This window comes from Clostridium tetanomorphum (genome assembly GCF_017873215.1).
GTDB classification, from domain to species: domain Bacteria; phylum Bacillota; class Clostridia; order Clostridiales; family Clostridiaceae; genus Clostridium_AO; species Clostridium_AO tetanomorphum.
Window position 1 is genome coordinate 1 of record NZ_JAGGKA010000009.1, and the last position, 57,671, is coordinate 57,671.

The window sequence follows — 57,671 nt, forward strand, 5'->3', positions numbered from 1 at the left end:
AAAGCCTTAATGTTAAAGGCTTATTAAAATGCGTCATTTTTTAAGTGCTGAACTCATTTGGATTTAAAGCATCTTTAAAGTTGCTATGAAATACCTAAAAAACGCTGTCGCGTTAGCAAATTTTTTATGCTAATGCGACAGCTCCATTATAATATTTACTTTAATGGAATTAGTAAATCTGATGATAAATCCCATTCATATACTTTACCTGTGTTCTTATCTACATAATACCATCCACTAGTGGCCACATGATCTGAAAGATCCTCAAAAGCTTGTATCACATAATATTGAACACCATTTTTAACATCATCATGATCATAATTAAACTTCATCTTGTCATTATTTCCTTTTAGCTGCTTTTTGACTAGTTCACAAGCATAATCTGGTGTTATCTTTGCATTTACACCATTGCCACTATTTTCATTACCTTGTTTATTACTTTCTGTATTCTTCTTATTATTTGTATTTAAAGCTTCATATTGTTTTTTACATTCTTTAATTTTACTTATTGCTTCACTATAAATTTTACCATCTTCTTTAGTTATCTTCTCAAATTCTTTTATAGCCTCTAAGTATTTCTTTTCACTTACAAACTTAATACCTCTGTCGTATATGGCCTTTGCTTCTTTATATTGTTTTGCTAATTCAATCTTATCTTTTACACTTTCATCCATTTTATATGAAAGACTTTCTTGCAACACTTCTATTGCCTCATCATACTTTCCATCTTTCATATGGTTATTAGCACTATTTATAAGATTCTCATAATTTTTCCCACTCTTATACCTATATATACCAACTATACTAGCTATACCTAATATAACTACACTAACTACTATTAATATTTTTTTATTAACATTATTCATAAATCTTTATAAGTATAGAATCTAAAAATTACTATACTTACCTTCCTCCTCTCGTTTTAAATTATCTCAATTCTAACTATCTCCTTTTTCTTACTTAGATCATTTATAACCTGTTCTTTATTAACACACCTTGGAATTAAAACAGTGTATAAGCTACTCATATTCTCTTTTTTTTCTTCTTCTTCAATAAAAAATTCTATATTTTTTATTTTTATATTATTTTCTTTAAAATAACAAGATACATCTTGTGATACCTTTTCTTTGTCATTATAATCTATTTGCAACTGTACTGATGTACATCTTTCTCTAAACTTATCTTCAAATTTCTTTAATGATACTAAAATAATTACTACACTTATAGCAGAAAGAATACTTAAATAATAATATCCTCTTCCAACAGCTAGTCCAATACATCCTACTGCCCAAAGGCTAGCAGCTGTAGTAAGTCCTTTTACTGAACCTTTATCATGAATAATAGTTCCTGCTCCTAAAAAGCCTATACCACTTATAACCTGAGCTCCAAGTCGACCTATATCTACTTTTAATGCTGTTGATAATTCACTGTTATTCTTTATCATTGTTGCTACATATTCAATATCATATACCTGTATCATTGATATTACAGCTGCTCCAAGACAAACAAGAATATGAGTTCTAAACCCTGCTGGTCTATTCTTATTTTCTCTTTCATAACCTATCATTCCACCTATTAATATAGAAATTACTATTCTAATTAGTATTTCACTTATTTTCACATTGTAACACCTCCTACTATATATTATGTTGGCATTTCAATAAGTGGAATTTTTTTGTAATACTTCTATATTCAATTTTAATCTGTATATAACTAATAATCACTTGCTTTACATTATACCTATTTTTATTCCTTATGTACAGTTTGTTCATACATATACACTTAAATAATGAAAAAAGCATGTCTTTATAGACACGCTTTTCTCATTATTTAACTTTATTTTTATCTAACAAATCTCCTATGGCTGCTATACTACCTAGTGAAGACAAAGTTTCATTTGGAAGTATAAGTTTATTAGCAGGGTTTTTAGCCATTTCTTGTAAAGCTTCTACTTGCTTTAATGCTATAATTGTTTCATTAGTACCTGAATCTAGTATAGCCTTATTAACCATTTCAATAGCTTTTGCTTCCGCTTTTGCTACAGCTTCTATAGCTTCTGCCTTACCATCAGCTTCAAGTACTTGTGACTGCCTTAATCCTTCTGCACGTCTTATATTAGCTTCTTTTTCTGCTTCTGCTTGAAGTATCTTAGCTTGCTTCTCACCTTCTGCTCTTGCAATTTCAGACTGCTTTTGTCCTTCTGCTTGAAGTATTGCTGCTCTCTTATCTCTTTCTGCTCTCATCTGTTTTTCCATTGCTTGCTGTATTTCAGCTGGTGGAATAATATTTTTTATTTCAACAGAAAGTATCTTTATTCCATAAGCATCAGTTATTTGGTCTACTACCTGTAAAAGTCCATTATTTATCTTATCTCTTCCTGATAACACTTCATCTAACGTCATATTACCAACTATATTTCTCATATTTGTTATAGTTGAATAAACAATACCAGATTTATAGTTTTCAATATTATAAACTGCATCTTTAGCATTCATAACCTTATAGAATATAACATTATCTATGGATATTTTAACATTATCTTGAGTTATAACACTTTGAGGTTCTATATCTAGTATTTGTTGTTTAGTTGAAACCTTTTTTCTTACATAATCTGCAAAAGGAATAGTAAAGTGCCATCCTGGCTCTAGTATTCTATAAAATTGCCCAAATCTTTCAAGAATATAAATATATCCAGTATTAACAACTTTTATAGATGATAAAATTGCTATTAATACTATTAATAATACTACTAATAGTACTATTTTTCCTATCATAATTAATCCCTCCTATATTTTCTTTATTATTAATTTATTTCCTTCTATACCTATAATTTTAACTTTATCGCCTTTAACTATTGGTTCTCCTTGATTCTTTACAGTCCAGTATATTCCATCAAGCTTTATCATTGATTTTTCTTCTATATCTTCTTCCATTAGAAGTTCTCTTCCAATATATCCTTCTTCCATAGTTGGCGTTTTTATAACAGTTTTATTTAAAGCCTCTTTTGCTAATGGATAACCTATAGCTATAAACACTGCACTTACACCAATAAAAGTAATCAATTGTATTGTAAAAGAGTAGTTAAGAATTAACGCTATTAGTGAGGCTAAACATCCAACAGTAAACCACACAAAAAGTAAATTACTAGTTATTAAATCAATAGCTATAGATGCTATTCCTATTACAACCCATAATATTATTGAAGCTGTAGTCTCTATGATAACTCCCTCCTTCCAAAAACAAACTATCGTTTACTATTATTATACACTATTCTTTATTTATTTTACACTTATTTATTAATATATAAGATAGATTTAAGCTACACTATAGTTAATTGACAATCAACTTCTGTTAATTCATAATAAGTTTGTAAAAGTATCTATAAAAAATATTGGAGGTATATAGTATGAGTACTTCAAAAAAACATTTAGAATATAAACCTAGTAATGATTTTATAAATGTGGCAGCTGCGTGTCCTATTACTAATGTATGTGATATAGATTTTAATCTAAAAAATATAGAAGAATGTATTCAAACCGCTTTAAATAAAAATGTGAAAATGATTGTTTTTCCTGAACTTTGTATAACTTCTTATACTTGTGCAGATCTATTTTTAAATACTCATTTATTAACTTCTTCTTTAAAGGCAATAGAGAATCTATGTGACTATTTAAAAAATAAAGATATTCTAGTTGCAATTGGTTCTCCTATAATATATGAAGATTCACTATACAACTGTGCTTTTATAATATATAAAGGTAAAATATTAGGAGTCATTCCTAAAAGTTATATACCCAATTATACTGAATTCTATGAAAAAAGATGGTTTACATCAGGTATAGACATAAAAGATAAGATTATCAATTTACCTTTTCAAGATAACATTCCTTTTGGAGTGGATTTAATATTTACAAGTGGAATTTTTAAATTTGGATTTGAAATTTGTGAGGATATGTGGGTAACAATTCCTCCTAGTAGCTATTTAAGTCTAAGTGGAGCCAATATAATAGGAAACCTTTCCGCTTCTAATGAAATTGTAAGTAAAGCTATTTACAGAAAAGATTTAGTAAAATCACAAAGTGCTAGATGTATGGCTGCTTATGTTTATTCTTCTGCTGGAGTTTTTGAGTCCTCCACAGATTTATTATTTAGTGGACATTTACTTATTGGAGAAAATGGTACTATATTAGAAGAAAATAATAGATTTCAAAGACATAATGAGATAATAACTCATTCTATAGATGTAGAAAAATTAATTAAAAATAGACTAAAAAATGTAAGCTATAAAGATAATACTAAAGCTCATCCATTTAAAATAAGAGAAATAAATTTTAAATTTGATGACTCAGATAATTTTATTTTTTATAGATTTATAGATAAGCATCCATTTGTTCCTAGTAAGATAAATGAAAGAGAAATCCGCTGTAAAGAAATTTTTAATATTCAAAGTGCTGCCTTAGCCAAAAGATTTACTCATACAGGATTAAAAAAAGCAGTTATTGGTATATCCGGAGGGCTTGACTCTACTTTAGCTCTTCTTGTTGTAGTAAAAACTTTTGATATGTTAAATATTCCCAGAAAAAATATAGTAACTATAACTATGCCCGGTTTTGGAACCACAGATAGAACTTACAATAATGCAGTGCATCTGTGTAAAAATTTAAATACAGATTTAGGAGAAATAAATATAGTTAATTCCTGCCTTCAACATTTTAAAGATATAGGCCATGATGCAAATATCCATGATGTAACTTATGAAAATGTTCAGGCAAGAGAAAGAACTCAAATCCTTATGGATATATCCAATAAGGAAAACGGTCTTGTTATAGGTACTGGTGATTTGTCTGAATTTGCTTTAGGATGGTGTACTTATAATGGTGATCATATGTCCATGTATGCTGTAAATTGCTCTATCCCAAAAACTTTGGTTAGATATTTAGTTACATATGTAGCAGAGAATGAAGTAGATGAAACTATCTCCAATATCTTGTTAGACATTTTAGATACTCCAGTAAGTCCTGAACTACTTCCTAAAGATAAAAATGGAGAGATAGTTCAAAAAACTGAAGATATAGTTGGACCTTATGAGCTTCATGATTTTTTCTTATACTACTTTATGAAAGGGGTTTCTCCCGAAAAAATACTATTTTTAGCATGTGAAGCCTTTAATAAAACATATAATCAGATAACTATAAAAAAATGGTTGAATATCTTTATAAAAAGATTTTTTTCACAGCAATTTAAACGTTCTGCTATGCCTGATGGTCCAAAAGTAGGTACTATAAGTCTCTCCCCTAGAGGAGATTTACGAATGCCTTCTGATGGAAGCAGTAACATATTTATTTAACTAAATATTAAATAAAAAACTGCTGGAAACCTAACAAAATTTTCAGCAGTCTTCTAAAAATATTGATTTTCTATATTAGCAAATTTCTTTTTAACTACTAACTATTCAATTATAATTCAAAATAAAATTAAATAGTTTCTGGTTCTGGATATTCTACTCCAAAAGTTTCTACTGTCATTTCCTTTATTCTTTGTGGTTCTAATGGTTTATCTGAAAAATCTGTTGAAGCAGATACTATCTTCATAGCTGCATCTAATCCTTCAGTTATCTTTCCAAAAGCTGCATACTGCTCATTTAAATGTGGCGCATCTCCTACCATAATAAAAAATTGACTTCCTGCTGAATTAGGGTCCATAGCTCTTGCCATAGATAAGACTCCCTCTGTATGTTTTAACTCATTTTTAAATCCATTAGCAGTAAATTCTCCTTTAATAGAATAACCAGGTCCACCTACTCCTGTACCTTGTGGACATCCTCCTTGGATAACAAAACCTGGAATTACTCTATGAAAAGTAAGCCCATTATAAAATTCCTTTTTTATAAGGCTTATAAAATTATTTACTGTATTTGGAGCTACATTAGGATAAAGTTCACCCTTCATTATATCTCCATTTTCCATAAGTATAGTAACTACTGGATTCTGCATAATTATCTCTCCTTTTCCTTTAATATTAAGCAAAACTTATAGCACATAGCCATAAGATAAAATTAATTATATTATTTGTAACTATAATTTACAAGAAAAAACCTTATTATATATTCTACTATAAAAAAGTAATTCTATTCTGTAAATACATAAAATTGCCACAAATACTGTTCGTTAAACAGTATTTGTGGCAATTTATATATGATAAATCCGTATTGAATAGTTTGTCTAATGTACAATCAGATCATCTAACTTACAGCAAAGTATGTTTGCTAATACAACAACCTTTTGTAAACTGGGGTTATTCTTATCTCCTCTCTCAAGTTCTTCCAAATAAGATTTTGAAATTGAAGTTAAGTATTTAGAATTTTTCGTTAGGTTCTCAATATCAGAAGCAGTATATCCTAATTTTAATCTATACTCTCTTATTTTTTTCCCATCTAACATTTAAAAACCCCCTTATTTAATTATACTATAGGTTTATCAACTTCATTATATCATGTTTATCAGAAAATTTATATATATTTTTCGAAAAATACGTATAATTAACTCATTATTAACAATATTCAATTATATATAGCGAATATTTATTATATTTGTATGTATATTGTTCTTATTTAATTAAAATAAATTACTTTTGTAGTATTATTTTCCTGATAAAACTTTTTGCATAGCTTATTAGTCTAATTATTAGAAAGGAAGTGAAGGCATGGAAGTTAAAAATATATTAAGTTTTACTAAAAGAAAGGAAACTATAATAACAAAAATTAAAGGATAATCTAAAAAATATAGAAGGTTTAAATTTACCAATAAAAATAACTATACAAAGTTACACAAAAAGTAACTTCGTAAATAAAAAAATAAATGTAAAATTGAAGCAAATGAAAATAAAGGGCTATCTCAAGAGGGTGTAAAACAGATTACACTATATTCATTAATCTATTTTGAGATAGCCCTTTATTTTATACAGTTAACATATCTTCAGCTTTTTCTTTAGCTCTTTTTAAAAATTTCTCTATACTTTCTTTTTCTTCTTTTGCTTTTTCTTCTGTCATTTTTCCTCTACCTAATCTGTCACAAACTGAGAGTAACGCTATTTCATCAGGTGAAACCTGTTCTAACATTTTATCTAATTCTCCAAAGGGCATATTTTTGGCTATAAATAATGGTTGCATATGCCATCTTACTAGAAGTGAAACCTTTTTTATAAAATCTTTATCATCAGTAAATTGTTCTAAAAATTTTATAACCATACCCGCTCCTACTTTATCGTGGTCATAGGCAGTTAATCTTCCCTTTCTAAGTTTAGTAGTAGGAGCTTTTCCAATATCATGAAGTAAAGCAGCCCACATAAAAATTCGTGGATTTTCACTTAAATGTCTATTTTCTGCTGCTTTATCTAATACCATCATGGTATGCTTCCAAACATTTCCCTCTGGATGGTGCTTAGGACTTTGCTCTATCTTTATTAAATCCCATAAAAAGTTAAAAGGATATTCATCTTTTAATATTCCCTCCTTAAATACCTTATCAAAATATAAGGAAGGTTTATAATCCTTAAGCAAATGCTGAGTAAATTCTTCAAATATTTCTTCTTTTTGTATCATAACAATCTTCCTTTACTTTTTGGTTTCGGGAACAGGCTGTTGATTTTTATTTCTTTTTTTAGTTTCATAAGTTGGATTTTCATCTGGAGCAGGTCTTTTCATACCTTTTTTAGCCACCTTATATCCCTCCTTTTATTATATCATGGACTACAAATTAGCTACATATTAGCTTATAATTCACTAATATTTTTTGCTTTAAATTATGTTTAATACGTGGATAAAAAAGGTCATTTTTTATTTCTTTAATTTTTCATTGTAAAATTTGATAGCTTCATTTACTCCATTAGTTACAGCATTGCTGCTTATAGTAGCTCCTGTTACTGCTTCTATTTCATTTTCTAGTTTTGGTTTTTCTTTTACAGATTCAAGAGTTTTATCTACAGATTTGTCTTTATACTTATTAGTAAATTCATCCTTCAATATTATATCTCCTAAACCCTCTGTTTCTTTCTGTTCCAAAACTTTTATATTAGTGATTTTACCTTTAGTAGATATTCCAACCATAGTTTTAATTTCATCTACCATTCCTTTAACTGAAGTGGTTATTGCATATCCTATTAATGTTTTATCCTTATATATACCTTTAACTTCCTTAATCTTTTCATTTCCTTTTATATCTAATGGTTCCATACTATTTCCTTGTGAAATAATATCCTTTGCTTCTATTTCTTTATTTTCAGCTTTAACTTCTTCTCCTAAAATCTTTTCTCTATAAAATTCTATAGCTTTGTTGACTCCTGAAGATACTGCTGCTGAAGTTATTGTAGCTCCTGTAACCACCTCCACTTGGTTATCCTTTGTTGGAGATGATTTTACTGATTCTATATTTTCTTTTATAGACTTATTTTTAAATCTTCCCATAAAACTTTCTTTTTCCACAATATCTCCTATACCTGGAGTTTCTGAATGTGATACTACTTTAAGCCCTCCAATGGTACCATCTTTACATATTCCAACAGTCATCTTTATAAGTCCTCCCATACCTTTGGGAGTAACCATTATAGCATGGCCACAAACATCTCCATCTTCATAAGCTTCATATGCCCCAGTAATAATATCCTCCTCATTAAATACAATATCCATTTCTTTCACATCTGTAGCTTTGTATTTTGGCAATATAACACTTAATTGCAAACTCTCCATTTTTTCTCTAGCAACTATAACATCTTTTGTATTATTGTTTGTAATAGCTAAAATCAATGCACAAATTGCAGTTATTGAAAACAATACAATAGTCCCTTTTAATGTTTTATTCACTTAGCTGTCCTCCTTTCTATTTTCCAAAATTTTCTGTATTTTAAGAATATAAAGGGACTTTATTTTGTTAAAGTCCCTCATATTATTACATAATTCTTTATTCTTTTAATTCAACTACAGCTTCCTTTGTATCTCCTTTTTTAGCCTTTTCTAATGCAGCTTTGGCCAAATTTTTAAAGTTTTTTGTTGAAGTTGTAGCTCCTGATATAGCATCAACTTTGTCAACTTCTTGTTTATCAACAAGATCTTTTTCTAACTTAGGACAAAATTCATTTGGTGCTGTCTTAGAAATAGGTTTCATTTTTTCATTATATTCTTTGTCTTCTGATTTTCTCTTATTATCTTTATTTAAATAATCAAAATCTACACTGGCAATTTTGCCATCTTTTATTTCAACTTCTACAAAAGCTTTCCATCCATGATTATCAAGTTTATTATAAGTAGCTTTATACTTTCCATCTTTATACTCTGCAGCTGTTTTTGTATCTTTTGTTTTATCTGCTGATGTATTTGTATCTTTATTTGAACTTCCACATCCAGCTAATAAGGATAGAGATAGAATAGATGTTAGCACAACACTTAATACTTTCTTCATTAGAACTCCCCCTTAAAATTTTATATTAATTTCTATTACAATTTTATGTTAATATATTATCAGAATAGTGTCAATATAAAATCATTTTATTTAATACAATATTCTAAAAAAAGAACAATATCATTCAATAGTTATAAAAAAATAAAGGGACTATATCAAAATAAAAACATAATAAAACCATTTTCATACAGTTCCTTTACAATTAGAATTTAAAAAATTCCAAAATTATAATTCTTTTATTAAATTTGCCATTTCAATAGCAGTTACTGCTGCTTCATATCCTTTATTACCTGATTTTGTTCCTGCTCTCTCAATAGCCTGCTCAATATTTTCCGTAGTAAGTACTCCAAATATTATTGGTACTTCTTCATCTAAAGTTACCTTTGCTATCCCTTTAGTTACTTCTGCTGCAACAAGTTCATAATGTGATGTAGCACCTCTTATAACTGCTCCTAAACATATAACTCCATCATATTTTTTAGACTTTGCCATTTTCTTAGCTATAAGAGGTATTTCAAAAGCACCTGGTACCCAAGCAACTTCTATATCTTCTTCTTTTACACCATGTCTTTTAAATCCATCTAAAGCTCCGCTTAAAAGTTTACTTCCAATAAATTCATTAAATCTTCCTATTACTACACCAAACTTTAAACCTTCTGCTATTAAATTTCCTTCATACATTTTCATTTTAAATTCCTCCTAAAATTTCTATTTCATTAATTATTCATTATCTAGATTTAATAAATGTCCCATTTTTTCTTTTTTAGTTTTCAAATAGAATTCACTTTCTTCATGAGCATATATTTCTATTGGAACTCTATCTACTATTTCTATGCCATAACCTGAAAGTCCAGATACTTTTTTAGGATTGTTAGTCATAAGTTTAACTTGTTTAATTCCTAAGTCTGCAAGTATTTGAGCACCTATTCCATAATCTCTTAAGTCTGGTGGAAAACCTAAAGCTATATTAGCTTCAACTGTATCCATTCCCTTATCTTGAAGGGCATAAGCCTTTAGCTTATTTATCAGTCCTATACCTCTTCCCTCTTGTCTCATATATACTAAAACTCCTCTTCCTTCATCACTTATGGCTTTCATAGCTGCTGCATATTGATCACCACAATCGCACCTTATGGAACCTAGCGCGTCTCCTGTGAGACATTCTGAATGCATTCTAACAAGTACTGGTTCTTTAGTATTTATATCTCCTTTTACTAAAGCAACATGGTGTTCTTCATTTAGTTTATTTACATAGCCATATACCATAAAGTCACCATATTTTGTAGGCATCTTTGCCTCTACTACTCTTTCTATTAAAGATTCATTCTTTCTTCTATAAGAAATAAGATCTGCTATAGTTATTATTTTTAAATTATGTTCTTTTACATATTCCATAAGCTGTGGAATCCTTGCCATAGTTCCATCTTCATTCATAATTTCACAAATTACTCCTGCTGGGTAAAATCCAGCTAATCTTGCTAAATCTACTGAAGCCTCTGTATGACCAGCTCTTTTTAATACTCCACCTTCCTTTGCTTCCAATGGAAATATATGTCCTGGTCTTTTAAAATCACTTTCTGTTGCTTCTGAATCTAAGACCTTGTTTATAGTTGCAGCTCTTTCAAAGGCTGAGATACCTGTTGTTGTTTCCTTTGCATCTATAGATACTGTAAAAGCTGTACAATTAGAATCTGTATTTACATCTACCATCTGATATATATTTAACTGTTTTAATCTTTCTTTTATTACAGGCATACATATAAGTCCTCTTCCATACTTAGCCATAAAATTTATAGCCTCTGGTGTTACCTTCTCTGCTGCAATTATTAAGTCTCCTTCATTTTCTCTATCTTCATCATCTACTACAACTACCATTTTTCCTTCTTTTATATCTATAATAGCTTCTTCAATAGTATTAAACTTAAACATACTAATTACCACCCTTTGTTATTTTTTTAATCATTCCATAAATTAATTAAATATATTACATAAATCCATGCTCAGCTAAAAAATTAAAATCTATATTACTTTTACCTTCTTCTTTTTTATTAAAAGCTAATAATTTTTCTACATACTTTCCAATAATATCGCATTCCAAATTGACTTTATCTCCTACTTTCTTATGTAAGAGAGTTGTTCCTTCCCCAGTATGAGGTATTATAGATACTTTAAATATATGTTCATCTACATAAGCTACGGTCAAACTTACTCCATCTATAGTAATGGAACCTTTAGGAATAATATATTTTAAAATATTACTTTCTCCTTCTATTGAAATCCAAACTGCATTATCGTCTTTTTTAAACTCTTTTATATTTCCTGTTCCATCTATATGACCACTTACTATATGTCCTCCTAGTCTATCAGAAAGTCTTAATGCTCTTTCTAAATTAACTCTGCTTCCTATAGATAGGTTATTTAAACCGCTTTTTCTCATAGTTTCTGGCATAACATCTACAGTAAAACTATCCTTAGTAAACTTAGTAACTGTAAGACAAACTCCATTGGTAGCTATACTGTCTCCTAATTTTACATCTTCTAATATTTTTTTAGCCTCTATAGTAATACTAGCTGATTCTGCTCCTTTACTTATGTTCTTAATTATTCCTATTTCTTCTACAATACCAGTAAACAAAACGTCACCACCTTTTTTATTCAGAGTACAAATTACAGAGTATAGAGTACAGATGTTTTATGCTATTTCTTACTTTTTGCTCTTTTCATACTCTATTGTCTTCTCTCTACTATCTTAGCTACTTACTTTTCACTCTTCTGTCTCTTCTCTATACTCTGTTATCTGTCATCTGTGATCTGGCTAAATTTCCTTCAATTAAAATATCATTATCAAATCTAGTTATATTTATATCTTTTAAATTTATACAATCCTTTATATATTCTATTCCTTCTCCTCCTACTGGAGTTTTAGCTTTTATTCCACCTATTATTTTAGGTGCTATGAAGCTCATGACTTTATCTACTATGCCTTCCTTTAATGCAGAATAATTTAAAGTGCTTCCTCCTTCTAAAAGAACACTATCTATTTTCATTTCTCCTAATTTCAACATAAGATAGTTTAAATCTACTTTATTCTCTTTTATAGGTGATACTATTATCTCTCCACCTATGTGTTGTATTTCTTTAATTTTATCCTTATTTGCCTTTTCTGTAGTAACAATTATTATTCTACCTTCTTCTTTGAAGATTTTAGAATCAAGTGGTATTCTAGCACTACTATCTACTATAACTCTTACCGGATTCTTCCCTTGTAAATCCTTAATCCTAGTAGTTAAACTTGGATTATCTTTTATCACTGTATCTACTCCAACCATAATTGCCGAGACTCTATGTCTAATATGATGTACATATTCTCTTGATTTTTCATTAGTTATCCATTTAGAATCACCATTTACTGTGGCAATCTTACCATCTAAAGTGGATGCAGTTTTCATTATGCAAAATGGCCTTTTAGTAGTTATATATTTTATAAATATTTCATTCAGCTTTTTAGCCTCTTCTTCTAACAATCCTACTTCTACTTCTATGCCATTATTTCTTAATATTTCCATTCCCTTTCCTGAAACTAATGGATTAGGATCTAACATAGCTACTATAACCTTTTTTATGCCTTTTTCTACAATAGCTTTTGCACAAGGAGGAGTTTTTCCATAATGAGAACAAGGTTCCAAAGTAACATACATTGAAGCTCCCTTTACATCCTCTTGAGCACTATTAAATGCATTTATTTCAGCATGAGCTCCTCCATATATTTTGTGATATCCTTCTCCTAATATTTTTCCATCCTTTAATATCACTGCTCCTACTAAAGGATTAGGATTTACATATCCTATTCCTCCTTTAGCTAACTCCAAAGCTCTTTTCATATACCTTTCTTCCACTTTAATTCATCTCCCATATTATAATTTGCCCTTCAGAAAAAATTTAAATGTGGAATTATATACTAAAAAGCATATAAAAAAACCCTGAAACTTATTTCAGGGTTTAAATTACAAACTTGAAAAATTACAACGTAATTCTTAGTGAGCAGTTCAAAGTAAAAATTCAAAAAAGTTTTTTCCTACACTAGAAAAACTTTAATTAAAAATTTTTCAAATACTGTATACTTTTTTATCTGCACTCTAAAAATTGTCAAGTAATTTTTTCACGCTTTCCTTCTTTCATCCAGACTTTAACTGTCGGCCCTGGAATTTCACCAGATCTGCCTTTCGGCTGGCGGGCTTTACCGCCGGCATGGAATTTCACCAAACCCTGAAGGACGAATAATATTTATTTTTTACAGCTTAAGAATATCACTTTTTATTTTTTATGTCAATTATGTTTTTTGAAAATTTATATTTATACAAAATTTAGCATAACATTGACATATAAAGTCTAAATATATAGAATATATTTAGTGAATTTTATAAAAACACTTGTTTTTAAATGAAAGACACTGATTTTTAAGATATTACTATCATTTATATAATATTAAATACATTATTTATTTAAATATAAAAAGGTTGGTGGAAAAAATGACTATAGACGAGTTAAAAAACTTAGTTTGTAAAACTATTGATGACAATTCAGACAAACTTATTTCTTTAGCTAAAAATTTAGAAAGTACCCCTGAATTAGGTTTTAAAGAAGAAAAAACTGCTGAAAAAGTTTGTAACTTCTTTAAGGAATTAAATTTAACCTATAAAGATAAACTTGCTTTAACTGGAGTAAAGGCAAAGCTCAAAGAACATTCATCTGGACCTAATGTAGCTATACTAGGAGAGTTAGATGGAGTTATATGTTTTGATAGTGAAATTGCTAATAAGGAAACTGGTGCATCCCATACCTGTGGCCATAATCTTCAAATAACTACTATGCTGGGAGCTGCTCTTGGGCTAAAATTATCAGGTATTGAAAATGAACTAAAAGGTAATGTTACCTTTATGGGTGTACCTGCAGAGGAATACATAGAAATTGAATATAGACAAAAATTAAGAGAAGAAGGTAAGCTTCATTTCTTAGCAGGAAAACAAGAACTTATATACAGAGGTGAATTAGATGATGTAGATATCGCTATGATGATGCATTCTCTAAAAGATTGTCCAGAACCTACTGTGGCAATAGGTGAAACTAGTAATGGTTTCTTAGGTAAAACTATACAATATATAGGACAAGCTGCTCACGCCGCAGAAGCTCCACATAGTGGAATAAATGCCTTAAATGCTGCTATGCTTGGTATTATGGGCATAAATGCTTTAAGAGAAACTTTTAGAGATGAAGATTCTATAAGAGTTCATCCTATCATTACAAAAGGTGGCGATACTGTAAACAGTGTTCCTTCAGATGTAAGAATGGAGAGTTACGTTAGAGCTAATAATGTGAAGGCTATGAAATTAACAAATGAAAAAGTAGATAGAGCTTTAATTGCTGGAGGATACGCTATAGGAGCTAAAACAATAATAAATACTATTCCTGGTCATCTTCCTTTAAAATGCTCAAAAAATCTTAATAATATTTTTAAAAAAAATAGTAAAAGCTTATTACCTGAAAACAAAGTATTAGATGCAGGACATTTTGCCGCTTCTACTGATATGGGCGATATCTCAAATCTTATTCCTTCAATCCATCCTTTTATAGGTGGTGTTTCAGGAGCTTTACATACAAAATATTTTAAAGTAGAAGATTATTATGGAGCTTGTATACTTCCTGCAAAACTAATGGCTATGACTGTAATAGATCTATTATTTAATAATGCAGAAAATGCCAAAGAAGTTATAGATTCATATACTCCTACTTTTGAAAATAAAGAAGAATATATTAAGTTCTTAGAAGATTGTTTTGAAAGGAAGGTTCACTAATGAAAAACTGGAAAAATCATATAATAGTCTTAATCTTGGTTAGTATTGCAGAATTGATCGGCATATTGAAATTTAAATTTGGACCTGGCACTATTGTTTTATTACCAATGCTTTATGCACTTATAATGGGAGTACTTTTAAGCCCTAAATTTTTAAAAGTTGTAAATGATAAAGATATGAAAGATGCTGGAACTCTTATTACTATATCTTTAATGCTTTTAATGGCTAGATATGGAACAATGATTGGACCCACTTTACCTAAAATAATAAAGTCCAGTCCTGCTTTAATTCTTCAAGAATTAGGTAATGTAGGTACTGTTTTTCTTGGTGTACCCCTTGCAGTGATGCTTGGTTTAAAAAGAGAAACTATTGGTGCTGCTCACTCTATTGCTCGTGAGCCTAATATAGCTTTAATAAGTGATGTATATGGACTTGATGGGCAAGAAGGTCAAGGTGTTATGGGTGTTTATATTTGTGGTACTGTATTTGGAACTGTTTTTTTTGGAATACTTGCTAGTTTTTGTGCCGCTTATCTTCCTTTGCATCCATATTCTTTAGCAATGGCTTCAGGAGTTGGAAGTGCTAGTATGATGACAGCTTGTGTAGGTTCTTTAAGTGCTATGTTCCCACAAATGCAAGATACTTTAGCTGCTTTTGGTGCTGCAAGTAATATGCTATCTGGACTAGATGGTCTCTATATGTCATTGTGGGTATCCTTACCTTTAACAGAATGGCTTTATAAAAAATCCTATAAATTAAAATATGGAGTGGATGCTCCTGATGTAAAAATATCAAAAGTAAATCCTTCTAAGGAGGCTTAAATATGAAAATTAAAGATTCTTTTTTTATATTAGTTCTAATAGGAATTCTGTCATTAATTGGAAATATGGTTGGTCCTAAAAATAATATTTTTGAAGCTATACCTGGAATGATTATATTGGTTGCTATAGCTCTAGGAGGGATTTTACTAGCTAAAGTTATACCTGGTAAAATTCCAGCAGTTGCATATATAGTTACTTTAGGCTGTATTCTTACTTATCCTGGAGTTCCTGGTGCTGCTACTATTTCAAAATATATTGCAAAGGTGGACTTTTTAGCTCTTACCACTCCTATTCTTGCATATGTGGGAATATCTCTTGGTAAAGACTTAGATACATTTAAAAAATCTGGTTGGAGAATTATAGTTCTTTCCTGTTTTGTATTTACAGGAACCTATATAGGTTCTGCTATAATAGCTCAATTAATCTTAAAAGCTTTAGGTCAAATATAAAAAACTTATTTTTTATTACATAAGTATAGCTGTCCATAGCATTAAAATATGGATGGCTATATTTATGCAATCATTAAGTTTACTGTATTTCCTCTAGTTTTCTATATAGAGTTGCTATACTTATTCCTAACTTTTTAGCTATGGCCTTTTTCCCTTCAGTACTATTTCCATAATAATTCATAAGTTTACTTATTACTTTTTTCTCATATTGTGATATCATTTCTTTAAGACTCATATTTAAAGATAATTCATCTTTTTCTTTTATTATTCTCTTCTCTAATAAATTTTCATCTATGAAATCTCCACTTGCAAAATTAATAGCATATTCAATAATATTTTGAAGCTCCCTTACATTACCTGGAAAAGAATATTTTAATAATATATCCTGTCCTCTTTTACTAAAACCTTTTATATTTTTTCTATATATCTTATTAAATCTATTTAAAAAATAATTAGCAAGTTCTATAATATCTTCCTTTCTTTCTCTCAATGGTGGGATATTTATAGGTATAACACTTAATCTATAAAATAAATCCTCTCTAAATTCTCCTTTTTGCACTTTCTCTATTAAATTTTTATTAGTTGCTGCAATTATTCTAGAATCTATTTTTATAGCTTTTACACCCCCAACTCTTACAATCTCTTTCTCTTCTAATACTCTTAAAAGTTTCACTTGTAAATGCAAAGGTAAATCTCCTATTTCATCTAAAAATACTGTACCATTTTTAGCAATTTCAAATTTTCCTATTTTACCATTAGGATTTGCCCCTGTAAAGGCACCTTTTTCATATCCAAAAAGCTCACTCTCAATTAAATTTTCAGGTATAGCACCACAGTTTATAGGAAGAAATAGTTCATTCTTTTTGTCACTTTCTTCATGAATTGCTCTTGCAAATAATTCCTTTCCAGTACCACTTTCCCCCAAAAGAAGTACAGGAGCATTACCCTTTGAAATATGTTGGGCTTGCTTTTTTACTTGTACAAAACTTAGACTATGCCCTACTATTTTTTCAAAGGTATACCCTTCCCAATTTTCACTTATTTTTAAAACTGACCTTTGTAACTTATTAAAATCTTTTAATGTGATAACAGCACTTACCATTTCATCTTCCATATATATAGGAACTAAAGATAATAAAAATTTATATCTTATATCTCCTATTTTTAGATTTGCTTCCTCTTCTTCTAATCTATAATTGTTCTCCCTAAATTTATTTACAATAAACTTAGGGAGTATTTCCTCAATGTTTTTTCCTAAAATATTTTTATTCATTAATTTATTTCTTACATATTTATTGTTAGATAATACTATGCCATTTTTATCAACAATTATTATTCCTTCGTCTACAGAATCAATTACAGTAAGCAATTCAGCTGATTTATATCTTAATTTATTTGAAAAAGCATTTTCTTTAATCCTAGAAGATATAAGTTCACTCATTCTTTTATCAAAATCCTTATAGCTTTCTTGCTTTTTCAAAAAAATTGCCTTTTGTTTTTCAGTAAAAGCTATCATTCCTATAACTCCTTCAACCTTTCCTTCTATAATTATAGGAAAACATACTTCTGCTTTTTCTTTACAAACTCCATTTATCTCACAACTTAAACACTCTTCACAATTTATAGGATTATTAATAAAATAACTCTTACCTGTTTGAATGCATTTCTCAAAAACCGAATTTTTAGGTCCCTTTGAACCAACCTTATTTTTAAGTTTTCCTGTACCTGCAATTCTTTTAAGATTCTTGTCCATAATAGTTATATCTATATCTACAATAGCTTTAATAGTCTCTGCTATTTCTTGAAGCTCATTTTGAATTTTTTCTATCATTTTAGTAACCCCTTTACAAATTTACTTTTACATTAAATTATAATTAGCTTTAATTATAGTGGAATAAATTTACTCATATATAAACTAGTATATTCACCAAAGTTCCCTATTATCCTTTAAAATATTCAAATGTTTATTTTTAACTAATAAGCTATATTATTACTATTACTTAAAATAGACAATGGAAATCATTAAATTTTAATATTAATGATTTCCATTGTCTATTTCCTATACTTTTCTATCCAAGATTTTACTACTACTTGTTCAATTTATTGTCTACATTTGAATTATTATTTGTAACAATTCGTTTTAAAAAAGAATTTTTTATAACAAATTTTTTATCTACTTTACATATCTCACAATCTGTATCCATAAATAAGGAAGGCGTCTTTGATCTAACTAATATTTGAGTTGGATATATACTTTTATGCCCTACAATTAAATAAGAAATAACACAAACAATTGCAGCATACATCCCTACTTCTGAGCCAAAAAGTTCCATGGACATAACTATTCCAGCAATAGGAGTATTAGCACAACTTGCTAAAAAAGATACCATACCTATAGCTGCATAAAAAGCCGTACTACCATTTACTATATTAGCCCAAACATTTCCAGCAGTAGCTCCTACATAAAGCATTGGAGTAAGTATTCCTCCACTACCTCCAGAACCTAATGTAAAGGATGTAGTTATAGTTTTCCAAAAAAACGCAAAAGGATTAACAGCATGTCCTTCAACTGCTTTCTCTATTATTTCTTCTCCTATTCCCATGTATGCTTCACTACCTGTAATTAAAACTACTAATATTACCAATATTCCTCCAATTATACCTTTTAAAGGTTGATATATATTAAGATTTTGAAAACATCTTTCCACAAAGTTTACAAATCTTATAAAAGCCATTGCAAGAACACCTATAATCATTCCAAATACTATCATTCTAAATAACATTACACTAGTACTAAATTCTTTCATATTTACGAAATATTGAATCAAAGGCTTTGTACCTAATGATCTGCCAACAAAAAAGCTTACAAATGCAGATATAAGTGATGGGAATAGAGCCAAATATGCAAATTGCCCTATACATAAGACTTCAGCAGCAAATACCGCTGCTCCTACTGGTGAACCAAATACTCCTACAAATCCAGATGCTATACCACATATTACCACCCTTTTTCTATCAACATCATTTAATTTTAACACTTCTCCAATTTTTGAGGATATACCAGCACCTATTTGAGTTGCAGGTCCCTCCATTCCTACAGAACCACCAAATATTATAGTAATTAAAGTAGTCAAAAGTTTTACAGGTACAACTTTTATGTTCATCTTACCTGCTCTTTTATTTACCGCTTCTATAGCTTTCTCAGTACCATGTCCTTCAGCATCTGGTGCTAACTTCAAAACTATATAACTGCTTAAGAAAAAAGCTATGGGCATTAACAGATAATAATACTTATATCTATGAGTAAATTCTGAAGCAGTACCTACTAATTTAATGAATACAGCTGTAGCTCCACCGACTACGAATCCTATTCCTATGGATATAAGTAGCCACTTAATCATACTTGCTATTAAGACATATTCCTCTAATATGTCCCTTTCCATGTCCCTCTTCATAGAATCATCCTTTCTTTGTATTAGGTTTAATACAATTATTAAAAACAATTTACAATAACTGTATATTTATTTAATTTTTCATAAACTTTTTACACTATTCTATATTAACATAATATTTATAGTTATTTCAAAAAAAATAGTTAGAATTTTTATCTAACATACTATATTTATATGTCATAGGGTTCTAATAGAACCCTATGACTAAAATTATAATTTAATTTTCTCTTGTAGATGGAACAATTGTTGCTACAGTTACACCTGCTGCTATAACGCTTAATCTTGCAAAATTAGCAACTGCTGAAGATGATATTACTGCCTGTCCACCAGCGCTTATACTTATAGGCGTTACCAATTCATTTGTCCAAGTTACTCCATCATCACTTAATTGTATAACTGCTGATGCTGCTCCTACTCCAGCTAATGATATATTAAAGGATACTTCAGTTCTTGCTCCTAAAGGAATTGATGAAGTTGTCTGTGTTCCTGCTCCTGCGAAATTTAAAGTTTCAGTTGGATGAATAGTTGTACTACCTATTAAATAATCTATTACTAATTCTGCCCATACAGTATAATCATTGCCATCTATACCTGCTATGCCTATTAATGCATCATTATTTTCTACTCCTTCTAACATAATACCTGTATTAGGAATAGAACCATCTAGCCAGCCTGTAACTAATGGAATTATAGAAATAGATACATAACTGTTTAAATCACCATCTAAAACATCGTAGCTTCCAGCTGCACTTCCTATTGGTGGTTGATTATTCCAGGTAACAATATTTTCATCAAAATCTTGCAAATTTGGATATACTGTTATAGTTTGCGGTGATACAGTAGCATTTGGAACATCTTTTCTATCTATATAAAGCCTTAAATCTGCTGAGTTGATAGTAACATTTTCAGGCATTTCACTAAGATCAAATTTTAAAAGACTTCTGTAAATATCTCCAGCTCCTTGAAATCTTCCTACAAATAATCTAACAGGATTTGCATAATTCTCATCTGGATAATACTCAGAAATATATGCTGAATTTATTAATCTTAAAGTAGATACTGCCATAATATCACAGCTCCTTATTTTTTTATTCTAGTAATTTAATTTATGCTTACTATATATTATTTTTTAATCGCTAAATATGTGCATCCTTTATTGATAAAGTAATTATGTTAACTCATATAATAATTATTAATGTATTGAAGTAGAAAAAGGTACTGCTGAAGGGCCTAGAGGAGTTAAATCCCAATAAACTGTAGCATTGTTAATTTGTTTTTTTATAAGTGAAGAAGTATTAATTTCATTTATAATTCTTACATCAAAAGAATAAGTTATAGTTACTGGTGCTGCAATAGCATTTACTATAGCTTCTGTTGGAAAGATTACACTGCCTGCTGACGGTAATGTAGTTAGAGTTATAGGTACTCTATTTTTTGTAGCATTTCCTATATAATTTTGTGTTAAGAATGGATAATTATCTATAACCTTTAAATTATATGCTATAGTTCCCTGTGGAACGGTAATATCTAATATATAAGTTATTACATCTTCTATCTTGAATAAGTTTGTTTTAACTATTTGAGATAAAATTATTCCTAAAGCTTTTAATGTAACACTGGATGTTAATACTTCCTTTGGATATGAACAAGGACTATGGTTTTCTAAATAAGATGGCTGTAATATTGCAGTGTTAGTAATCACAGAACCACTTACTAAAGTATTATTAACTATTACATTAAACTTAACAGTCAATCCTTCATCTGGTGGAAGTTTTAATATAGTCATAGTTAAACTTTGTCCTGTTACAATAGGTGTAGTAGTGACTCCATTCCCATAAACTGAGGCACTACCCAAAATATAAGTAAGGCCTATAGGAATAATATCTTTTAATTCCATTTGAAAAACATCTATAACTGTTCCCTCTAAGTTTTGTGGATTATAAATATCTATAATAAAGGTATAAATTTCTCCTGCTTTAATTCCGTTTATATTTGGTCCTAATACAGTTATGTTTAATTTTACATTTGAACAAAAGTCACTTGAGGAAATAGTCATTTTACTCTTTTTCCTCCTTTTTACATAATTTTTCTTATTTATTATATGTAATATTATTTTAATATGTGAAATAATTACAATTTCATATAACATTTAAAGTTGTAACTTCTGTTGTTATACTTACAAATAATAAAAAGATGTTTAAATCAATTGATTTAAACATCTTTTTATTATTTGTATATATCTATTAATAATCCTGTTATCTCATCTATACTACTAGCTACATCTAAATTTTCTTTTTCATCATTCAAAAGCATTTTTGTAAGTTCCTCTAACTTTACATCTATAGTATCAACTGTAATAAAATATTGAGTTTGCCAAAAACTAATATCTTTTTGTACATTATACATATGATCTAATACAGACTGTAAATATTCTTTTATTTTCTTTTTATATGCAAATACATCAGAGTAACACTTAGTTACTACTAGTCTATTACCTTTTTTCTTTATATCTTCTAGCATTTCCTTTAGCTGAGCTTCACTTTTTCTCTCTCTTGCAAAATTAAAGCTTTTAGAGAAGTCTTTCTTATTTGATATTGATTTATTATCATTAGACCTTACTGGAGAATTGTTTCCCACCCTAGATATTTCCATATACATCCCTCACAATATTTTAATGTATTCTACGAACTTTTTAATTATATTATATATTATTTTTAACAAAAAATCATATATGATTAAATTTATTTTATTTTTTTCCAAGTTATGCCCTTATCTTTAGTAATAAAAACCTTATTATTATCTAATAAAAATCCATTATTTAATGTTACAAATTGAATTTTCTTTCCATTAAGATTTATATCACTTTTTATTTCCTGTAAATCTTTTTCTTCATTTTGTAATCTATATATCTTATTTCCATCACTATCTACTATCCATAATATACCATCGTTATCTATACCATAATTAATTCCAATGAAAGGTTTCTTTTCTATAGGCACTGTTGGGATCCAGCTTTCCCCTCCATTATTACTTTTATAAAATATAATAATAGATTTTTCCCCATTATTAAACTCTACAGGAATATAAGCTTTTTTATTTCCTTTACTAAATTTAGGTGGATATGTAGTATAAGTACAACCTTTTACATTAGCATAATTTTTAGGTATATCTAGTTTTTGTAGACTCCAATTTTCTCCTCCATTATTTGTTTTAAATATTAATGGGTGTGATGAACTTGTGCTTTTTACAGTGTAAAAACCATAATTCTTATCCTTAAATTCTATTCCAGTAATTCCTCTAATTCTATCTTCATTAATAGAAGTAATATCATTTTCTCTTAGTATAGTAGTTTTAAATAGCCTTATCCAATTTTTACCCCCATCTATAGTTTTATATAGATAATACTCATTATGTTCCATATCATTAATAATTACAAATCCATTATCCTTATCCAATACTTTAAGTTGAACATTATAATTTTTATCTTTTGTGTAGTCCTTCAATTCTAAAAGAGTGGTATCCCAATTTTTTCCTCTATCTAGTGTTCTATATATATTTACTTTATTTTCTTTCCTATAGGCTATAAATGCTATATTTTCATCTAAAAACTTATATACTATATTTTTCTTATTATCTTTATTATAAGAACTTAAAAATTCTACTAAATATGTATCCTTTGGAGTAACTTCTCTCCAATTAACTCCTTTATTTTCTGTTGTAAGTATTCCTTCTTTTGATATACACCATCCTTTATTTTTATCTATCATATAAAAATCTATAATATTATATTCCTTAACTTCTTTTTTCTTTTCAACATTTTTACCTTTTATTCCATTTTGATCTATAGTTTTACAAGAAGTTAAACTAAATATTATAAAAACTATTGTTAATACTATATATATGCGTTTTTTCATATTATCCTCCTATTTTTAAATATTGCCTCTAGTATAGTTATGCCACATTTTCCATTTTTTATTAAATAAAAATATTAACTTTATATTAACAATAGTTTTTTATTCTAAATGCAACATTTTTAATTGTATAATAAAGTTGTTACTTTTAAAAATTTGTTAAAGACAGGAGGTATAAAAATGATAGAATTTATAAATGTAGGCAAAAGTTTCAAAAGTATTAAAGTATTAAATAATATAAATCTAAAAATCCTTGATGGAGAGTTCTTAATTCTTATTGGTCCTAGTGGTTGCGGTAAAACTACTACCTTAAAAATGATAAATAAATTAATTACGCCCTCCTCTGGAACTATTTTAATTAACGGAGAGGATATATCTAAAAAAAATACTATAGAACTTAGAAGGAATATAGGTTATGTTATCCAGCAAACAGGACTTTTTCCCCATATGACTATAGGTGAAAACATAGAACTAGTCCCCTACTTAAAAAAATGGTCTGAAGAAAAAAGAAAAACTAGATCAAAAGAGTTATTGGATTTGGTAGGATTAGATCCTGATAAATATTTAGATAGATATCCTAGTGAGTTAAGTGGTGGTCAACAACAAAGGGTGGGGGTCGCAAGAGCACTTGCTACAAATCCAGATATAATTTTAATGGATGAACCCTTCAGCGCCCTAGACCCTATTACTAGAAATTCTCTTCAGGAAGAAATCTTTAGACTTCAAGATGAGCTAAAGAAAACTATCGTATTTGTTACCCATGACATGGATGAAGCTTTAAAATTAGGTGATAGAATATGTATTATGAAATCTGGAGATATTGTACAATTTGATACTCCTGAGAGTATATTAAGAAATCCTTCCAAAGGTTTTGTGGAGGACTTTATAGGCAAAAACAAACTTTGGACTACACCTGAGTATATAAAAGCTGAAGATATAATGATAAAAAATCCTATAGTCTCTTCCCCTCATAGAACCTTACTTCAAGGAATTAAAATAATGTCTGATAATAAAGTAGATAGCTTACTTATAGTTGATAATAAAAATAAATTATTAGGTATAGTTACCTCTAAAGATGCACGAAGAAACATGAATTCTTCTAGTATAAAGCTTGAATCCATCATGAGTAAGGATGTAATTTATGCTAATGATGAAGACTCTATATCTGATGTTTTAAGAACAATGAATGAACATAATGTAAGTTTTGTTCCTATAGTAAACAAAGAAAATATTTTAAAAGGATTAATAACTAAAAGTAGCTTAATAACAATATTTGAAGAAAAACTTTTCGACTAAGGTTGGTGATATTAATGAGTTTTAGTAAATTCTTTGATTTTGTATTACTAAAAAAGGGGCAATTATTATCTTTGGCTCTAAAACACATACAATTATCAGCATTGGCTGTGGTAATTGCTATATTAATAGGTATTCCTCTTGGTATATTAATAGCCAAAAAGAGAAAATTAGCTCCTTCAATTATTGGATTAGCTAATATATTACAAGCCATCCCTAGCTTAGCATTAATGGGTTTTTTAATTCCATTTTTGGGCATTGGAGAAACTCCTGCTATAATTATGGTCTGCTTATACTCTCTTTTACCTATAATTAAAAATACTTATACAGGACTAAGTAACATAAACCCAGCTACTATAGAGGCTGGAAAAGCTATGGGAATGACAGAAAGTCAGCTTCTTAGAATGGTCCAGCTTCCTTTAGCCCTTCCAATAATAATGGCAGGTATTAGAATATCTGCTGTTACTGCTGTAGGACTTATGACTATTGCTGCATTTATAGGCGCTGGTGGTTTAGGTGGTTTAATTTTTACCGGTATACAAACTGTAAATCCTGAAATGATTTTGGCTGGTGCTATTCCAGCTTGTATATTAGCTCTTCTTATGGACTTTATTATTGGTAAAGTAGAAAAAGTTGTAGATCCCAAAAATAAAAATAATAAAAGAAGTAAACAATTTGTTGGTATTACAGCCATTATTCTTGTGATAGCTTTAATAATTCCTATGTTTTCTGGATTATTTAGAGGAAACAATAATATAACAATTGGAAGTAAAAGCTTTACTGAATCCAGAATACTTGGTAATATATACGCTATCTTAATTGAAGAAAATACAGATTTAAATGTAATAAGAAAATTTGATATGGCAGGCACTGATGTACTCTTTAAAGCTACTGATATGGGAGAAATAGATATGTACCCTGAATATACAGGCACTATATTAGTAAATATTCTAAAAGAAAAATCCATATCAGATCCAGATAAAACTTACCAAATTGCAAAAAAAGATTTAAAAGAAAAATATAATATAGAATTATTAAAACCTTTAGGATTTAACAATACTTACACTTTAGCTGTAAGACAAGATACTGCAAAAAAATATAACTTAAACTCTTTTTCAGACTTAGCTAAAGTAAGTCAAAATCTTATAATAGGACCTACAATGGAATTCATAGGAAGACCTGATGGACTAAATGGTTTACAAAAAAAATATAATATGAAATTTAAAGAAGTGAAAGGTATGGATGCAGGTTTAAGATACAATGCTATAAACAATAATAGTACAGATGTAATGGATGCCTTTTCTACAGATGGATTATTAGAGGCTTTTAAGCTAAAAGTTTTAAAAGATGATAAAGGATTTTTTCCACCTTACTATGCTGCTCCTATAATTAGAAGTGAAGTGTTAAAAAAGCATGCTGGATTAGAAGAATTGCTAAATAAATTATCTGATGGATTAACTGATGAAGAAATGAGAAAATTAAATTATCAGTGTGATAAACTAGGAAAAGATCCAGAAACAGTAGCAAGAAATTTTTTAAAGTCTAGAAACTTAATTAAATAAAAATAGATATGCCAGATAAGGGTTAACCATATCTGGCATATTAACATAAACTTTAATTACCTGGTATTACTAACTTTTGTCCTATAAATATTAAGTTTACATTGTCAATCTTATTCTCTTCTGCTATTTTTTCATATGAAATATTATATTTTTTACCTATTAAATATAAGCAATCTCCTTCTTTTACTGTATATACGACTTTTTTGTCTGATGGCTTTAATTCAGGTTTTGGCTGTGGCTTAACTTCAGGTTTAACTGCTGATTTAGTTCCTACAGTCAAATATCCAGCTTTAACTACTGAAAGATTTTTAACCTGTTTTAATTCATTTATTAAGGCATCTCTTATTGGTAAATTAGTGTCCTTTAAATTTTTAGCTCCTTTAAAGTCATAGTCATCTCCACCTACAGCCATAAAGTCATTAGTAACAACTGTATAATATTTGTTCATATCAACCCTTGAACCATCTTTTAAAGTCATTTCATATATCCTGTTTCCAAAAGGCTGTTTTAAGTCATATTTAACTTTCAATCCCGAAATAGCTATCCATCCTATTTTCTTATTACCTATACCATTTTCTACAACTCTCTTTATATCTGATCCTTTTAGTTCCATTGTAAATAAAGTGTTATCGAAAGGCATAAGCTCATATAATTTTCCTACAGTAATATTACCTTTTTCTATTGGACATCTAAGTCCTCCACCATTTGTAAGAGCAATTTGCGATTTAGTAGTCTTAGCCATTACATCACAAACCCATTCACCTAATAATGATGGTCCTTCAAATCTATCATGTGGTAAGTCCTTATCTGTTTTTCCTACGACTTCATCTAATTTAGATTTTGAAGCATCTTCATATTTTTTAATTATGGCTTTCCCTGTTTCATCTTCTGGTAAAGTTTTAACCTTTGCTGATAAATCAATAAAAGCTGGTTCTATAGTTACCTTATTAGTCTTAGTATTAAAAGCTACTTCTAATTTTACATAAGCTCTACCATTTTTATTTCCCTGAACTATAGGTATTTTATTAACTTCTCCTGATACAGGTAAGTGAGTATGTGCAGAGATTATAGCATCTACTCCAACATTAGCCTTAGCAAGATCTGCCGCTTCTCCTGTAATTACTTTAGTCTTATTATCTTGGAAAGATCCTAAATGAGTTAAAGCTATGACAACATCAGCCTTTCCCTCTTTTAGCTCTCCACTTCTTAATTTTTTATTCCATTCTTTTGCAGCTACGCTAGCATCCTTAAACTCAGTGTTTTGTACATTAGTTGGTTTAGTCTTAAATAATGTTTCTGGAGTTGCAAGTCCTATGAATCCTATTTTTATTCCATCTATTTCTACTATTTTATATGGTTTTGCCCAATCAACTGGTTTTCCTGTCTTCTTATCATATATATTTGATGCTAGGAAATCAAAACCTCCTTCTTTTGCCCAATTTGCTATTCTTTCAGTTCCCCAATCAAATTCATGATTTCCTACTGCTGAAGCTGTAACTCCGATGTATTTTATCATTTCATTTACTGGAGCACCATAATTTAAATTAGAAAGAGCTGTTCCTTGATATAAATCTCCACCAGATACAACAATAGTATTTTTATTTTCTTTTTTTAAATTGTTTATAGCTGCTGCAAATTTAGCTATTCCTAAATCTTTTCCTGATTCTTTTACCACACCATGATAATCATTAAAAGATATAATATTTACCATCTTGGTATTTTTTGCATCTTCTAAATTTGTTTCTGTAACCGCTGCCACATTTGGTGTTCTTCCATCTTTAGATTGAGGAATCTTTATTCTGCCTTCATTTATTAATTTTACAGTTTCCACTCTTTTTGTTGAATCCCAATTGTTACCTACAATATTCCAATTGTTATTCATTTGTGGAGTTATTACTCCATTCTTTACTTCTACAATATATTTTCCTATTAAATCTCTAATGGGAGTAGCTCCTGCTATATCTTTTTCTATAACCTTTGGTAAACTTCCATCCTTAAATATTTCATTCTTAGAATTTAAAAGATGTGAACTTGCTCTATAATTATTGACTGCTAATTTAAGTGTATCTGTATCTTTTATTGATGTATCATCCATCTTTCTTAAATTAACAATTCTATTTCCTGGCTCTTTTGAAACATCTATATCATACTTAACACCTGAGAACATATCATAATTATATCCTCTTATATTTTCATTAAAGGATAGAGTTAAATCTCCTGGTTTATAAGCATTGTAATAACTTGCTGACCATTCCATATAATCCTTTAGCTGCTTTCCTGTTACTTCTAATAAATATAATGTATTATCATATTTATATATTAATGAAGTATCACTTTTCTTAATTTTTCCTTCTTTCATATTAGCATCTGATCTGAAAGCTGCTGCTGCTGCAACATCTGCTTTTGTATAATACATTTGTACTTCATTTATTAAATTAATCATTGCAGTTTCTTGTATCTGTGAAGTTGGTATCCCCTTCACTTCATCTTCTGGAACTAAATTACCACCTTTAAGTTCTCCAATTATCTTATTAGCATCATCTAAAGCTATTTTATGATATGGATTTAACTTTGCTTCTAAAGCTTTATCTGATTCATAATTTACAGCTTTAGTTTTACTATCTTGCATCCATATAATTTTTGAAGTAACATCTTTAGCTTTATCATTTACTACATATTTTCCACCTTTTTCAGTAAGCTTTATATCTATCTTTGCTAGTGTTTGTGCTAAGTTTTTATTTTCAACTAATAAAGTATTATTGTATCTCGCTCCATCAACAGCTTTATGTTCATGAGCGGCAACTATAGCAGCAAGTTCTGGACATGTATTTGCAAGCTGAACTGCTGAAGAATTCTTGTTTCCATATTCTTCGCCCTCAGACATATGCACTACTGCTATTATCACATTTACTTTATTTTTGATTTCTGATATTGCCTTTTTAGTTTCTTCTATTGGATCTGTAACTTTACAATCCTTTAAATTTTCTGAATCCCATCTTGTTATGTTAGGAGTAGTCATGCCTATAATACCAACTTTTACTCCTGCTTTTTCAAGAATCTTATAAGGAACCCCTAACCTTTTTCCATCTTTTTTATAAACGTTTCCACATAATACTGTACCTTTAAACTTAGAAGCTACCTTGTCCAATGTCGGAATACCATAATTAAACTCATGATTTCCTAAAGTCCATATATCATAACCAATTTCATTCATAGCTAAAATCATTGGATGTATTGCATTATTTAAAAATAAACTAGCTGAATTATCTTGAATAGTATCTCCTGCATCTACAATTATTGTATTAGGATTTGCTTTTTTTAATTCCTTAATTGCAGTAGCAAGTTGTGCCATACTACCTGATTTATTTTCTGAATTAACAGCATACTCGTAAGGTAAAAACTTTCCATGAGTATCGCTTGTTGCAAGTATCTGTATATCTATAGTTTTAGATGCTGCAGATACATTAAATGGTGTAATAAAACTTAAAACCATAGCTAATGATATTAACCATGATGTCCACTTTTTAAGCTGAAGCTTTTTAAACATATAACCTCGCCTTCCTCTCCCCTTTTCTTTCCACTATTTATAAAACTTAAAAAAATAATGGTCTATTAATAATATTATACAATATTTACATAATACTGTAAATAATTATGCAAAAAATTAAATAGAGTCTTGTATATTTTCAAGACTCTATTTATAAATACAACTTATTTTTACTTTTCTCTTGCTCTTATAAATGCTTTTGCTATTTCATTAACTAATAAAGGAACTATAGATAATATTCCTACAAATATCCAATCTTTTGGTAATAAATCAAATACCTTAAATATATTTCTAAAAAACGATACACTTATTACCAATTCCTGCAACAATATACCAAATAATATAGAAGCAATTAAATATTTGTTAGTAAATATTCCTACCTTAAATATTGATTTGCTTGGATGTCTTAAATTTAATGAATGAACTAATTGTGATACACTAAGTACTACGAAAGCCATAGTCTGCGCATGAATCAATGCGCCCTCTGGTATATTTTTGGGAAATAGGGGAAATAAAGTTGTACTTCCTGTATATACTTTTACTCCAACTACGAAGGCTATCAAAGTTAAAATACCAATTAAAATCCCATTTAAAATTAAAAAAGTTCCAGTTGCACCAGCAAACAAGCTAGTTTTTGTATTTCTTGGTTTTTCTTTCATTACCTCTGGATCTCCTGGATCAGCACCTAAAGATAAAGCTGGTAAACTGTCAGTTACTAGATTTACCCATAATAAATGTACAGGTCTAAGTGGCGCAGGCCATCCAAAAAGTATAGCGAAAAATAGTGCTATTATTTCACCTATATTACAAGATAATAAAAATACTATAGATTTTTTTATATTATTAAATATGTTTCTTCCTTCTTTAATTGCAGATACTATAGTTGAAAAATTATCATCAGTTAAAATCATATCTGAAGCACCCTTAGCTACATCAGTACCAGTAATACCCATAGCTACACCTATATCCGCCATCTTTAATGAAGGTGCATCATTAACTCCATCTCCTGTCATAGATACTATATTCCCTTTTGACTTAAAAGCTTTAACTATTCTAACCTTATGCTCTGGTGATACCCTTGCAAACACCCTTAAATTGTCTACCTTTAAAGCTAGTTCTTCATCACTTATTTTATCGAGTTCTGCTCCAAATATAGCTTGTGATTCCTCCTCTGCAATACCTAGTTCTTTAGCTATTGCAAAAGCTGTATTTTTATGATCACCAGTAATCATTATAGTTTTAATACCTGATTTTTTACATTCCTCAATAGAAGCTTTTACTTCTTCTCTCGGTGGGTCAATCATTCCTACTAATCCTATAAACACTAAATCCTTTTCTAAAGAATCTATCTCTATATGTTGAGATTCTATAATTTTAAAAGCAGCTCCTAAAACTCTTAAAGCATCATTTGACATGGAAACAGAAGCATTAGCAATATTTTCTTTTATTTCTTCTGTAATAGGAATTATTTCTCCGTTTATAAAAGCTCTATTACATAACTTAATTAGATTATCTGTAGCTCCTTTTGTCATTACATAGTATTTATCATCATATTTATTCACCGTAGTCATAAGTTTTCTATCTGATTCAAAAGGTATTTCATTTACTCTTAAACGCTTTTCATCAATATCATTCTTTATTATATTATATTTAAAACCAGCTTCAAGTAATGCTATTTCTGTAGGATCTCCTGTTTTCGATTGCTCAGAATATGTAGCATCATTACATAGCACCAAATTTTCTAATAACAATCTATGAATGTTATTACTTGTATTTAATGTGGATATATCTCCTAAATAATTATCTGCATAAAATTTAGTTACAGTCATTTTATTTTGCGTAAGAGTTCCTGTTTTATCTGAACATATTACATTAACTGCCCCTAGAGTTTCAACTGCTGGAAGCTTTCTAACTATAGCATTTTCTTTTATCATTTTTTGAACACCCATAGCAAGAACAATGGTAACTATTGTTGGCAATCCTTCTGGAATAGCTGCTACTGCCAAACTTATAGCTGTTAGAAACATTTCAAACATATCTCTTTTTTGAATTATAGCTATTAAAAACATTACGCCACATATTCCTAAAGCTGCAAAACCTAATGTTTTGCCAAGTTCAGCTAATTTCTTTTGAAGAGGTGTCAAATCCTGTTGTTGAGATTCAAGCATTTTAGCAATCTTACCTATTTCAGTGTTCATTCCTGTACCTGTTGCTATACCTATACCTCTTCCATAAGTTGTAAGTGTAGACATAAAAGCCATATTTCTTTGGTCTCCTAAAGCTGTTTCACTGCTATCTAAAATAAGTTCCGCATCTTTTTCAACTGGTACAGATTCTCCAGTTAGAGCTGATTCTTCAACTTTTAAATTAGCTGTTTCTATAAGTCTTATATCACAAGGCACATATCTCCCTGCATCCAATATTATTATATCTCCTGGTACAACTTCCTCCGATGGAATTTCTTTAAGCTCTCCCTCTCTTTTTACTATAGCTTTAGGTGTTGAAAGCTTTTTTAGAGCTTCAAGAGCTTTTTCTGCCTTTGACTCTTGAACTACTCCAATCACTGCATTTAAAATTATTACGAAACCTATTATAATAGCATCTGTAGTTTCTCCAAGAATACCCGATATAAGTGCAGCTCCTAGTAAAATATAAATAAGCACATCATTTAATTGTTCAAAAAACATTCTAATTAAAGACTTTCCTTCTTTAGCTGTTAATTGATTTAATCCATATTTTTCTTTCCTTTTAGCTACTTCTTCAGTACTAAGTCCATTTACTTCATCAGTAGAAAATTCTTTAATAATATCATCTTTACTTTTGTCAAACCACATATATTTCACCTCTTTTATATTATTTGTCTATAAGATTTAAATTATTAAAATACCTTGACAAAACATTCTACAAAATTTTAATAACCCCTCCTTATTTTAGTAATATTAAGTTAATAATTTTTTGCAAATAAAAAAAGACCTTTGTCCTATTTTAATATAGGACAAAGGTCTTGCAATCTCCATTAAGAGTAACTATCCGGGTACATAATACCGTCATGACGAATAGTTATAAATTTTGCTACTCCCCTTTGATATATCAATTATAGCATATTATCCAAGTATATACAATAAATTTTTATAAAAATAATTAGTAAAAAATCACACCCAAAATTGCGGCTATTCCTATTACCAGTATAGGGTGAATTTTTTTTGAAAGCAGAGTTCCCATTATTAATACTCCTATAATCACACTTTTCAAATCCTTATAAGCTCCCTTAGCTAAAGATAAAAAAGCAGATATAATAAGTCCTATAAGAGCTGGCCTCATTCCCATTAATGCTGCAGTTAAAACTTTAGATTCTCTAAACTTTAATATGTAATGAGTAGCTATAGATACTAATAAAAATGAAAAACTTATTACTCCCAATGTAGCACATAAGCTCCCATAAATTCCTCCAACTTTATATCCCACAAAAGTGGCAGAATTTATAGCAATGGGCCCTGGAGTCATCTGAGATATACCTATTATATCACTAAATTCTTGAAAGTTTATCCACTGTTTATTATTAACTATTTCTCTCTCTATTAAAGGGAGCATGGCATATCCTCCCCCGAAACTGAATGCTCCTATTTTAAAAAAGGATATAAATAATTGAATAAGTAAATTCAATTACTCCACCTTCTTTCTATAATGCAAATAACCGTAAAATCCTGAAATTATAATAACTATAACTGGATGTACTTTAAAAACTCTTATAAGTAAAATTGTTGCAATAATTATAGAAAGATTTATATAATCTCTCTTAACAGATTTAGAAAGACTAACTACTGCAATTAATACAAGCATTGGTACTGCTGCTGAAATACCTTTAAAAGATAAGTCAACATAATAATTATTTCTAAATTGCATAAAAAATGAAGCTATAAAAATTATTATACCTAGTGAAGGAAGTACTGTACCTAATAGTGCCATTATGGCTCCTATAATACCTCTTATTTTATATCCTATAAAAGTTGATGTATTTACTGCTAAAGCTCCAGGAAAGGATTGAGATATAACTAATATATCCAAAAATTCATCCTTACTTATCCATTTTTTATTGTCCACTACTTCTGCTTGAATAAGAGGAATCATTGCATATCCTCCTCCAAAAGTAAATGCTCCTATTTTAAAAAAGCTCCAAAACATGGTCATAAGTACCTTCATCTAAATACCTCCCAAATTATTATTGATTTACTAAATTTATTATACATTAATTATATTATTTATAAACTATGCTTTGGAGATAATAATTTCATATATTCCATGAGTTAAATATGTTTTTTATATTTAGTTTATCTACCTTTTTCTCTATTATTGATCTATCTATTGAGTAAAGTCCTAGTTTTTTCATTCTTTCAAAATAAACTGAACCTGAAAAGGTATACTTTTTTGAGATTCCTTCTCCTCTTTCCATTTCTTCTTTTACATAAGATATGACATCCCCTATAGCTAATTCCTTTGGAAATGAAAAAAGACTTTGGCCATAAGCATATTTGGCACTATTAAATCCTGCTAATGTTCCTGTAACAATAGCTTCTGTATGCCCAACTAAAAGACCAGCCTTTTCTCCACAACAAAATAAATTATCAATTCCATCAACTTTTAAATAATTATCTCGTGGACACATAGAAAAAAATCTCATAGAATTTCCTTTTCCTCCTGCGTATGGATCCTCATATCTTACATTTTCAAAGCCAGGTATTTTTCTAAGTTTTTTTATACTATAATAAGGTGCCATAAGTTTTCCGTGTCCTGTATCTAAAAGTATTATGTTCTCCTTAAATTCCTTTATAGCATATTGCTGACATGCCTTAACCGCTAAATGATCATCCCTTAAATTCTCTGGAATAGATATTATACATACTCCTTTTAAATTTAATGTTTCTTGTATTTCTTTACTCAATGACTCTTTATGTAACTTGCAGGAACCACTCATAGCTCCAAATTGACCATTATTTCTCTTTCCTACATATTCTTTTACTCCTGCCAAGGCTGCAATGCTTTTTCTCCCTCCAAAACTAGGACATCTTATAATGCACATAGCACATCCATTTCCATACTTAGTACAATTCTCAATTGGTCCGGCAGTTCCAGTAGCATCAATGAACACATCTCCTTCATAGGAAAACTTCTTATCATCTTCTACTTCCTTTATTGTATTTCCCTGCATATCTACCTTAGTAATCCTACTATTAAACTCTACTTTTACTCCTATACTCTCTAAAAATTTTTGAATACTACCATGAATCTTAGACACATCATATAGCATTGCATGTTCATGTCCCGGGAAATTTACATTTTTATGTCGTGCATTTTCTTCACATATTTTAAATAACTCTCCTCCACCTAATTCTCCTAATTCTAATTCTGCAGTAAGTCTTCCATTATTGCGCATTATCCCGCCTACAAGACCTGTTCCTAAAAGCATATCTGTTCTTTCAACTAATATAACCTCTGCTCCGGTTTTTCTGGCACTTACTGCAGCTGCACAACCTGCCCAACCTCCACCTATAATTACAATCCTCATAGTTTATCACCTTCTTTTGCTATATTAATACTAGTATTTCTATTGTAATCTAATATATTTATTTATTTTAAAAATTAGGTATAAATATTTGTTGATTTTGTAATAAAGTAATTTCTAAAGTAACTATAGTTTTCTTTCTTACATTCTCAAAAGTATATAAGTTTAACAATGTATTTTCTATGATTTTAATTTCTTCTTTATTATTTGTTTCTAATACTTTCATACTATCCATTTTATAAAAAATTTTTTCATTAGATAGTTTAGGTAAAATATTAAAAGAAAATTTTTTACAACATTTAAAAGGAATATTTATAGTTGTTTTTTTTATATTTCCTTTAACTTCAGTTGTTTTTACCGATTTTACTGTAGCATATTCCATATTTTCCTGTATAAATCCCTTTATAAATAATTTTTCTGTACCTAAAACTAACTCACATTCATCTATAAAAACTTTTTCATTCAACTCATTTATTTGAAAAACTGGTTCTGGTAATTTGTTAAGTGATTCTATAAAAATTTGTATTTCAGTCTTTCCCAATACAACGGGAACTTTGGAAACTACTTGTTCAAAGGAAGTGTTCATTAATTTATTATCACTAGAATTACATTGAACTGTACACACATTTAATAGTGTCACTTTAGGATTGATAATAATTTTGGGGTTTGGTGTTAACTTATTCTCTATGTTCTTTATGTTCTTATTTAAATTATTTTTACATAAATCATGTATATTAAAACTCTCTATATTTGTATTTAAATCTTCTATGTAATTTATATTACTTTCTTTATCCTCTGTAGTTTTACAAACCACTTCTTGCAATACATTTACATTCTGTTCTTTTATTTTGTTATTTTCTAATATATTTGCATCCTCTTCTCTTACTTTAGTATGTTGTAATACATTTATATCTTCTTCTTTCGCTTCATTATCTTCTAATACATTTACGTCTTCTTCTTTTACTTCATTATCTTCTAATGCATTTATATTCTCTTCTCCTATTTTATCATCTTCTAATATATTTATATTACCTTCTCCTATTTTATCATCTTCTAATATATCTATATTTTCTTCTTCTATTTCATCATCTTCTAATATATTTATATCATCTTCTTTATATTCTTCTATGTGAATGGATTCATCTTTTAAAATTTCTATTACATTTAATTGTGGACTTTCATCTAAGCACTGTTTTTCATTTTTATTTTCCGGATTATGTTTTATATTATTACTATCTTCCTTATAATCCATATTATTACTATAGTTACCTTCATTGCTAAATAATATCAACAATATTGCTAGCATAATTAAATAATTTTCCCCAAACACATCTTCTTGCATATTTTCTAATCTATATTTACTCTTATGTTTATGTTTATGCTTTTTAGACATATTCTACTCTCCTTATTAATTAATAAATTCTATAAAATTTAATAGGAAACCTCTAATTTTAGAGGTTTCCTTATAATTTATAGTAACTTATAGCTACGAGATTTAAATTCCCTCTAAGCTAAATTTCACTTTACTTAGCAGCCTGATTTAGCTATAACTGAAAGTGTTGGACATTTTACTTCAACAATAGTTCCTTGAACTGTGTTTACAGCACTAATCAATTTAACAGTATAGGTGCAGCATCCTGGACAGCTATTGCACTCACAGTGACTAAAACAGAAAGAGTTAGTAATTTGTTCATCTTCGTCGTTAAAGCCAGCTACATAAGTCCAGCTTCCACAGCATATCTCATTTCCTTCATCACAGGTCTTGCATAATTCAAAAGTTAATGTTACTGGCTCTTCTGTTGTATCATTACCACTTATAAATTTAATGATACTACAGAAATCAAATTTTACTACTGGGTTTTTAAGACAAGTTGTGTCTATTGTTACGCATCCTAAAGATCTAGGGAAAAAGTTATTAATTAATACATTATTTCCTTGTCCTTGTCCATTAGATACTGTTCTCGTTATTTCAGCACATGATCCTTGAGCACATTCGAAAAGTATTGGATATGGGCATGGATTTTTTGGGTAACAGTATGAATATTTATGACGGTCGCAACATCCATAATCATAATCACATTTCTTATCATCATATTTCTTCTTATCATCGTATTCACATCTATCGTAATCTTCTTTTCTTTCTGGTTGTCTATAACATAATTTCATTACCGTGGTCCTCCTTTATATCATACATTTTTCAATTTTTAAACTTTTGATAATAATTAAATACTGTAATATACTATATGAGGGAGTTTATTAATAGTTCCATCTAACTTTAGTAATATTTTTCTTTCTTTAACATTCTTCCTATCATACCATCTTTATTGCTGTACCCTACTTCAACATCTTCGTAGTCATCATATTCTTCCTCATCATAATCCTCGTCATAATTTTCTATCATTTTCATTTCACAATGTGGCTTAGAAATGAATACTTGTTGATTTTGTAATACTTTAATGCGTATATATACAACCATCTTTTCTGTAAGTCTTCTAAAACAATTTTCATCTGTAAAATTCTCAGCACAGTCTATATTACGATTAAAAATATCTGTTTCCAAAATTTTTGCCCATTCTAATTCGCAAAAAATTGGTTCATTGAATTTATTAAAGTGAACCCATGAATCTTCGTTATTATTTATACAAAGCATGTTTTCATCTAAACTATTTGATCTAATTTTAAGTGTTTTTCCAAATTCAGGTTTCCTATCAAAATGAATTGGTGTAACGCATCTAAAAGGAACATTAACTGTTGTGTGTCTTACATCTCCACTTATACTAGTTGCATTAGCACATTCTACAGTAGAGTATTGTATATTCTTCTGAACATATCCACCTATAAAAAGCTTATTTGTATAAGGTACTAAGTGACATTGAGTAATACAAACATGTTTATCTATGGTTTTTATATCAAAAGCAGGTTGTTCCAATCTTATATCTGATTCCATATCTATCTGAATTTTAACATCTGATAACACCACTGGAGTTTTAACTACAAGAGGACCAGGGCGTCCAAATGGTTTATAACATCTATTATCACATTCTCCTAAAGTAGTTGGGTCAATAACTCTAGATTCACAGGTTGGAACTTGCTGTGGTTTACAATTACAATCATTAGTTAAATCATCTTTAAACATAACTTCATCTCCCTTTATAATCTTTGGCCTATAAAACATTAGTATTGCAAAAGTTACTTCTAAAGTTTTATATCTAGTAATATATTATTCTCCCTATTTAAAAATGCTACTGTTTAATATTAAAATTTATATATTTAATCTATATGAAAATCATTAATAGATACTTCTCTACCAATCATATCTTTTTTAGAATCCACTCCTACTTCTATATAGGTAGACTCTTCATCTTTACAATCAATATATTTACATGAGAAATCAAAATCACAATCTTCTAATATAGTTACATCTCCAACAGGCTCAGGAATATATATCTGTTGCTTTTGTAATACTTTCAGCCTTATAAAAACAACCATCTTCTCTATTATTTCTTGAAAAGTCTTTTCATTTGTGTCTTTATTATCAAACCTACATTTCCTATCAAGAATATCTGTTTCCAATATCTTAGCGTATTCTAATTCACAATAAACAGGTTCATATAACTTGTTATAATGAATCCATGAATCTTCTTTAGAGTCTTTACACATCATATTCTTATCTAATGCATTTAATTTTTCCTTGTAATATTTACCATATATTGGTTGCTTAGAAAACTTAATTTTTGTTACACATTTAAATGGAATATTTATTGTAGTATGCTGTATATTACCACTTATACTAGTTTTATTAGTGCAATCAATAGTTGAATATTGTATATTTTTTTGAACATATCCACCTATAAAAAGTTTATTAGTATAGGGAATAAGCTTACATTGAGTAAGACAAATATTTTTATCAATAGTTTTAATATCTAACGCATTTTCATCTAATCTAATCTCAGATTCTAAATCTACCTGCACCTCTACATCTGATAGAACTACTGGAACTTTAACTATTAATGGCCCTGTGCGTCCCATGGGTATCCTATATTTATTATCACATTCCGTTAAAGTAGTTGAGTCTGATAATTTTGAGTCGCATTGTGGAGTACATTGTGCAACTTCCTTACCTTCATTAATCACATAGCTATTATTAACATTAGCACTAGCACTAATTATGTTATCCTGTGCCATATACATTTCCTCCCTATTATTATTTAAATTTATATCAATACCATAATATTCATAAAATTCATAAGTGCAACTTAATTATTTTATAAATTCCTATATATATTATTAAATAAAAAAACATACATAAATTTGATTTATACAAATTCATGTATGCTTTTAAATTAAAAATCTATATAGCTTTTTTAGTGTTCCACTGTTAATTTTTTATTATTAACTGCTGATTCTTTTTTCAGTTTACTGGGTAAAATAAGTGATAATATTAAACAAATTAAACTTATTATTATTAAAACAGTAAAAATAATGTGTAATGATGAATTAACCGAAAGCCCTACATTCTTAGCAGTTATTACAGTATTTTCATTAATATTAGAATATAAACTAGAAGGGTCTATTTCACTTACTCCTAAATTATTAAAATATTTTACTATATTTATATTAAATATACTCCCAAAAACACTAATTCCTACAGTTTGACCTAAAGTTTTCAGAAGTGAATTAGATGCAGTAGCTGCTCCTCTCTGATTATATTCTACAGAAGCTTGAACCATTATTGTTAAAATAGTAAATGCTCCTCCAAATCCAAATCCCATTATAAAAACATAACTTATAACTAATGAAATTGAAGAAGAAACCTTTAGTGTAGTTAAAAGAATACTACTAAATACTAATATTAAAGTAGATATAAAAACCACTTTCTTTTCTCCATATTTAGGTATAGCTTTTGATAAAATCATTGCAGATAAGAGCCAAGCAACGGACATAGGTGCCATTGATATACCGGATATGGTTGCTCCAAAACCTAAAACATTTTGTATATATAAAGGCATGTACACTTCCATTCCTATTAAAACAGCTGCAATCATAAATGTAATTCCATTAGCAATAACATTGCTTTTTGTTAATATTTCTAGTGGAATAATCGGCTCTTCTGCCTTCTTTTCTATAAAATAAAACAAAATCAATAATACACTAGCAATTAATATAGAAATTATTATTCCTAAGGAAAATAAACTTTTACTTTTTTCTAATAATAGAACTCCATATAAAAGAGCTATTATTGATAATGATAATATTATAGTTCCTAAATAATCTATTTTATGTTTTTTCACTTCGAAATTTTCTTTAAGATTTCTCTTTAATAATATTATAGATAATAATCCAAAGGGTATATTTATAAAGAAAATCCAGTGCCACGAAAGACTTTCTAATAAAAATCCTCCTAAAAATGGCCCAATTAAACTAGCTATTCCCCAAACTGTACTTAACCATCCTTGAACTTTTGCTCTTTCTGATATATCAAATTCATCTCCTACTATGGTATAAGTTACAGTAAATATTGCCCCTGCTCCTATTCCTTGTAATGCACGGAAAATAATAAGCTGATACATATTTGAAGATAGTCCACAAAGAGAACTACCTATTAAAAAAATTATTATACCTACAGATAATGTGTTCTTTCTTCCATATAAATCAGCTAATTTCCCGTATATAGGGGTAGTAATTGCTGATGTTAATAGATATAAAGAAAACACCCAACTTATTAACTTAAATCCATTTAAGTCCTTCACTATAGTGGGAATAGCTGTAGTTACCACAGTTCCTTCTACTGCTGCTAAAAACATAGCTACCATTATTGCAATTATTATATTCATCTTTTTCGAATTCATACTTTATATCACTCTCCCTTTATAAAAACAATTTACTTGTAGGATTTCTCATTTAATTGAAAACATATATAATTATATTAGTTTTTATGTTTTTTGTCCAAATTTTCCTATTATCAAAAAATAATTTAGAAGGAATCCTTTTAAAGAAATTCCTTCTATCAACAAATATTATTATAATCTCATATATCGCTTAGTCATTTTCTTTTAACTTTATAATAATCTCTAAAACTTTTACATATATCCAAACTAAAGTTACTGTTAATCCAAAAGCTCCATACCATTCCATATATTTTGGTGCTCCAGCTCTTGCACTTTGATTGATAAATTCAAAGTCAACTATTAAATTTAATGCTGCTATTACTAAAACTACTGCTGTAAAAATTATTCCTATAGGCCCACTGCCATGAATATATGGTACATTAACTTTAAATAAAGATAGTACAAATGTTATAACATATGTTAATCCTATTCCCATAGTTGCTACAATAACATAATTTGAAATTTTAGCTCCAAGTCCTGGATTAGACCTATAGATTAATAACATACTCATAGCTATAGATATAGTTAATAATATAGCTGGAAATACTATTCCTGGATACATCTGATTTGCAAATAAGGATATTACACCAAGTAGTATTCCCTCTGATACCGCATATATCGGTGCAGTTACTGGAGATATTTTAGGAATAAAACTTGTTATAAGGCTTATAGCAAAAGCTGTGATAGCTGATACTCCAATTATTCCAATTGTGTTTTCTGACATAGAAAAATTAATATAAGAAAATGTTGCACTTATTGTTACAAGCATTATTAATATAAACGCTTTAAAAGCTGTTCCATTTATAGTCATAGCTTCTTCATAAGAATCAAAATCTTCTCTTTGAAAACCTTTCTCTAATACTGAATTTGCTTTCATAGTTAATTTCCTCCTAATGTATTTATGATATATTAATTATACTAAATTCCATATTAAAATGCATTAGTTTTATAAGAAATTAAAATAAATTTAAAAATTGCACCCCGTTTAATATATGTTCTATAAGCATAAGAGCTCCAGATATACCTAAAATGGATTTTGGAACCACATGAACATATCCAAGACATGGAAGTCCTATTTCTATTCCAGTAAAATTCTTATTATCCATTCTAAGCTGTAATATAGTATTTCCATCAGAGAATACCATATTTCCAGTACTTTCATGTATTAATTTATTTAAAGACTTAGTATATCCTATGTTTTGAAGGAAATCTTTTAGTTTTTCATAAAATATATTTCCCTTACCAGCTGTAATCTCAATGGATACTGGAATCATTCCTAAATAGCTACAAAGCCATTTAGTTAATGCATAAGCAATAGAAGCCTCAGCTTTTATTGAAAAAGTTGCCCCTTTAGGAAGTCCTATAAAAGAAGTAACTCTAGATAAATAAAGATAACTTCTTCCTCTTGCCTTTTCAGATTCTTCTGTAAACAACTTTTTATTTCCATTTAATTTTTCACATACATTATTTATAAGATTTTCAGTGGCTTCAAACCCTATAGGTATCCCTTCCTCAGCATATATATAAGGTATATTATACTTTTCCTTCATCCACTTAGCTAAATCTAATCCATACTCCGGATAAATAACTATATTATATTCTGCTTTTATTGCATTTTTAATATTTTCTGTAGTTTCTCCTGCACAAATATTTGATATTACCTCTATGCCACAAAGTTTTAAAAGTCTTTTTATTTCCTCTATATTCCCTTCATAATATTTGTTGTATATTGATATCCCTAAAAGATTTACAGTTTTAGGAATTACCTCTTTTCTCTCACCAAGCATAGAAGATAAAACTTTAATTATAGCATTATAAAATCCATGTTCAAACTCACCTGAAAACCCTGTGCTCTCCATAGAAAAATAAGGGATATTCTCTACTTCATTTTTTATTAATCTATCTAAATCATCACCAATCAAAGCTGCACCCGGAGAGTTTACTACTGCTAAAAGATTGTAGTTTCTTCTTTTTATATCCTTTAACAACCTAGTTAATTTATCCGAACATCCATATACATAATCATATCCATCCACATATGTACATGGAATTCTTGGTTGTCCAAAATAAAATTCTTCTGGATAACTTAAAGGATCGTAATTAGCTTGTGCTGGCATTTGAGCATCAGAAACAGCACTATGATATAGTTTGCATCCTGTAGGACCATTTAATATTACTGCTGCATCTTTTATTCCTTCTATAGCAAGAAGGGCTCCAGTAAGACTATCTGGCATAATATTTGGAAAATAGTTTTTCATCTTTTCTCCACCCCTCTTTTAAATTTAATTTAAAAAGTCCTGCCCATCTTTTAACAAGATTTAATCCACTGAAAAAACCTACATCAGGACACATAGGAATGGTATCTATTACTGCTTTTTCATCAAGATTTGTTGATGCATAATTAGATATAATTATATCTGGCTTCAACTCTTTAATATCCCCTATTCTTTTTTCTTGATTATACTGAAGTTCTATATTTAACATATTTTCAAATTTGCTTTTAAATAAATTTTCACTACAATAATTCAATACACATACCTTTACTATATCCATTTCCAGTTCTAATGCAGTTTCTAATATCCAATCAAGTTGGTGATTATAAGTAATTATCATTATCTTTTTACCTTTTAAATAAGGTTTTATTTCTTGTATTTCTTCTTCATAATTTCTTTCATAATCTTTTATTAAGTTTTCTACTAATTCTTCCTTATTAAAATATTTAGCTATATCTTTAATCCACTGCTTGGTTTCTGAAAAGCCTACTGGAAAAGGACTTTTAAAGAAATTAGCATCATATTCTTTTTGGAAAAACTTTTGTATTAATCGTCCCATATAATCTTCATAAGCTAATATATTTAAATCTGCTTTCATAAAGTTTTGTATATCCTCTGCCTTTGTTTTGCATATAAATCTACAATTTATAGAAACTCCAATAGAATTCAAGAGTTTTTTCATAGTATTAAAGTTTTTCTCTGTATTTCTAGCAATAAATTTTTCAGATAAAATATTTACTGTGTTTTCTTCCTTTTTTACATTCTTTTTTATAAGCCCTCTAGCTATTTCTAAGTAAGCATTAATCATGCCTTGAAGATAATCTCCTGTAATATTTCCGTCAGTTTTTATAGGAATAACAGGCTTGTTTTCTGTACTCATTTCCTTTACAGAATCTACATCATCTCCTATAATACCTGCTGGGCAAGTGGTTATTACAAATAATGCTTTTCCTTTTTCCTTTACCTCTTCTACTTTTTTCTTCAGCTGTTCTATACCTCCAAATACCATTACCCCCTCATTCATTTCTGAACTTACAAGTGATGGGTTAATTTGCACTGGCATCAATTCTCCTCTTTCAAAAAATCCTCTTCTACCTACAGAAGATATAGTTTGATATGATATATGAGCACAACTTCTAGGACCATGAGCAATGGTTACTGCATCTTCTATTTGAATTGCCACATTTACTGCTCCATTAAAAGCACATCCATGAAGAGGTTCTCTTAATACCACATTTTTAGATAAAAACTCTTCAAAATTATTTTCTTCTTCCTTTTCCTGTTTTTTCATTTTAAAAATATTTTCTTTTTCTTTTATAAAATATTTAACTTTACTTTGAAGCACTACTTCTTCAAGTTTTTCATCTGTAAGAGGTAATGCCTCATAAAGTATACTTTCTTTAATTACCTTATCTGCTAAATTTAAAAATCCATTTGCTACCTTTGAGCCTTTAATTTCTACTAGAGGTAGTCCAACTTTTTCTGAATAAGTAAATTCATCACTTCTGGGAAAAACTTCACAAATAGGTAGCTTAACTGCCTCTGCAAATCTTTCTATTCTTTCCTCTTCATGCTCTACACCTCTTTTGTTGAATATAAGTCCTCCAACTCTCTTCATTGTACCATCATAATTTCTAAGTCCTCTTAATATATTATTGGCAGCATATATAGACATAAATTCTCCAGAAGTAACTATATAAACTTCATCTGCATATTCGTGGCGTAGAGGTACTGCAAAACCTCCACACACCACGTCTCCTAATACATCATATAAAACTATATCATACTGTTTATTCTTAATATGTAATCTTTGGAGCAAATCAAAAGTAGTCAAAATTCCTCTTCCTGCACATCCTACTCCTGGATTAGGTCCACCTGCTTCTACACAATGTATTCCATTATATCCTTCCCACAAAATATCTCCTAATTTATACTTATCAGGTGCCACATCTCTTATATAGTCTAATACAGTATTTATTTTTCTTCCCCCAAGTAAAAGTCTTGTAGAATCATGTTTTGGATCACAACCAATTTGTAAAACTTTTTTATTCTTTTTAGAAAGAGCTGCAGATAAATTAGAAGATATAGTAGATTTCCCAATACCTCCCTTTCCATATATAGCAACCTGTTTCAAAATATCCACTTCCTTTTTCTCTATAACTAAATTTTTAATTATCAAATCTATCCACTTTAAACAACTTTAAATTTTCATCCATTTCACCTAAATATAATTTACTTAACATCATGCCTCCTAATATTGAAAAGAGTATACCATTTGCTCCATAACCTAAACAATACCATAATTTTTTATTCTTAGGGTCAACACCTAAAAATCCTAAATTATCTTTTGTAGAAGCAAAAGCTCCACAATATTTATACTCTATTTCTATATTCTTAATATTTTTAAACATAGATTTTAATCTTCCCTCTAGTATAGCATATTTGTCATTTGCTATTTTTTCATTAAAAATTTCTGGAACGAAATCTACATCTTCTCCACCTATTATTATTCTATTATCTGCTGTAGTTCTTAAATAATTATATGGATCTGAGTTATCTCTAATAAGTACTCTATCAGGCCATCCAGAAAAATCACCTACAGGTTTTGTGGCTATGTTAAAGGTAGTGGTTTCAGTACCAAAATTTCTATTAGTAAAAAGCTTAGTATTATATCCTGTAGCCACTATAACTATTTTCCCTCTAACTTTATAATTATGAATTGTGTCTATTTGTACTCCGTTAATATTATAACTTACTTTTACAGCTTCTGTATTTTCATAAACTTTAAGTCCCTTTCTACAGGAAACATCCAGTAACTGGTGAGTATATTTATAAGGGTCTAATTCAGCTCCTCCATTATTAGAATATACTCCAGCCTTTAAATCAAAGCTAAAAGGATTATTAGCTTCATCTATAAATTTTACGTCAAAATTATACTCTTTTCTAAGTTTATATTCTTCCTCTATCTCTTTCTTTTCTAAATCCTTATCTGTATATAACAAAGTACTTTTCTTTTTATAATCACAATTATTTCCATGTTCACTTATAAATCTATCTATTTCATCTAAAGCATCTATTCCTAATTTATAAGCCTTTATAGAATTTTCTATTGTGGTTCCCTGTGCTAGTTCATTTAAATTTTCATCAAGTTCATACTGAAGCAAAGATGTGGTAATACTAGTACTTCCATAACCTATTTTTCCTTTTTCTAAAATTACAGCAGGAATATTATGTTTTGTAAAATAATATCCTAAAATTCCACCTGTAACCCCTCCACCCACTATTACAACCTCTGTATTAATATTCTCATTTAAGCATGGATATTTCTTATAACCACTATTAATTGTAGTAAAAAGAGGTTTACCTTGAACATACTGTAAATCCATTTTATCACTACTCCTATTCACCAAAATTATAATTTAACAATAATAGTATTTACTAACTTTCATTAGATAATCCAAAATTTAAAACCGCTGATAACATTAATTTATCAACGGTCTGACATTTTTTACATTATATTAAATTATACAGAAATTAACCAACTTGTTTTTCCAGGCTTTTACCTGTAAATTGACTATTATAAAGTTCTGAATAAAAGCCACCTTTTTCTAAAAGTTCTTGGTGATTTCCCTGTTCAATAACTTTACCTGCATTCATAACAAGTATTAAATCTGCATCACGAATTGTAGATAATCTATGTGCAATAACAAAACTGGTTCTTCCTTTCATAAGATTATTCATTGCCTTTTGTATATAAACTTCTGTTCTTGTATCTATACTGCTTGTAGCTTCGTCTAAGATAAGGATTGCAGGGTCAGCAAGTATTGCACGGGCAATAGTTAAAAGTTGTTTCTGTCCCTGTGAAATATTAGATGCTTCCTCATTAAGTACTGTATCATATCCATCTGGTAAAGTTCTTATAAAATGGTCAGCATGTGCTGTTTTAGCTGCTTGTATTATCTCTTCTTCTGTAGCACCTTCACGTCCATATGCTATATTTTCTCTTATTGTACCATTAAAGGACCAGGTATCCTGAAGCACCATTCCAAATATATTTCGCAAATTTTCTCTTTTCAATTCTTTTATATCTACACCATCAATAGTTATTTTACCTTCATTTATTTCATAAAATCTCATTAAAAGATTTACTATAGTTGTTTTCCCCGCTCCTGTTGGTCCTACAATAGCTATAGTCTCACCTTGCTTAACATCTATATTCATATCTTCTATAAGAGTTGTCTCCTTTTTATAGCTAAAGTTAACATGTTGAAATTTTACTTCTCCTTTTGGATTTTCTATAATTTTTCCTTCTTTAGAATCTGGTATTTCTTCCTCTTCATCTAATATTTCAAAAACACGTTCAGCAGATGCTACAGTTGATTGAATAATATTTGCAATATTGGCAGTTTGATTTATAGGTTGAGAAAATCGTCTCATATATTGGATAAATGCTTGAATTTCTCCTACATTGATTATTCTTTTAGTAGCTAAATATCCTCCTGTGACACATACTGCCACATATCCAACATTATTTATAAAACTCATAAGTGGCATTATAAGCCCTGAAACAAATTGAGCCTTCCATCCTGCACTATAAAGTTTTTCATTTATATCTTTAAATTCCTTTATAGATTTCTCTTCATGTTTAAATGCTTTTACTATATTATGTCCTGTATACATTTCTTCAATATGTCCATTCAAATTCCCTAAATACTTTTGTTGATTGGTAAAATATTTTTGTGATTTTTTAAGTATAGGCCTAATTAAAAGTATTGATACCGGTAAAACTATAAGTGCAATTATAGTCATCAATGGACTAATAGTAAGCATCATTACAATTATACCAATTATAGTTATTATAGAAGTTATAAGCTGAGTTAAACTTTGTTGAAGTGTGGTACTTATATTATCCATATCATTAGTAAATCTACTTAAAGTTTCTCCATGAGGTTTTGAATCAAAATACTTAAGAGGCATACGTCCAAGCTTATTTTCTAAATCTTTTCTCATATTATAAACTGTCTTTTGTGAAACTCCTGCCATTACATATTGTTGAATATAACTAAATGCTGAACTAATAATATATAAAGCTATTAAAATTAATACAATTCTTCCTATATATTGGAAATCTATTGCTGCTCCAGGAACCTTTCTAAATTTCATCATTATACCTTCAAAAAGTTTTTGTGTAGCATAACCCAATATTTTAGGACTTAAAATACTAAATACCGTACTTAATATGGCAGTAATTAAAACTATTATAAGTTGAATCTTATAAGGTGCTATATATTTAACTAACCTTTTAAGAGTACCTTTAAAATCCTTAACTTTTTCTACAGGCATTACCCCTGCTCCAGGTCCTCTATGTTTTCCACTCATGCTATTTCCTCCTCTGCAAGCTGTGATGAAACAATTTCTTTATATACTTTTGAACTTTTTAAAAGTTCTTCATGTGTTCCAATACCAGCAATATTTCCTTCATCTAAAACTATTATTCTGTCTGCATTCATTACTGTACTAACCCTTTGTGCAACTATAATCATAGTAGATTCTTTAATTTCACTTTTTAATGCTTCACGTAAATTGGCATCTGTTTTAAAATCAAGAGCAGAAAAACTATCATCAAATATATATATTTCAGGTTTTTTAACAATTGCCCTAGCTATAGACAATCTTTGCTTTTGACCTCCTGATAAATTATTTCCTCCTTGAGCTATTTGTGAATCATATCCATCCTTCATTTTTGAAATAAATTCACTAGCCTGAGCTATTTTAGCTGCATGTTTTATTTCTTCATCTGTAGCATTTTCTTTTCCGTATCTTATATTCTCTGCAACAGTGCCTGAAAAAAGCACTGCCTTTTGAGGAACTATACCTATCTTATCTCTAAGGTCTTCTTGTTCCATTTCTCTTATGTCTACCCCATCTAAAAGAATACTTCCTTCTTCAATATCATAAAAACGTGGTATAAGATTTACTAAAGCAGATTTTCCTGAACCAGTACTTCCTATTATTGCAGTAGTTTCTCCTGGCTTAGTTATAAAGGAAATGTTATTTAAAACTGCCTGTTCTGCACCAGGATATCTAAATACAACATTTTTAAATTCTAAATATCCTTTTTTACCATTAGGTTTTTTAGTATTGTCACTATTAGAAATTACAGGTTTCATGTTTAAAACCTCATTAATTCTTTCTGCTGAAGCAGACGCACGAGGTACCATAACAAATATAATAGAAACCATAACTACTGACATCATTACTTGCATTGAATATTGTAAAAAAGCCATTAAATCTCCTACCTGCATTGCATTCATATCAATTCTTTTAGCTCCAAACCAAATAATTCCAATAGACATAAAATTAAATATCAACATCATAATAGGCATAAGTGATGCCATTATTTTATTAACTCTTATAGATGTTTCTGTTAAATCTTTACTTGCTTCATCAAAACGCTGTTCTTCATATTCAGTACGGTTAAATGCTCTTACAACCCTAATTCCAGTAAGTCCTTCTCTAACAACTCTATTTAACTTATCTATTTTAACTTGAATGCTTTTAAATAATGGAAGTCCCTTAAATCCTACAATTCCAATTACTATTATAAGAAGTGGTATTGTAATCAAAAATGTAATAGATAGAGGTACATCCTTTGATAATGCCATAAATAATCCACCAATACACATAATAGGTGCAATTACTGCTATACGAAGCATCATAACCATTACTTGTTGTACTTGAGTGATATCGTTAGTTGTTCTTGTTATAAGAGAAGATGTTCCTAACTTATCAAATTCATTAAGAGAAAAATTCTCCACATGAGTAAATACTTTTTCACGTAAATCTTTCGCAAAGCCTACAGAAACCTTAGCTGATAATAAACTTAATAATATGGAAGCGAAAGTTCCTCCTAATGCTATAATAAGCATATATCCACCAATTTTTATAATATAATCTACATCTCCCTTTACTATTCCTGTATCAACTATTCTAGACATCAAATTAGGTAAATTTAAATCTGCCATTACTTGAACAAAAGCTAATATCAATATACAAATTATTAATATTGAATATTTCTTTAAATGCTTGAATAACTTAACCATATTTTCAACTCCATCTCTTTAATCTAATAGGTTTTTATGTTTCCTTAAAATCATTTGAAGCTTGTAAAAGATTATCCCTCATCTGCATAAATAATCTACGAAGCAAAATTTTTTCTTCTTGAGTAAAGTTTTTAAAACAATCATCATCTATGCTTTTAAAAACCTTTTTTACTTCTTTCATAGTTTCTCTTCCTTTATCTGTTAGATATACTCTAGACACTCTTTGATCTTCTTTGTCTGGCAATCTTTCTACAAAACCTGATTTCTCCATTCTCTTTAACATAACTGTTATGGTTGCGGGCTTAATATTCATTTTATCTGCTAACTCTTTTTGACTCTGTCCATTTTTTTTATGTAAAATAAACAATAATGGTGGTTGACCATGATAAAGACCTAATTTGTCCAATAATTTTTGAATTCTATGATAATGAAGCTTTATTACCTGACCAAACATAAAATATAATGAATCTTGTTCATAACAACCCATCTTTTTTTCCTCCATTTATTTAGTTGACTAAGCATTTAAATATTATCACTAAGTTTTTTTACCGTCAATATACTTTTCAAAAAGTTAATAATTTTACTTAAAACATTGATTTTCAAATATTTAATCAACTTTTTCTAGATATCCACAATTCTAATATAGTTAGCCTACTAATATTTTATTACGCTATTTAACTGTAAAAACATAAATAACCTACGCCAAGTTTTGGCGTAGGTTATTTATACTTATAAGTTTATTTTCTAATCAATTTTGTTCCAGTTTCATCCTGATCTACTAATCCTCTTTTCATTAATCCTCCTAAAGCTCTTTTAAAATAATTCTTGCTTTCATGGAAAACTTCTTTTATATCTTCAGGTGAAGATTTATCATTAAATGGCATAAATCCTCCATTAGCTTCTAAATATTTTAATATTTCTTCCTGAAGTTTACTTCTTTCCTCTGCTGCTTTTGCCCTTGGTGTAAGCCCTAAAGTTCCATCTTCATATATCTTCTTTATATTAAGCTTTAGTACCTCACCTATTCTTACTTCAGTGAAATATTCATTTTTAAGCATTATAGCCTTAAACATATTATCTACTGCTATTCCTACATTTTCACTTCTATAGAATCCATAAACTGTTCCGCTTACCTCATCTCCAACATTATACTCTTCTGCTATTTGCAAATGAGCCTCTACATCTGTGGTTGCCGCTATCCTATCTGTTTTATCTATATAAATATAAAATAAGTATTTATTTCCCTCTATTAATCTATAGTTCTGCTCCTTTAAAGGAACAAATATGTCTTTTTCAAGTCCTATATCTATAAATGCTCCAATTTTAGTATTAGCTTTCACTTCTAAATACGCTAAATCCCCAACCTTAGCTAGTGGTTCTTTTAAGGTAGCAATTAATCTATCCTTTGAATCTCTATATATAAATGCATTTACTATCTGTCCTTCTTCCGGCTCCTCATCTAAACAGCTACCAAATGGAAGCAATATATCATCACTTGTTCTTCCTGTTTCTGCATCTAAAAAATATCCTGGAGCACCTTTCCTAGCTATTTTTAATTCATTAAAATCTCCTAATTTAATCAATTTATTTTCCCTCCATATTTAAAATCTTTTATCCCTTATTTTAAACTAACTTTTCTTTTAGTAAAAATCATAATTTTATAAATATCAAATATATTGTTTCCATAAAAGTCATTAGAAATCCATAAGATATACATAAGTATGATATCACAGTTTTTTAAATAAAATCTACCTAAAATTAGCTAAATTATTGGAAATATTTATACATGTATAATAAAATATTATTATATATTATTATTTAATTTGAGGTGAATAGATTTTGTCGTATTTTTATGGATTTCATGACTTTTTATTTTCAATTTTTCCTATAATATTTTTTATAATATTTGCTTTTATGGTTTTTTCTATTATAAAATCTTATGCCAGAAATTCCAAAGCTCCTTTAATAACTGTAGAAGCTAAAGTAATAGGAAAAAGAACTGCTGTATCTCATCACACTCATAATGATGCTAACAATAATATATCTCATTCTACTTCTACCACCTATTACATTACCTTCCAAACAGAACACGGTGAAAGACTAGAATTATCTTTAAGTGGAAGAATGTATGGCTCATTAGTAGAAGGAGATATTGGTGATCTTACTTATCAAGGAGAATGGTTTAAAGATTTTAAAAGAAAATCTAGCTCAGAGAATTTTCATACCAATTCTTATGAAGAAAACACTAATTATAGGGAATACTAATAAAAAGATTGCAATGCAACTTTTTGAAAGGATGGTTTAATGGAAAGATACGTTATAGTTTGTTTGCTTAAGGGAGAAACTCTTAAATTCCATGAAAAATTAGTGGAGGATGTTTGCTATAAATTTAAAGTAAAAAGGCAAAAATTGCCTGCTCATTTTACCATAAAAGCTCCCTTTGAGACAAACAATATTGAAGAAATTGAAAAACTCTTGGATAACTTTACAAAAGATAAAAATAAAGAAAAAATCCTAATAAACGGTTTTAATCATTTTAGAACAGATGTGGTATTTATGCGTGTTACCCCTTCTAAGGAATCTTTACAAATTCATGATGAATTTATAAATAAATTAAAAAATATTTCTTGGCTTCCTTGGAAAGCGCATGAAGGTGAAGGTAAAAATAAAATGTTTCATTGTACCATAGTAAGTCGTTTAAAAGAAGATAAATTTCAACCTATATGGAACTATGTAAATAAATATAATCCACAATTTAACACTTACTTTGATAACATATCCATACTTAAATGGGAAAATTACAGGTGGATAACTTATAAAGAATATATTCTTAAATAAACTAAAAAATTGCGAGGCAACTTTTCAGAGTACAGAGCAAAAATTACAGAGTACAGACATGGAGAAAAATTATCCTTATCTGTTCTCTGTGCTCTATAATTCATACTCTAAAAAAAGTGCTTCGCACTTTTTTTCGTGAACCAAACATAAAAATTCTATATCTATATAAGTGATAGTATAATTAATACACAATACCGCGGTGTTAAAAATGTAGGAGGAATTAAATGGAATTGCTAGAAGAAGTGAAATTAGCTCAAAAGGGAAATAAGGATTCTTTTATAAAGTTAATAAGAAACTATGAAAAATATTTTTATTCCGTATCAAAATCCATTTTAGATAATGATGAAGACTGTGCAGATGCTATTCAGGAAACTATTTTAAATTGTTATAAAAATATAGGTAATTTAAAACATCCTGAATACTTTAAAGCTTGGTTTGCAAAAAGTCTTATAAATAATTGCTATAAAATACTTAAAGTAAACAAAAAAGTAGTACCTTTAAATGAATCAATAGAGCAATGTTCAAATTGCAAAGATTATGAACTAATAGAGCTAAAAGAAGTAATAAATTGTTTAGACAAAGATTTAAGATATTTAATTCATTTATATTACTTTGATGATGTTTCAGTAAAGACTATTAGCAAAATCCTTCAAATACCTGAGGGAACAGTAAAATCCAGACTTTCACGAGGAAGACTTAAAATATTTAATAGCTTAAAAATTGATAAGGAGGATTGCTACTATGAAGGAAGAATTAATGGATAGAATAATAAAAGATAAATTTGAAAACTTAAAAGAAAATAAACTAGATAATATAGAGGTTCCATCTGTATTTCATAATTGTATAGAAGATACTTTAACTTCTTTAGAAAATATAAAGCCTAAAAAGAAAAATAATAAAAAGAAACAAGTTATTGCTGCTGCCATAACCATAACTTGTTTAATTGGTATAGCTTTCTCTGTACCTACTCTAGCTAAAAATATACCTGCTATAAATAATATTTTAAATGGAAAATCTGTATTTGATTCTAAAGAAAAGAATCCCTCTAACTTTGGCTTAGATAACCCTAATTTAAAGGAATATACAAATGAAGTTAATCAATCTGTTAAAAGTAGTGGAATAACTATAACAGTAAAAGAAGCTACCTGTGATGGAAATAAAGTATTTTTAGGATACATCATTCAAGGTGAAAAAAATCTACCAAGAACCCCTGATATTTTCCCTGGACATGCTACTACCATAGATGGCAAGATGCCTACAAGTGGTGGTTATGATTTTAAAGAGATAGATACTAACTCCTACATTATGAGAGAAGAAATTGATATATCTCCTTCAAATTCAATACCGGATAAATTTAGATTCACAACTAAATTCAGATCAATTTGCGGAATTAAAGGTGTGTGGGATTTTGACTTTATAGTATCTCAAGAAAACTTTAAAAACAAATGTAAAACTCTTAATATAAATAAGTACTATAACATAGACAACAATAAATTTACTATAGAAAAATTATCTTTAACTCCAGTAAGTTCTGTATTAAATATGACTGCTAAAGGAACAGGTTTAGATAACCTATTTAATAAATCAGACAATAACTTTTTTAATAATCACCAAGTTTTGGTTACAAATGAAAAAGGTTATTTGCTAAAAACCCCAGGTTCTGGTTCCAAAAGTGATAAAAATTATTCTGAAGCTCGTATTGAATTTATTCCTGAAGAAATTAATACTTATAAATCCATTAATATAAAAGTATTAAAAAAATCAATAGATAATATGCAGCTTAAAGACTGTAAAGTTAAATATGAACTTCCTATAAAAAATACATCTTTGCCTAAGAAAATAACTACAGAAAAGTTTGGAAACATTACTATAAATAAAATTGATATGACTGATAATAAACTCACTTTTAAGCTTAAACTTGAAGGAGATTACTCACCTTTATTATTAGAAAACATTTGGTTATGGAATAATAAAAAAGGATTTAATGAAGAAAGTACCTATAGAGTTTTTTCTTTCAATAAAAAATTTGTAGATGGAGAATATATACTTGAAGAAAATATTGGCAAGGACTTTGTTTCTGACTATAAAGATCTTACAATAGTTATATCTGATCCAAGCGAATATTATGAACCTTTAAAGGAATGTGAAACTAAAATAAATATAAATTAACAAAAGGGTTGAAGAGGTACATATTATTAGTACTTCTTCAACCTTTTAATATTAATTTTCATATTTACTATTATCTATAGGCGCTGATTTTAACAAATTTGAGCCTTTAATTTGGCTATTTATTTCTCCTACAATAGCTTCCCTAAAGTGGTTTAAATCTTCTTCTTTTAAATTAGGTATTTTTTTAATAAGCATTTCATCAAACAATTTTCTTTTTTCTTCTGCTGATTGAGGAATAAATTTAAACTGTTGCTCAACTACAAAATAAATACTTTTAGCAATATTATAAGTTTTATTATATTGTTCCATCCCTATTTTTTGTATAAGCTGCTCTCTTTTCTTATTTAAATAATCCACACCTATCCTAATTAAATAAGTAATAGTTAATCCTAATATGGATAATATAGATTTTATAACTATATCTACAACTCCATTTATTAATGTACTACTCATGAAAATTCCCCCTTAAATTAAATCCTTATATCCCTTTGTTCTTGTAAAAATCCTTATGTTATTTCCTTCTTTTTCATCATCTTGAAGGGATAGATAGTTATACTTATCTAAATGAATTATAAGTCTCCCCTTTTCTGGAACACTTTCTATATATCCAAGTCCATTAGTTCCTTTCCATGTAATATAACAATTATCTGGAATACTATGATCTATAGGAGGAATAGTTACATCTTTTTCGTTACTAGAATTTTTTATATCTACTATATGCCCTGTTATTCCCTTTATAATTGCAGCTACTAAATTATATTTATTATAGATTTGGCAATCAGATTTGCTATCACAGAAAAAGCTTTCAATAAGTATTGCAGGCATACTTGTATATCTAAGAACATACAAATCATTTCTATACTTTGCTCCTCTATTCCTATAGCCTAACTTAGATATCTCATCACATATCCTATCTGCATAAACCTTTCCACTACTACTGATATACTCTACTTCGCAGCCATTAGCTTCTCCATTAAAGGCATTCAAATGTAATGATACAAATAAATCTGCTTTATAGTAGTTTGCCATATTAACTCTATATGCTAAACTTTGAATTAAAGATAATCCTTTCTGTGCAGGTGTTACATTGTAAACAATGTGCCCTAGTTTTTTTAAGCCTTCTATTACTAATGTACCAAATTCTCTTACCGTACTTTCTTCATTTCTATACCCTTCTGCCCCTCTGTCTTGCCCAGTTCCATGTCCAAAATCTACTGCTATTTTCATCTAATCACCTTCTTTATTTAAATGTTATAATCGTACTGATTATTCCTAAAATAATAGCTCCAGCGATTGTTCGCCAGAGCCATTTTAAATTATCTTCTATTTCAGCTATGTCTTTTTCATTTTGACAAGCTTTAATATAAGCCATATCTGCCTTTTCTTTAGTACTATTATAACTATCTATTTTAGTTTCAATTCTTACTATTCTCTCTAAAATTTCTTGCTGTATATCTTTGTCCATATCTAACCTCCAGTACTTTAAAATTAGGCAAAATAA

General features: G+C 28.8%; 50 protein-coding genes and 1 riboswitch. Of the genes, 10 read left to right on the plus strand and 40 right to left on the minus strand.

The window, feature by feature from the left end:
* Window positions 1–155: 155 nt before the first annotated feature.
* From J2Z24_RS10075 to J2Z24_RS10090, 4 genes are all read right to left on the minus strand, one after another.
* Entirely contained in the window at window positions 156–866 is a 711-nt protein-coding gene (locus J2Z24_RS10075; protein ID WP_051593338.1) for a tetratricopeptide repeat protein, read from the minus strand.
* 56 nt (window positions 867–922) lie between these two features.
* Window positions 923–1,621 (minus strand): MgtC/SapB family protein, encoded by a 699-nt coding sequence (locus tag J2Z24_RS10080; RefSeq protein ID WP_035149295.1) that lies wholly within the window; start codon window positions 1,619–1,621, stop codon window positions 923–925.
* Between the two features lie 205 nt (window positions 1,622–1,826).
* The gene (locus J2Z24_RS10085; protein WP_035149291.1) at window positions 1,827–2,774 is read right to left on the minus strand and encodes an SPFH domain-containing protein; all 948 of its coding nucleotides are present in this window, start codon (window positions 2,772–2,774) and stop codon (window positions 1,827–1,829) included.
* Between the two features lie 12 nt (window positions 2,775–2,786).
* Entirely contained in the window at window positions 2,787–3,035 is a 249-nt protein-coding gene (locus J2Z24_RS10090; protein WP_443652019.1) for an NfeD family protein, read from the minus strand.
* Window positions 3,036–3,406: 371 nt separating this feature from the next.
* Between J2Z24_RS10090 and J2Z24_RS10095 the strand changes: the two genes are divergently transcribed.
* Entirely contained in the window at window positions 3,407–5,347 is a 1,941-nt protein-coding gene (locus J2Z24_RS10095) for an NAD(+) synthase (RefSeq protein WP_035149287.1), read from the plus strand.
* A 127-nt stretch (window positions 5,348–5,474) separates the two neighbouring features.
* Here J2Z24_RS10095 and J2Z24_RS10100 read toward each other — a convergent pair whose 3' ends face one another.
* The 9 genes from J2Z24_RS10100 to ribD all read right to left on the minus strand — a co-directional run bounded on the left by J2Z24_RS10100 (window position 5,475) and on the right by ribD (window position 13,348).
* Entirely contained in the window at window positions 5,475–5,993 is a 519-nt protein-coding gene (locus J2Z24_RS10100; protein WP_035149286.1) for a peptidylprolyl isomerase, read from the minus strand.
* Between the two features lie 228 nt (window positions 5,994–6,221).
* Window positions 6,222–6,440 (minus strand): helix-turn-helix domain-containing protein, encoded by a 219-nt coding sequence (locus tag J2Z24_RS10105; protein ID WP_035149284.1) that lies wholly within the window; start codon window positions 6,438–6,440, stop codon window positions 6,222–6,224.
* A gap of 515 nt (window positions 6,441–6,955) precedes the next feature.
* Entirely contained in the window at window positions 6,956–7,600 is a 645-nt protein-coding gene (locus tag J2Z24_RS10110; protein WP_035149282.1) for an HDIG domain-containing metalloprotein, read from the minus strand.
* Window positions 7,601–7,834: 234 nt separating this feature from the next.
* Window positions 7,835–8,857, minus strand: coding sequence for an RnfABCDGE type electron transport complex subunit G (locus J2Z24_RS10115; RefSeq protein WP_051593336.1), 1,023 nt, complete (start codon window positions 8,855–8,857; stop codon window positions 7,835–7,837).
* Between the two features lie 97 nt (window positions 8,858–8,954).
* Entirely contained in the window at window positions 8,955–9,452 is a 498-nt protein-coding gene (locus tag J2Z24_RS10120) for an FMN-binding protein (RefSeq protein ID WP_035149280.1), read from the minus strand.
* Between the two features lie 225 nt (window positions 9,453–9,677).
* Window positions 9,678–10,139, minus strand: a complete 462-nt coding sequence (ribH, locus tag J2Z24_RS10125; RefSeq protein ID WP_035149279.1) for a 6,7-dimethyl-8-ribityllumazine synthase — start codon at window positions 10,137–10,139, stop codon at window positions 9,678–9,680.
* A 33-nt stretch (window positions 10,140–10,172) separates the two neighbouring features.
* Window positions 10,173–11,381, minus strand: coding sequence for a bifunctional 3,4-dihydroxy-2-butanone-4-phosphate synthase/GTP cyclohydrolase II (locus J2Z24_RS10130; RefSeq protein ID WP_035149277.1), 1,209 nt, complete (start codon window positions 11,379–11,381; stop codon window positions 10,173–10,175).
* 55 nt (window positions 11,382–11,436) lie between these two features.
* On the minus strand, window positions 11,437–12,087 hold the full coding sequence (locus J2Z24_RS10135) for a riboflavin synthase (RefSeq protein ID WP_035149275.1): 651 nt from the start codon (window positions 12,085–12,087) through the stop codon (window positions 11,437–11,439).
* Between the two features lie 148 nt (window positions 12,088–12,235).
* Window positions 12,236–13,348: a bifunctional diaminohydroxyphosphoribosylaminopyrimidine deaminase/5-amino-6-(5-phosphoribosylamino)uracil reductase RibD gene (gene ribD, locus J2Z24_RS10140; RefSeq protein WP_035149272.1), complete on the minus strand. Its 1,113-nt coding sequence runs from the start codon at window positions 13,346–13,348 to the stop codon at window positions 12,236–12,238.
* Between the two features lie 267 nt (window positions 13,349–13,615).
* A riboswitch (FMN riboswitch) is annotated at window positions 13,616–13,730 on the minus strand.
* A 251-nt stretch (window positions 13,731–13,981) separates the two neighbouring features.
* On the opposite strand from ribD, the gene J2Z24_RS10145 reads away from it, so the two are divergent.
* From J2Z24_RS10145 to J2Z24_RS10155, 3 genes are read left to right on the plus strand one after another with little or no spacing between them, the layout of a single operon-like run.
* On the plus strand, window positions 13,982–15,304 hold the full coding sequence (locus J2Z24_RS10145) for an amidohydrolase (RefSeq protein WP_035149270.1): 1,323 nt from the start codon (window positions 13,982–13,984) through the stop codon (window positions 15,302–15,304).
* Window positions 15,304–16,125 (plus strand): DUF3100 domain-containing protein, encoded by an 822-nt coding sequence (locus J2Z24_RS10150; protein ID WP_035149266.1) that lies wholly within the window; start codon window positions 15,304–15,306, stop codon window positions 16,123–16,125. Before J2Z24_RS10145 ends, J2Z24_RS10150 begins: the two co-directional genes overlap by 1 nt.
* A gap of 2 nt (window positions 16,126–16,127) precedes the next feature.
* Window positions 16,128–16,574 (plus strand): hypothetical protein, encoded by a 447-nt coding sequence (locus J2Z24_RS10155; RefSeq protein ID WP_035149264.1) that lies wholly within the window; start codon window positions 16,128–16,130, stop codon window positions 16,572–16,574.
* A gap of 79 nt (window positions 16,575–16,653) precedes the next feature.
* Here the strand turns inward: J2Z24_RS10155 and J2Z24_RS10160 are convergent, their stop codons facing one another.
* From J2Z24_RS10160 to J2Z24_RS10185, 6 genes are all read right to left on the minus strand, one after another.
* Entirely contained in the window at window positions 16,654–18,405 is a 1,752-nt protein-coding gene (locus tag J2Z24_RS10160) for a sigma-54-dependent Fis family transcriptional regulator (RefSeq protein ID WP_035149262.1), read from the minus strand.
* A 256-nt stretch (window positions 18,406–18,661) separates the two neighbouring features.
* Entirely contained in the window at window positions 18,662–20,029 is a 1,368-nt protein-coding gene (locus J2Z24_RS10165) for a chloride channel protein (RefSeq protein ID WP_085059104.1), read from the minus strand.
* 214 nt (window positions 20,030–20,243) lie between these two features.
* Window positions 20,244–21,092, minus strand: a complete 849-nt coding sequence (locus J2Z24_RS10170) for a DNRLRE domain-containing protein (protein ID WP_035149259.1) — start codon at window positions 21,090–21,092, stop codon at window positions 20,244–20,246.
* Window positions 21,093–21,218: 126 nt separating this feature from the next.
* Entirely contained in the window at window positions 21,219–22,082 is an 864-nt protein-coding gene (locus J2Z24_RS10175; RefSeq protein ID WP_035149258.1) for an isopeptide-forming domain-containing fimbrial protein, read from the minus strand.
* A gap of 170 nt (window positions 22,083–22,252) precedes the next feature.
* Window positions 22,253–22,678, minus strand: a complete 426-nt coding sequence (locus J2Z24_RS10180; RefSeq protein WP_035149255.1) for a YaaR family protein — start codon at window positions 22,676–22,678, stop codon at window positions 22,253–22,255.
* An 89-nt stretch (window positions 22,679–22,767) separates the two neighbouring features.
* The gene (locus J2Z24_RS10185; protein ID WP_111947661.1) at window positions 22,768–23,940 is read right to left on the minus strand and encodes a beta propeller repeat protein; all 1,173 of its coding nucleotides are present in this window, start codon (window positions 23,938–23,940) and stop codon (window positions 22,768–22,770) included.
* 177 nt (window positions 23,941–24,117) lie between these two features.
* Between J2Z24_RS10185 and J2Z24_RS10190 the strand changes: the two genes are divergently transcribed.
* Both J2Z24_RS10190 and J2Z24_RS10195 read left to right on the plus strand, forming a co-directional pair.
* Window positions 24,118–25,233 (plus strand): ABC transporter ATP-binding protein, encoded by a 1,116-nt coding sequence (locus tag J2Z24_RS10190; protein WP_035149249.1) that lies wholly within the window; start codon window positions 24,118–24,120, stop codon window positions 25,231–25,233.
* Window positions 25,234–25,247: 14 nt separating this feature from the next.
* Entirely contained in the window at window positions 25,248–26,792 is a 1,545-nt protein-coding gene (locus J2Z24_RS10195; protein ID WP_035149246.1) for an ABC transporter permease/substrate-binding protein, read from the plus strand.
* Between the two features lie 52 nt (window positions 26,793–26,844).
* On the opposite strand, the gene J2Z24_RS10200 is transcribed toward J2Z24_RS10195, so the two are convergent.
* From J2Z24_RS10200 to J2Z24_RS10285, 18 genes are all read right to left on the minus strand, one after another.
* Complete coding sequence (locus tag J2Z24_RS10200; protein ID WP_051593335.1) at window positions 26,845–30,339, minus strand: 5'-nucleotidase C-terminal domain-containing protein; 3,495 nt, start codon at window positions 30,337–30,339, stop codon at window positions 26,845–26,847.
* Window positions 30,340–30,509: 170 nt separating this feature from the next.
* Window positions 30,510–33,173 (minus strand): cation-translocating P-type ATPase, encoded by a 2,664-nt coding sequence (locus J2Z24_RS10205; protein ID WP_035149244.1) that lies wholly within the window; start codon window positions 33,171–33,173, stop codon window positions 30,510–30,512.
* 307 nt (window positions 33,174–33,480) lie between these two features.
* A complete protein-coding gene (locus J2Z24_RS10210) occupies window positions 33,481–34,002 on the minus strand; it encodes a chromate transporter (protein ID WP_035149241.1) in 522 nt (173 codons plus the stop codon).
* Window positions 34,003–34,539, minus strand: coding sequence for a chromate transporter (locus tag J2Z24_RS10215; RefSeq protein WP_035149239.1), 537 nt, complete (start codon window positions 34,537–34,539; stop codon window positions 34,003–34,005).
* 88 nt (window positions 34,540–34,627) lie between these two features.
* Window positions 34,628–35,902 carry an FAD-dependent oxidoreductase gene (locus J2Z24_RS10220; protein WP_035149236.1) on the minus strand — a complete coding sequence of 425 codons (1,275 nt, stop codon included), beginning with the start codon at window positions 35,900–35,902 and terminating at the stop codon, window positions 34,628–34,630.
* A 67-nt stretch (window positions 35,903–35,969) separates the two neighbouring features.
* A complete protein-coding gene (locus J2Z24_RS10225; protein WP_209795122.1) occupies window positions 35,970–37,292 on the minus strand; it encodes a hypothetical protein in 1,323 nt (440 codons plus the stop codon).
* Window positions 37,293–37,426: 134 nt separating this feature from the next.
* A complete protein-coding gene (locus J2Z24_RS10230) occupies window positions 37,427–38,065 on the minus strand; it encodes a DUF4489 domain-containing protein (RefSeq protein WP_035149234.1) in 639 nt (212 codons plus the stop codon).
* 109 nt (window positions 38,066–38,174) lie between these two features.
* Window positions 38,175–39,035, minus strand: a complete 861-nt coding sequence (locus J2Z24_RS10235; RefSeq protein ID WP_051593333.1) for a CsxC family protein — start codon at window positions 39,033–39,035, stop codon at window positions 38,175–38,177.
* A gap of 134 nt (window positions 39,036–39,169) precedes the next feature.
* On the minus strand, window positions 39,170–40,084 hold the full coding sequence (locus J2Z24_RS10240) for a CsxC family protein (RefSeq protein ID WP_051593332.1): 915 nt from the start codon (window positions 40,082–40,084) through the stop codon (window positions 39,170–39,172).
* Window positions 40,085–40,263: 179 nt separating this feature from the next.
* Window positions 40,264–41,748, minus strand: a complete 1,485-nt coding sequence (locus tag J2Z24_RS10245) for an MDR family MFS transporter (RefSeq protein ID WP_035149232.1) — start codon at window positions 41,746–41,748, stop codon at window positions 40,264–40,266.
* Between the two features lie 190 nt (window positions 41,749–41,938).
* On the minus strand, window positions 41,939–42,664 hold the full coding sequence (locus J2Z24_RS10250) for a Bax inhibitor-1/YccA family protein (protein WP_035149229.1): 726 nt from the start codon (window positions 42,662–42,664) through the stop codon (window positions 41,939–41,941).
* A gap of 79 nt (window positions 42,665–42,743) precedes the next feature.
* The gene (locus J2Z24_RS10255; RefSeq protein WP_035149227.1) at window positions 42,744–44,045 is read right to left on the minus strand and encodes a nitrogenase component 1; all 1,302 of its coding nucleotides are present in this window, start codon (window positions 44,043–44,045) and stop codon (window positions 42,744–42,746) included.
* Complete coding sequence (locus tag J2Z24_RS10260) at window positions 44,011–46,239, minus strand: nitrogenase component 1 (protein ID WP_241392936.1); 2,229 nt, start codon at window positions 46,237–46,239, stop codon at window positions 44,011–44,013. The genes J2Z24_RS10255 and J2Z24_RS10260 overlap by 35 nt, the downstream gene beginning before the upstream one ends.
* The gene (locus J2Z24_RS10265) at window positions 46,229–47,446 is read right to left on the minus strand and encodes an NAD(P)/FAD-dependent oxidoreductase (RefSeq protein ID WP_035149223.1); all 1,218 of its coding nucleotides are present in this window, start codon (window positions 47,444–47,446) and stop codon (window positions 46,229–46,231) included. The genes J2Z24_RS10260 and J2Z24_RS10265 overlap by 11 nt, the downstream gene beginning before the upstream one ends.
* A gap of 148 nt (window positions 47,447–47,594) precedes the next feature.
* Complete coding sequence (locus J2Z24_RS10270) at window positions 47,595–49,439, minus strand: ABC transporter ATP-binding protein (protein ID WP_035149220.1); 1,845 nt, start codon at window positions 49,437–49,439, stop codon at window positions 47,595–47,597.
* Window positions 49,436–51,163: an ABC transporter ATP-binding protein gene (locus J2Z24_RS10275; protein ID WP_035149218.1), complete on the minus strand. Its 1,728-nt coding sequence runs from the start codon at window positions 51,161–51,163 to the stop codon at window positions 49,436–49,438. Before J2Z24_RS10275 ends, J2Z24_RS10270 begins: the two co-directional genes overlap by 4 nt.
* A gap of 34 nt (window positions 51,164–51,197) precedes the next feature.
* A complete protein-coding gene (locus J2Z24_RS10280; RefSeq protein WP_035149215.1) occupies window positions 51,198–51,650 on the minus strand; it encodes a MarR family winged helix-turn-helix transcriptional regulator in 453 nt (150 codons plus the stop codon).
* A 250-nt stretch (window positions 51,651–51,900) separates the two neighbouring features.
* On the minus strand, window positions 51,901–52,746 hold the full coding sequence (locus J2Z24_RS10285; protein ID WP_035149213.1) for a CvfB family protein: 846 nt from the start codon (window positions 52,744–52,746) through the stop codon (window positions 51,901–51,903).
* 256 nt (window positions 52,747–53,002) lie between these two features.
* Between J2Z24_RS10285 and J2Z24_RS10290 the strand changes: the two genes are divergently transcribed.
* The 4 genes from J2Z24_RS10290 to J2Z24_RS10305 all read left to right on the plus strand — a co-directional run bounded on the left by J2Z24_RS10290 (window position 53,003) and on the right by J2Z24_RS10305 (window position 56,170).
* Window positions 53,003–53,428, plus strand: coding sequence for a DUF2500 domain-containing protein (locus J2Z24_RS10290; protein WP_051593331.1), 426 nt, complete (start codon window positions 53,003–53,005; stop codon window positions 53,426–53,428).
* A 39-nt stretch (window positions 53,429–53,467) separates the two neighbouring features.
* A complete protein-coding gene (locus tag J2Z24_RS10295) occupies window positions 53,468–54,001 on the plus strand; it encodes a 2'-5' RNA ligase family protein (protein ID WP_035149210.1) in 534 nt (177 codons plus the stop codon).
* 224 nt (window positions 54,002–54,225) lie between these two features.
* A complete protein-coding gene (locus J2Z24_RS10300; RefSeq protein ID WP_035149208.1) occupies window positions 54,226–54,765 on the plus strand; it encodes a sigma-70 family RNA polymerase sigma factor in 540 nt (179 codons plus the stop codon).
* The gene (locus tag J2Z24_RS10305) at window positions 54,743–56,170 is read left to right on the plus strand and encodes a DUF4179 domain-containing protein (protein WP_035149206.1); all 1,428 of its coding nucleotides are present in this window, start codon (window positions 54,743–54,745) and stop codon (window positions 56,168–56,170) included. The genes J2Z24_RS10300 and J2Z24_RS10305 overlap by 23 nt, the downstream gene beginning before the upstream one ends.
* 51 nt (window positions 56,171–56,221) lie before the next feature.
* Here the strand turns inward: J2Z24_RS10305 and J2Z24_RS10310 are convergent, their stop codons facing one another.
* The 3 genes from J2Z24_RS10310 to J2Z24_RS10320 are packed head-to-tail and all read right to left on the minus strand — an operon-like array spanning window position 56,222 to window position 57,635.
* The gene (locus J2Z24_RS10310) at window positions 56,222–56,623 is read right to left on the minus strand and encodes a hypothetical protein (RefSeq protein ID WP_035149203.1); all 402 of its coding nucleotides are present in this window, start codon (window positions 56,621–56,623) and stop codon (window positions 56,222–56,224) included.
* Window positions 56,624–56,635: 12 nt separating this feature from the next.
* Entirely contained in the window at window positions 56,636–57,397 is a 762-nt protein-coding gene (locus J2Z24_RS10315; RefSeq protein ID WP_051593330.1) for an N-acetylmuramoyl-L-alanine amidase, read from the minus strand.
* A gap of 13 nt (window positions 57,398–57,410) precedes the next feature.
* On the minus strand, window positions 57,411–57,635 hold the full coding sequence (locus tag J2Z24_RS10320; RefSeq protein WP_027624375.1) for a hemolysin XhlA family protein: 225 nt from the start codon (window positions 57,633–57,635) through the stop codon (window positions 57,411–57,413).
* Between the last annotated feature and the right edge of the window lie 36 nt (window positions 57,636–57,671).

Excerpts from the sequence above, each read along its gene's own strand:
- J2Z24_RS10195 (WP_035149246.1), top strand. The coding sequence starts at position 25,248 with ATGAGTTTTAGTAAATTCTTTGATTTTGTATTACTAAAAAAGGGGCAA.
- J2Z24_RS10215 (WP_035149239.1), bottom strand. The coding sequence starts at position 34,539 with ATGAAGGTACTTATGACCATGTTTTGGAGCTTTTTTAAAATAGGAGCA.
- J2Z24_RS10175 (WP_035149258.1), bottom strand. The coding sequence starts at position 22,082 with ATGACTATTTCCTCAAGTGACTTTTGTTCAAATGTAAAATTAAACATA.
- J2Z24_RS10200 (WP_051593335.1), bottom strand. The coding sequence starts at position 30,339 with ATGTTTAAAAAGCTTCAGCTTAAAAAGTGGACATCATGGTTAATATCA.
- J2Z24_RS10165 (WP_085059104.1), bottom strand. The coding sequence starts at position 20,029 with ATGAAGAGGGACATGGAAAGGGACATATTAGAGGAATATGTCTTAATA.
- J2Z24_RS10120 (WP_035149280.1), bottom strand. The coding sequence starts at position 9,452 with ATGAAGAAAGTATTAAGTGTTGTGCTAACATCTATTCTATCTCTATCC.
- J2Z24_RS10095 (WP_035149287.1), top strand. The coding sequence starts at position 3,407 with ATGAGTACTTCAAAAAAACATTTAGAATATAAACCTAGTAATGATTTT.
- J2Z24_RS10110 (WP_035149282.1), bottom strand. The coding sequence starts at position 7,600 with ATGATACAAAAAGAAGAAATATTTGAAGAATTTACTCAGCATTTGCTT.
- J2Z24_RS10180 (WP_035149255.1), bottom strand. The coding sequence starts at position 22,678 with ATGGAAATATCTAGGGTGGGAAACAATTCTCCAGTAAGGTCTAATGAT.
- J2Z24_RS10280 (WP_035149215.1), bottom strand. The coding sequence starts at position 51,650 with ATGGGTTGTTATGAACAAGATTCATTATATTTTATGTTTGGTCAGGTA.
- J2Z24_RS10295 (WP_035149210.1), top strand. The coding sequence starts at position 53,468 with ATGGAAAGATACGTTATAGTTTGTTTGCTTAAGGGAGAAACTCTTAAA.
- J2Z24_RS10225 (WP_209795122.1), bottom strand. The coding sequence starts at position 37,292 with ATGTCTAAAAAGCATAAACATAAACATAAGAGTAAATATAGATTAGAA.
- J2Z24_RS10265 (WP_035149223.1), bottom strand. The coding sequence starts at position 47,446 with ATGGATTTACAGTATGTTCAAGGTAAACCTCTTTTTACTACAATTAAT.
- J2Z24_RS10150 (WP_035149266.1), top strand. The coding sequence starts at position 15,304 with ATGAAAAACTGGAAAAATCATATAATAGTCTTAATCTTGGTTAGTATT.
- J2Z24_RS10270 (WP_035149220.1), bottom strand. The coding sequence starts at position 49,439 with ATGAGTGGAAAACATAGAGGACCTGGAGCAGGGGTAATGCCTGTAGAA.
- J2Z24_RS10085 (WP_035149291.1), bottom strand. The coding sequence starts at position 2,774 with ATGATAGGAAAAATAGTACTATTAGTAGTATTATTAATAGTATTAATA.
- J2Z24_RS10315 (WP_051593330.1), bottom strand. The coding sequence starts at position 57,397 with ATGAAAATAGCAGTAGATTTTGGACATGGAACTGGGCAAGACAGAGGG.
- J2Z24_RS10100 (WP_035149286.1), bottom strand. The coding sequence starts at position 5,993 with ATGCAGAATCCAGTAGTTACTATACTTATGGAAAATGGAGATATAATG.
- J2Z24_RS10075 (WP_051593338.1), bottom strand. The coding sequence starts at position 866 with ATGAATAATGTTAATAAAAAAATATTAATAGTAGTTAGTGTAGTTATA.
- J2Z24_RS10220 (WP_035149236.1), bottom strand. The coding sequence starts at position 35,902 with ATGAGGATTGTAATTATAGGTGGAGGTTGGGCAGGTTGTGCAGCTGCA.
- J2Z24_RS10185 (WP_111947661.1), bottom strand. The coding sequence starts at position 23,940 with ATGAAAAAACGCATATATATAGTATTAACAATAGTTTTTATAATATTT.
- J2Z24_RS10145 (WP_035149270.1), top strand. The coding sequence starts at position 13,982 with ATGACTATAGACGAGTTAAAAAACTTAGTTTGTAAAACTATTGATGAC.
- J2Z24_RS10190 (WP_035149249.1), top strand. The coding sequence starts at position 24,118 with ATGATAGAATTTATAAATGTAGGCAAAAGTTTCAAAAGTATTAAAGTA.
- J2Z24_RS10275 (WP_035149218.1), bottom strand. The coding sequence starts at position 51,163 with ATGGTTAAGTTATTCAAGCATTTAAAGAAATATTCAATATTAATAATT.
- J2Z24_RS10205 (WP_035149244.1), bottom strand. The coding sequence starts at position 33,173 with ATGTGGTTTGACAAAAGTAAAGATGATATTATTAAAGAATTTTCTACT.
- J2Z24_RS10250 (WP_035149229.1), bottom strand. The coding sequence starts at position 42,664 with ATGAAAGCAAATTCAGTATTAGAGAAAGGTTTTCAAAGAGAAGATTTT.
- J2Z24_RS10240 (WP_051593332.1), bottom strand. The coding sequence starts at position 40,084 with ATGGCACAGGATAACATAATTAGTGCTAGTGCTAATGTTAATAATAGC.
- J2Z24_RS10310 (WP_035149203.1), bottom strand. The coding sequence starts at position 56,623 with ATGAGTAGTACATTAATAAATGGAGTTGTAGATATAGTTATAAAATCT.
- J2Z24_RS10170 (WP_035149259.1), bottom strand. The coding sequence starts at position 21,092 with ATGGCAGTATCTACTTTAAGATTAATAAATTCAGCATATATTTCTGAG.
- J2Z24_RS10305 (WP_035149206.1), top strand. The coding sequence starts at position 54,743 with ATGAAGGAAGAATTAATGGATAGAATAATAAAAGATAAATTTGAAAAC.
- J2Z24_RS10230 (WP_035149234.1), bottom strand. The coding sequence starts at position 38,065 with ATGAAATTATGTTATAGACAACCAGAAAGAAAAGAAGATTACGATAGA.
- J2Z24_RS10320 (WP_027624375.1), bottom strand. The coding sequence starts at position 57,635 with ATGGACAAAGATATACAGCAAGAAATTTTAGAGAGAATAGTAAGAATT.
- J2Z24_RS10155 (WP_035149264.1), top strand. The coding sequence starts at position 16,128 with ATGAAAATTAAAGATTCTTTTTTTATATTAGTTCTAATAGGAATTCTG.
- ribH (WP_035149279.1), bottom strand. The coding sequence starts at position 10,139 with ATGAAAATGTATGAAGGAAATTTAATAGCAGAAGGTTTAAAGTTTGGT.
- J2Z24_RS10245 (WP_035149232.1), bottom strand. The coding sequence starts at position 41,748 with ATGAATTCGAAAAAGATGAATATAATAATTGCAATAATGGTAGCTATG.
- J2Z24_RS10105 (WP_035149284.1), bottom strand. The coding sequence starts at position 6,440 with ATGTTAGATGGGAAAAAAATAAGAGAGTATAGATTAAAATTAGGATAT.
- J2Z24_RS10300 (WP_035149208.1), top strand. The coding sequence starts at position 54,226 with ATGGAATTGCTAGAAGAAGTGAAATTAGCTCAAAAGGGAAATAAGGAT.
- J2Z24_RS10235 (WP_051593333.1), bottom strand. The coding sequence starts at position 39,035 with ATGTTTAAAGATGATTTAACTAATGATTGTAATTGTAAACCACAGCAA.
- J2Z24_RS10160 (WP_035149262.1), bottom strand. The coding sequence starts at position 18,405 with ATGATAGAAAAAATTCAAAATGAGCTTCAAGAAATAGCAGAGACTATT.
- J2Z24_RS10255 (WP_035149227.1), bottom strand. The coding sequence starts at position 44,045 with ATGAAAAACTATTTTCCAAATATTATGCCAGATAGTCTTACTGGAGCC.
- J2Z24_RS10130 (WP_035149277.1), bottom strand. The coding sequence starts at position 11,381 with ATGTTTAAGTTTAATACTATTGAAGAAGCTATTATAGATATAAAAGAA.